Here is a 56,060-nt window from a genome sequence, read left to right on the forward strand (position 1 = left end):
ATCAGCTACCCGCGCTGCACAGATGGACCCGAGCGCATTTGAGATCGACATCGGACGGGTATTCTGACTTTACAAGCGCGTACATCCGCAAAGTAAGGAACTAACAACACCGGCGGTTGCTCTGGATGGCTAGCAACCAGACGTCATCAAGCAGCTTATGACCAGAATATTATGCCAGTGCGATTTCGTTTTCGATGCCAGCCGCACCTTCCGCAAGGACATAACCAAGATCCTCTAGGGACGCGACTGACCAATCTGACAAATAGTTGGTGGCATCATACGAGCCATCATCTGCCACATACCCGATATATCCGGTCATCAGCTCATCCTGATACTCTTCTTCGTCCCAGTGTCCTCCGGCTGTGCCCGACCCACCGTCAGTCTCTACAAACAAGAAATCGTCTTCAGTGAAGTAGCCGACATATGCTGAGTTCGCTGCATCACCGGTATAAACGCTGGTCACTATATCATCAGTCGGCCGTCTGGTGCCATTGTCATCCACCACAGTCGATACCAGACCGTAGTAATCCCAAAGCGTACCAAGACCCATGACATGCATCATTTCATGCAGAACAATATCATCGAATTGCCCAGCATCATGATACGCCAGAGCGTCCGCTTCATCGAACGTCATTTCTCCCAAAGCTGGCAAACCGGTATCAGAGCGTATTGCGGTCGGACCCGCCTGCCCCAGCACGCCGCCTTCTCCGTCTATGGCATCCAAATCCGCCATGATGACGAGGTCGTCGTAGAGGTTCCCTTCTCCATCGACAGCGTCTTCGATATCGCCATCAACAAGCGAAGCCAAATAGTCTGCGGACGCAATGAACACTGACTTCAGATCTTCAGGCCAGTCACCTACAAACCGGACTTCAATATTGTATTGAAGGCTGTCGTCGATTCCGTCGCCTTGACCGGTGATGTACGTGTCCGTGACAACCTCTGTTTCGGTTTCACCCCCGCCGCCTATGCCTGCTGGCGGCCCTTTGCTGCCCCTGGCGGCCGCTGACTCATCGATCATCAGCAGATCACCGCTCAAAGTTCCGATGGATTGTTTGTTATTTTCGGATTCATGCAGACGCGAAGCTCCCGCGCCTGATGACTTCACGTAGTCAAGGAAATTTCCACTGTTTTCAGATGGCATACCCTTCTCCCTCGAGCCTAGTCGAATACCGCCACCCAGTTTATTTTCGAGGATCTAATCCAAACAAAAGAAAATGACTAAAATGTGACTTGACGCGAATTTAGTGCACTCATTTCACAACAATAGACCAATAAATCTAGGCTTTGTTTGCATAAAGCACACTAAATGATAGTTATTGGTGTGACACATAGAGTGATCTAAAAACGCTTAATCGAGTCCTCAATACGCTCGACACTACTCACTACGCCTCCTCCCACAAGCGCGCTGACGCCTGTGGTTCCGGGGCATGAGGTCGGCAAGCCCCGCGCCACACGGACGGCGAGATAGGCGAAGGCTTGGGCCTCCAGCATGTCTCCGTCCAGACCCACGGTCTCGACCGGTTCGACCGCGCAATCGAGGCCCGCGCGCAGCATGTCCATCAGAACCGGGTTGCGGCGGCCTCCGCCCGTAACCAGCACGCGCGCGGGGGGTTTGGGGCAATGCTCCATCCCCTGCATCACGCCTGCGGCGCACATGCCGGTCAGGGTCGCCACGGCGTCGGCGTCCGAGAGTTCCTGCACCAGACGGATCATCTCGGCAAAGTCGTTCCGGTCCAGTGATTTGGGGGGCATCTTGCGAAAGAACGGCTCGGACAGGAACAGCTCCAGCGCGCCCGCCTCAACCGACCCTTGGCGGGCCAACGCGCCGTCCCGGTCCATCGGCAGGCCCAGCCGCGCCTGCATCAGGTCATCCACGGGCGCGTTTGCCGGGCCCGTGTCGAACGCCAGCAGCGCGCCAGGGGCCTCAGGGCCGTCAAAGCTGGGGTCCACATAGGTCAGGTTCCCCACCCCGCCCAAGTTCAGGAAGCACAAGGGTTCGGTCGCGCCGATCCATTTGGCGCAGGCAAAATGGAAGAACGGCGCCAGCGGAGCACCCTCGCCCCCCATCGCTACATCGTCGCTGCGGAAATCCCACACGACCGGAACACCCAGCGCCTGTGTCAGACCGTCTCCATCGCCCACCTGCAACGTCCCCCGCCCGCGCGGCTCATGCGCCAAGGTCTGACCGTGAAAACCGATCAAGTCGATTTCATCGAACTCGGACAGCGCCTCGGCATGGGCAACCGTGACCAACTCAGCGGCGGCATCGACCTCGGGCCCGTGCCACTGGCCCAGCGCGGCCCGCAGAACCGCACGCTCGGCATCTGAATAGGCCCGGTATCCGCTGGGACCAAAGCCCAGAATGCGCACACCATCGGTTTCGACCACAGCCGTATCAACACCATCCAAAGACGTGCCCGACATGGCGCCCAATGCCTTAACCGCGCCCGTTTTGCTGATCGCCCGACCCATGTTTGCCCTCGTGTTCCTCACGCCCGTTGATCCGGCGCGTTGGCCTCAACCTGCACGGTAACGCGAAGACAGTGCAAGCCACATCGGGCGTGGCCTCCGCTTTTCGTGCAAAAGGTGCCTTTTCCTTGCCACCCCCACCGCCTATACACTGCCCCGCAACATAAACCCAAAGGGCACGGATATGACCTACCACCCCAAATCGGATTTCATCGCCACGATGATCGAGCGCGGCTTTCTCGCCGACTGCACCGATTATCAGGGCCTTGACGAGGCGCTGATCAGCGGGGTGCAAACAGCTTATATCGGCTATGACGCAACGGCGCAGTCGCTGCATGTGGGCCACCTGATGAACATCATGGTGCTGCGCTGGCTGCAAAAGACCGGCCACAAGCCGATCACTCTGATGGGCGGCGGTACGACCAAGGTCGGCGACCCCTCGTTCCGGTCGGATGAACGCCCCCTGCTGGGCCCCGAACAGATCGACGCCAATATCGCCGGGATGCAAAAGGTGTTCGCCAAGTACCTGTCCTATGATGACAGCGAGACCGGCGCGCTGATGCTGAACAATGCGGAATGGCTGGACAGTCTGAACTACCTCGATTTCCTGCGCGATATCGGGCGGCACTTCTCGGTCAACCGGATGTTGTCTTTCGAGTCCGTAAAATCGCGGCTGGACCGCGAACAATCGCTGAGCTTCCTCGAATTCAACTACATGATCCTGCAGGCCTATGACTTCCTTGAGCTGAACCGCCGCTATAGCTGCGTTCTGCAGATGGGCGGTTCGGACCAATGGGGCAACATCGTCAACGGTATCGACCTGACCCGCCGCGTATTGGATCACGAGATATACGGCCTGACCACACCGCTGCTGACCACCAGCGACGGCCGCAAGATGGGCAAGTCGCAGGGCGGTGCGGTTTGGCTGAACGGTGACATGCTGTCAGCCTATGAGTTCTGGCAGTTCTGGCGCAACACCACCGATGCGGATGTTGGCCGGTTCCTGAAGATCTTCACCGAACTTCCGGTGGATGAATGCGACCGTCTGGCCGCGTTGCAAGGATCTGAGATCAACGAGGCCAAAATCCGCCTCGCCAACGAAGTCACTACTCTGCTGCACGGGGCCGATGCCGCCGCAACCGCCGCGGCGACCGCCCGCGAAGTGTTTGAAAAAGGCGGCGTGGGCGATGATCTTCCAACGCTGACGCTGCGCGCAGATGATCTACCTACTTCGATCGTGCAGTTGATCGTGAAATCAGGCCTGGCCAAAACCGGCAAAGAGGCCAAGCGCCTGATCGCCGAAAACGGAGCCAAACTGGATGACGCGCCGCTGACTGACGCAGGGTTGATGATCGACGCCGGTGCGCTGTCGTCTCCGATCAAACTGAGCGCGGGTAAAAAGCGCCACGCGCTGGTGCAACTGGGCTAAGCTCAGTTCTACGCTAAGAAAAACGGCCACCCAAATGGGTGGCCGTCGTCGTTTCAGGTTTGGCCTGTCTCAGCGGTTCCCACGGTTGCCATTGTTTCCGCCGTTACCGTTTCCGCCGCCACCGTTGCCCGAGCCGCCGCCCTGACCATTGTTGCCGCCGCCATTACCGGTGCCTGGGCCGGACCCGCCAGTGTTGCCGCCACCGTTACCGGGGTTGCCGTTGTTGCCGTTACCGTTTCCGGGGCCGCCATTGTTCCCACCGTTGCCATTGCCGCCGCCGTTGCCACCGCCATTATTGCCGCCGCCGCCGTTGCCTGAGCCACCGCTCTGACCGTTATTGCCGCCGCCATTACCGGTGCCGGGACCGGAGCCGCCATTGTTGCCACCGCCGTTACCGGGGTTGCCACCATTGCCGTTCCCGTTTCCGGGGCCGCCATTGTTCCCACCGTTGCCGTTTCCGCCACCGTTGCCACCGCCATTATTTCCGCCGTTGCCATTGCCGCCGCCGTTGCCACCGCCATTATTTCCGCCGTTACCACCGCCGCCATTGCCGGGTCCACCACCATTGCCGGGGCCACCGCCACCATCACCTGGTTCGTCGCCGCCACCGCCATCACCCGGCCCATCTCCGCCGTCACCAGGCCCGTCACCGGGGCCACCATCACCGGGCCCATCGCCGCCGCCACCGTCACCCGGCCCATCACCAGAGTTTCCGCCACCGCCCGGACCGCCGACACCCGGCCCTGCATCGGCCGACTGCTCGTTGTCACGATCTTCCCCAAGCGGAGCGTTGGATCCGATCGAGGCAGTCGGCACATCTGTTAGCAAACCTGCAAGCCCCGGACATTGTTCGCCCGTTACCTGCAAAGTGGTCAGAAAATCACTCTGTTTTTGCAACCGCTCCAAAAAGCTGGGCGTCACCTGCGCACAGTCGCACAAGGCCGCGTAATCCCCGCTTTTGGTCACATCGCGCGCGGTTTTCCAATTGCACACTTCAGGCGCGGCCGAGGCTTCACCCACAAACATCACACTCGCCAAGGGGACAACTAAAAGCCCTCCGGCCGCACCTTTCAAAACATTTCGCATCACAGCACCTCCATTCACCAAACACGCGAATTGCAAAGTTTCTTCGGTCACGAAGTGGCGATTTGACGTGATCCCCACATGAGCCAAACATGAAGACGCCTTCATACTTGCTCGTGTCACAGCCCCTTCCCTGCAACCGATCACTGGACAGACAGGGGTGCAACAGGTTATTGAACAGGTGTTCATATATTGAAAAGGAGCCCGCAATGCACCTGTCCAACACAGCCGCACTCATCACCGGCGGAGCGTCGGGTCTGGGCGAGGCGACCGCGCGCCACTTCGCTGATCAGGGCGCGCAGGTCACGATTCTGGACCGCGATGCCGACCGGGGCCCAAATGTCGCCAACGAAATCGGTGGTCACTTTGTCCAGACCGATGTGACCAACGAGGCATCGGTGACCGAGGCCGTTGCATTTGCGACAAGTAAGATGGGGCGTGTCACGGCAGCTGTGAATTGCGCAGGCATCGCCTTGGGCATCAAGACCGTTGGACGCGACGGCCCGCATCCTCTGGAAGCGTTTCAGCGCACCATCGACATCAATCTAGTCGGCTCGTTCAACGTCTCGCGCCTTGCGGCGGCTGAGATGGCCAAGAATGACCCAGAACCGGACGGTGCACGCGGCGTGATCATCAACACGGCCTCTATCGCGGCGTTCGACGGGCAAAAGGGGCAGACGGCCTATGCGGCCTCAAAAGGAGGGATCGTGGGAATGACCCTGCCCATGGCGCGCGACCTGGCCTCGACCGGTATCCGCGTGATGGCGATTGCACCGGGCATATTCATGACGCCCATGCTGGCCGGACTACCGGAAGAGGTGCAACAGCAGCTGGCCGCCGATGTGCCTAACCCTGCTCGCCTTGGCGACCCGCACGAATATGGGAGGCTGGCCGGGTTCATCGTGGAAATGGGCTATCTGAACGGAGAGGTCATCCGCATCGACGGTGCGCTCAGAATGCGGTAAACCTGCGCCATGAACGAGCGCGAGAAAATGGAGGCCGGGCAGTGGTATTGTTGTCTGGACCCGGAACTGAACGCCTTGCGCGATCAAGCCAGACGCGCCGTTCATGCGCACAACACCAGTTCACCGGACCGGCGCACCGACATGGGGCCGGAACTACGCGCCCTCTTGGGTCATGTGGGCGCGGACTGTTTGCTAGAAGCACCGTTTCACTGTGCCTATGGGATGAACATTCATCTGGGTGACAGAGTTTATTTCAACGCCGGTTGCATCGTTCTGGATACGGCCCCGGTCCGGATCGGCGACGATACGATGTTCGGGCCACATGTGCAGATTTATTGCGCCCAACATGCCAAAGATCCGGCAGACCGCGCGCAGGGGCTGGAGGTCGGCCTGCCTGTCACAATCGGCAAACATGTCTGGATCGGAGGCGGAGCAATCCTGTTGCCCGGTATCACCATCGGCGACAATGCCACCATCGGCGCGGGCAGCGTAGTCACAAAGGATGTCGTCACCGGGCAGACCGTGGTTGGAAACCCAGCCCGCGTGCTGCCAGCCTAAGCGCCCTCAGCTTTTTCCTCTAGCATCAGCCATTCCTCTTCGGCAGCGGCGAGTTTTTCCTGCCGCTCGACCAAAGCCTCGGTCGCTTTCTGGAACTTAACCGGCTCGCGGGTGAACAGCTCGGGGTCGGACATCAGCTCTTCCAGCTTGCCGATCTCGGCCTCAAGCCGTTCCATCTCGGCAGGCAGTTTTTCAAGGCGATGTTTTTCCGAGAAGGACAGACCCGCCTTCGGCTGCGCCTCTTGCTTGACCTTCGGCTTGGAAGGTTTTGATTTCTCTTCCTTCTTAGGCAGGAGATCGCCGCGCTGAGCTATGTAATCCGACCAACCACCCGCATAGACAGTGGCGCGGCCATTGCCTTCCATCGCGATGGTCGTAGTAGCGACACGGTCCAGAAAATCGCGGTCGTGGCTAACCAGCAGAACGGTGCCGTCATAATCGTCCAACAGCTCTTGCAGCAGGTCCAGCGTTTCCACGTCCAGATCGTTGGTCGGTTCGTCCAGCACCAGCAAGTTGGACGTCTTGGCCATCAACTTGGCCAACAACAGCCGCGCTTTCTCACCGCCCGAGAGGGATTTGACCGCAGCCCGCGCCTGCCGTTCATCGAACAGGAATTCCTTGAGGTAGCCGACCACATGTTTGGGCTGTCCGCCCACCATGACTTGATCGGCCTTGCCCGAAACCCGCATTTCGGGATCGCCGGTCAGGCTGTCCCACAGGGTCATCTCGGGGTCTAACTGGGCACGGGTCTGGTCGAAGACCGCAACCTCAAGATTGGTGCCCAGCGTGACTGCGCCCTCATCCGGGGTTTCCTGACCTAGCAGCATTTTCAGTAGCGTCGTCTTGCCCACACCGTTGGGGCCAACAAAGGCCACACGATCACCGCGCTGCACCAGCAGATCAAAATTCCGCACAATGGGTATTGAATCAAAAGCCTTGGCCAACCCTTTGGCTTCGATCACCTTGCGCCCCGATTTAGGCCCTGCCTCCAACGTCATCGCCGCCGAGCCCTGACGTTTGATCTGCGCTGCCTTCTCAGCCCGCAACGCCTGCAAGGCGCGCACTCGGCCCTGATTGCGTTTGCGGCGGGCGCTGATGCCTTCAACGGCCCATTTCGCCTCGGATTTGATCAGGCGGTTCAGCTTGTGGCGCTGCTGATCCTCTTCTTCCCAGATCTTGTCGCGCCATGCCTCGAACGCATCAAACCCCTGTTCCTGCCGCCGCACCGCACCCCGGTCGATCCAAAGGGTCGCACGGGTCAAAGCGCGCAGAAAAGCGCGGTCGTGCGAGATCAGGACATAAGCCGCGCGGGTCGAGCCCAGCTCACGTTCCAGCCAGGCAATCGCTTCGATGTCCAGATGGTTGGTCGGTTCGTCCAGCAGCATCAGGTCTGGCGCTTCGGCCATCAGTTTTGCCAATGCCGCGCGGCGACGCTCCCCGCCCGAGGCCGTTTCGACCAGGCGCGCCGGATCGAACTTCAGCCCCTCGCCTGCGCGCTCGACTTTATACAGTTCGCCCGGCTCTAGCCCGCTGGAGGCATAGTCGCCCAGTGTGGCAAAGCCCTCCATGCCCGGGTCTTGCTCCATATAACCGACCGACTTGCCCGGAGGCACCACGATGTCGCCCTGATCGGCCTCAACCAGTCCGGCCATCACTTTCATCAGGGTCGATTTGCCGGACCCGTTGCGCCCCACCAGCGCCACGCGGTCGCCGGGTTGAACCACCAGATCAAGTTCGGAAAACACCGGATCGCCCCCGAAGGTCAGGGAAATGCCGGACATCTGCAACAAAGGAATTCTCGCCATGCCCGCCAGCTAAACCGGCAGGGTCGGCGCGTCAACGCCCAGCCCTTGTTCTCGTCAAAAATACGGAATCTACCCAGCCACCACCCGCAACAGACGTTTCCGGGCTGGCGGAATCGCCCCGATCTCGAGCCCGGTAAACACGTGCAGCGTGTTCATATGCCGATCGACCACTGCATGATCACTGACCCAGCCGCCCATCAACAGATAGGTGCGCAGCAAGGGCGGCATCCGCAACATCGCTTTTTTGACGTCGGGCCGACGCCGCAACCGTGCGGCAAAACGAAAGACATCCGGTGCCTTGACCCGTGGCAACCAGCGCTTGGGCGCCAGATGACGGTGTTTTAGCATTGCAAAAGCATCCAGATACTCGGCCGTTTCTGTCCCGGCAAAGGACGAACAGCCAAACAGCATCTCAACGTTGTTCTGATCCACATAAGCCGTCATCGCGCCCCATGCGACGCGCAGTATGTCAGGATCGGTCCAGTCGGGATGAATGCAGAACCGCCCCATCTCGACCATGCGCCCCTGAAATTCCTCCAAAGCGGACAGATCGTAAAATTGCGCTGAATAGCTGAGGCCGATTTCGTCCCCACGCTCCATCGTCAACATGCGGAAACAGCAGACGAGTTCGCCACTGGAACGCATATCTTCGACAAGAACATGCGCACAGAGGCGATCAAAATCATCCCGATCCGTCTGATCCGTTCCAAAGGCCAGAGTGCGCAACTTCTGTGCCGCCACGATGTCCGCCCCAGTCAATGCCAACCGGGCGCGATACCGGCCTTTGCCAAGCAGTAAAGCCATGGTCGTCCTCTATTCGGCGATCACCGACCCGTTTCATCCCGTCTCGGTGCCTATCACATTATGTGTGACCATCCTGTGACGCGGACAAGAGGCGAAGGCTGATTAGTTGGTCGCGCCCGGAATATTGGCCGGGTTGAAGTTGCCGATATTGCCGAACAGCTGGCGCAGGAATCCGCGGTTCTGAATGCTCGATTCGGTTACCCGCCGCTCCAGAGGGACCACGATCCCGTCTTCAAGGCCGAACCGTTCGATGTTCCGCACCACACCACCCTGATCAAAGCTGATGGCGACAAGCTCACGCTCGACCACTTCGGGTCGTTTCGGACCATAGTGACGCACCCGAGACCGCACATAGTAGAACCCAGAATCCCGCACTACGCCGGACGAGGACGGCGCACCGACCGAGTCGAGGACGCTTTCGCGTGTGTCCACGCCCACCTGAATCTCGGCCAGGTCTTCGGGGGGCGGGATGTACCCGTGATTCTCGAACACAGGTGAGCACGCGCTGATACCTGCCACACAGGCTGCAAGCACTAGCGTTCTGGACGCCGGTTTCAACCTGTTCACAACCTTTAACATGCACACCCTCTTGCCTTGGTCCCTTGCGGACCCTATCCGCTTACATCAAACCGCAGCCCCGGTTCAACACAGGAAAGGGTAACGAATGAGCAACCAGACATCTCTGCGGGTGGCCGACCTGCCGCAAAACGCGCCAACCTCGTTCGATCTGCGCCCCGACACCAAAGCGCTTGAGGCGATCCGCGATGACCTGGGCCTGCTGGGTCTGCGAAAGCTCAGCTTTGTCGGAGACGTCCGCGCGCAAGGAAAACGCGACTGGGCACTCGCAGGTAAGCTGGGCGCAACAGTGATCCAGCCCTGCGTCGTCACGCTAGAGCCGGTGACGACCCGGATCGACGTGCCCGTCACGCGGGTATTTCTGGCCGATTGGACCGACCCCGATGAGGAAGAGTTCGAAATCCCAGAAGGCGACGAGTCGGAGCCCTTGGGGTCCGAGATCGACCCAGCCATTGTAATGATCGAGGCGCTGTCGCTGTCCCTGCCCCAATACCCGCGCAAAGATGGTGCGGAACTGGAACAGGCCGACTATACAGAGCCGGGCAAACAGGCGATGACAGATGAAGATGCAAAACCCTTTGCCGGACTTGCCAGCCTGCGCGATGCACTAAAAAAAGACGAGTGACACGGGTCTGATTTCCTGTCATAGCACGCCCTCAGAAAAATCGCTTGAACATGTCGAGAATCGCAGTATTTTCGCGCGCTCATCGGAATTTGGGTTGGACATTGCGGGGCTCGTCCCCTAAACGCGCGTCAAACCACGTAAAAAACGAAGAATGAAACCCGGTCGGCAGCGAATCTGCGGACCCTCAGTAGACAAAGGTTGAGACCATGGCCGTCCAACAGAACAAAGTTTCCAAGTCGCGTCGCAACAACCGCCGCGCACACGACGCTCTGGTTGCTGCAAACCCGAACGAATGCGCAAACTGCGGCGAGCTGAAGCGCCCGCACCACGTATGTGCGTCCTGCGGCCACTATGATGACCGTGAAGTCGTCGCTCAGGCCGACGAAATCGACCTGGACGAAGACGCGGCCTAAGCCTTTCAAAGCGCAGGCCAAGGCATGACGGAACAGCCCACGCAAACCGGACGGATCACCATCTCGGTTGACGCTATGGGCGGAGATTCGGGTCCCGCCGCAGTTGTGGCGGGGATCGCCAAATCGGCGGACAAGAACCCCGACATCGCGTTTATCCTGCACGGGCCTGAGGCTGAGTTGCGCAAACTTGTTGCGAAACGGCGTGTCCTGAATGGGCGCGTCGTTTTTCGTGATTGCACCGACGTGGTCACGATGGAGGACAAGCCCAGCCAGGTTGTACGCCACGGCAAGCAGACCTCAATGTGGTCGACACTGGAATCGGTGCGCCAGGGCGAAGCCCATGGTGCGGTGTCCTGCGGCAATACTGGCGCGTTGATGGCGCTGTCGATGATGCGGCTGCGTAAATTGCCGGGTGTAAACCGCCCGGCCATCGCGATTCTGTGGCCATCGCGCAACCCGCAGGGGTTCAACGTGATGTTGGATGTGGGCGCCGATGTACGCGCCGACGCGAAGGATCTGCTGCAATACGCGCTGATGGGCGCCTCGTACGCGCGCAACGGCATGGCGCTGGAACGCCCCCGGATCGGCTTGCTGAACGTAGGCACCGAAGAACACAAGGGGCGCGCTGAATTGAAAGAAGCGCATGCCATGATCACGGACTTTGCGGATCAGGCGAGCTTTGATTTCGTGGGCTTTGTCGAAGGCAGTGATATCCCCGGTGACAAGGCAGATGTCATTGTAACCGATGGGTTTACCGGCAATGTCGCGATCAAGACCGGCGAAGGCACGGCCAGCCTGATCGGGGACCTTCTGCGTGAGGCGTTCAAATACTCGCCCCTGTCTCGGCTGGCGTCGGTTCTGGCCATCACCTCACTAAACCGGTTGAAGAAACGTATCGACCCACGCCGTGTAAATGGCGGGGTTTTCCTGGGCCTCAATGGGACTGTGGTGAAATCTCATGGCGGCGCAGATGCCACCGGAGTTTCGGCCGCCGTGAAACTGGCCTTTACCTTGGCACAGTCCGGGTTCTCTGAAAAATTGGCGGCACGGGTTGCATCGACAGTCGAGCTTGCACAAGATGCCGCCCAAGCTCCGTCCAAGGCGGGCGAATAACAAAAAAGGCAGTACCCCAACATGGCAGGCCGTTCAGTTGTTGTAGGTGTCGGACATTATTTGCCAGAGCGAATTGTGCCGAATTCCGAGTTCGAAAAGTCGCTTGATACGTCCGATGAGTGGATCAAGACGCGGTCCGGCATCGAACGCCGCCATTTCGCAGCCGAGGGCGAGACCACATCCGACATGGCCACAAAGGCAGCCGAAGCAGCGCTTGCCGATGCTGGACTGACGGCCGACGACATCGACGCCATCGTTCTGGCCACATCGACGGCGGACCTGACCTTCCCTTCAGCGGCTACCATGGTGCAATCGCGGTTGGGTATGACCAAAGGCTTTGCCTTTGACGTTCAGGCCGTCTGTGCGGGATTCGTTTACGCTCTGACTAATGCCAACGCACTGATCCTTTCGGATCAGGCCAAGCGGGTGCTGGTAATCGGGGCCGAAACCTTCTCGCGAATCATGGATTGGACGGACCGGTCCACCTGCGTGCTTTTTGGCGATGGTGCGGGCGCGCTGATTCTTGAACGCCAAGAAGGTGACGGCACGGCCGAAGATCGCGGTATTCTCGCTACTGATCTGAATTCCGACGGACGCTATAAAGACTTGTTGTATGTAGACGGCGGCGTGTCGACGCAAACAACGGGCTATCTGCGGATGAAGGGCAATCAACTGTTCCGCCAGGCGGTTGAACGTTTGACCTCAACTGCTGAGACTTGCTTGGAAAAAGTGGGTTTGGGTCACGAGGATGTGGATTGGATTGTCCCCCATCAAGCCAATATCCGCATCATTCAGGGCACCGCCAAGAAATTGGGCGTTCCCATGGATCACGTCGTAGTCACCCTACAGGATCACGGCAACACTTCTGCGGCATCGATTCCCTTGGCCATGTCCGTGGCCAAGCAACGCGGCCAGTTCAAACCGGGTGATTTGCTTGTTACTGAGGCAATCGGGGGTGGATTGGCCTGGGGATCAGTCCTCCTTCGGTGGTAACAGGCGCAAAACGGCTTACACACAGACCTGCAATTCATTGATATTGACAGTGAATTTGCCCTGACCCTATGCTCTACCATCAACAGGGGGATTGGCATGGGCGACAAAACACTGACCCGAATGGATCTGAGCGAGGCCGTTTTTCGCGAGGTTGGCCTTTCACGCAATGAAAGCGCACAGCTGGTCGAAAGCGTTCTGGACCATATGTCCGACGCGCTGGTGCGGGGTGAGCAGGTTAAGATTTCGTCTTTCGGAACATTCAGCGTTCGGGACAAAACTGCCCGTATCGGCCGCAACCCCAAAACCGGGGAAGAGGTTCCTATTCAGCCGCGCCGCGTGCTGACCTTCCGCCCGTCGCATCTGATGAAGGATCGCGTCGCCGCAGGAAACCGCAAATAGGATCAGGACGGCAGCGCCATGAGCAAGTCCCCAGACGCCTTTCGCACGATCAGTGAAGTAGCGGACTGGCTGGGCGTTCAGGCCCATGTCCTGCGATTCTGGGAAAGCCGCTTCACGCAGGTCAAACCGGTCAAACGCGCCGGTGGGCGGCGCTATTACCGCCCCAATGACATGCGCTTGCTGGGTGGTATCAAAAAGCTGCTGCACGAGGATGGGATCACCATCAAAGGCGTGCAGCGCATTTTGCGCGAACAGGGCGTGGCCTATGTCGCCTCATTGTCTCAGGGTTTGGAGGATGAGGCCAAGCCCGCCGCAACCGACGACAACGTGGTCGTTCCCTTTACAACAAAGCCCGCGCCCCAAGAGCAGATCTCGCTTGATTTGCCCGAGGCACCGGTGCCCGCAGCACCCGCGCCGCCGCAGCCTGTATTGGACAAGCTGGATGAGGCGCCGTTGCTGGGCGGCATCGCCACCCAAGCGTGGAATCGGACCGAATTTGACGACCAGCTTTTGCGTCAGATCGCGCCTGTTGCCCGTGACCTGCGCGCCCTTCTGAACCGAATTGAGAATCGGTCGGCGGGATAAGAAAAAGGCAATGTTTTCCTCTTGCCCCTGCCGGGAAAACCGTTATGAACACTCCAACGTCGGGCTATGGCGCAGCCTGGTAGCGCGTCCGTCTGGGGGACGGAAGGTCGCAGGTTCGAGTCCTGCTAGCCCGACCAAATCACACCGACGTTTATGGCAGACAGGCCAGATCCCGCTCTGGCATCAGGGGGGATCGGAATGACAGGTGTATGCCCAAACCAGCAGATCGAAGGCATGATTGCACGCGGTGAGATCACCGCCGATCCCGCCATAATCGACCCGCAGGTACAACCGGCCAGCCTTGACTTGCGTTTGGGAACAGTGGCTTACCGCGTGCGCGCCTCATTTCTGGCAGGCGAAGGGCGCTCGGTCGCCGACCGTCTGGCCGAGTTCGAGATGCACCGCATCGACATTAGCGACGGTGCGGTTCTGGAAAAGGGTTGCGTCTATCTGGTGCCACTGATGGAATCACTCGCCCTGCCCGACAGCGTGACCGCCGTGGCCAATGCCAAAAGCTCGACCGGGCGGCTGGACTTGCTGACCCGCACCATCACCGATGGCGGCACCGAGTTCGACCGGGTGCCTGCGGGTTATACCGGGCCTCTATATGCCGAAATTTGCCCGCGATCATTCTCGGTCCTGGTGCGGCCAGGAATGCGTCTGAACCAAATCCGGTTCCGTCAGGGCCAAGCGGTGCTAAGCGATGCGGAACTAAACGCGCTGCACGCCGAGTCGCCATTGGTAGATGGACCGGCAGTGATTCAGGATGGGTTGGGCTTTTCGGTCGATCTGCAACTGCCCGATACCGATCTGGTGGGCTATCGCGCCAAGCCACATACGGGTGTGATTGATCTGGACCGGATCGGCGAATACGACCCGCAGGAATACTGGGAAGAGGTACGCACCACGGATGGTCGCATCATCCTCGATCCCGGCGCGTTCTATATTCTGGTCAGCCGCGAGGCGGTGCATATCCCGCCCTTGTATGCCGCTGAAATGGCCCCCTATCTAGCCATGGTTGGTGAATTCCGGGTGCACTACGCCGGCTTCTTCGATCCCGGTTTCGGCCACGCGGCCGCTGGGGGCGCGGGTTCACGCGGAGTGCTGGAAGTGCGCTGCCACGAGGCCCCATTTGTGCTGGAACATGGACAGGTCGTCGGGCGTTTGGTCTATGAGAAAATGGCCGATATGCCCACGCAACTCTATGGCGCGGGCATTGCCTCGAACTATCAGGGACAGGGGTTGAAGCTGTCCAAGCACTTCAAACCGGTTGGCTAGAACTTCATAAAGCGACGCATCTGGCGGGTCATCTTCTGCGCTTGCCTCATGTTTTGAGAAGGGCGTGGACCGCTGCTTTGTTTCTGTTGGCCTGAATCACCGCCCTGATCCGATTTGCCGCCCATACGGCTGGCCATATCAAAGCCCTTGTCCACGCCTTTATTGACCAGACGGCGCATCACCTGACGCACGATCATATCGATCATTCGATTGGCATTCATTGCTCAACTCCGTTTCCTGAACCTCAAAATAGGTGATCTGTCTGGCAACAAAAGGGCCGTTTGATCACTCTTCCTCGAACAGTTCCACCTGATCTTCATCTTCTTCTTCGTCGCTGCCCTCTCCCAAGGGAATCGTACCCGGAGGTGGCCTGTTTTCCAGCAACCCTGCGGCGCGCAATTCCTGAAGCCCTGGAAGGTCGCGGGCGTTTTCCAGCCCGAAGTGATCCAGAAACTGCGGCGTCACCACAAATGTCACCGGCCGGCCCGGTGTCATACGACGGCGACCCAATCGAATCCACTCCATTTCCAGCAACTGGTCAATGGTCCCGCGCGAGACGGACACGCCACGGATTTCCTCGATCTCGGCCCGCGTGCAGGGCTGGTGATAGGCCACGATGGCCAGCGTTTCGATGGCGGCACGGCTGAGTTTTCGTGTCTCAACCGTTTCCTTTTGCATCAAAAAGCCCAGATCAGGGGCTGTGCGGATGGCCCAGGCCTCTCCCACGCGCACAACGCGCACGCCGCGCCCTTCATAGCGCTTGCGCAGCAGATCAACCGCTTGTGCCGCGTCGCTGCCGTGGGGCATTCGGGCTTCAAGATCGCTGATCGAAACGGGTTCAGCACTCGCGAACAGCACGGCTTCGACCATACGTTCCTGTTCGGCCAAGGGGGGCGCTTCGAACAGGGTGCCGGTTTCCTCAGAGGTTTCAGTCACGTGTTTCGGTCCTCTTGCGCAGATGGATCGGTGCAAAGGTTTCGCTTTGCTTGATCTCCATATGTCCTTCTTTCACCAGCTCCAACGAGGCCGCAAACGTCGCCGCTGTGGCCGAGCGCCGCCGCACCGGATCGGCATCCCAACCGTCGGGCAGATAGGTCTCCATATCTGTCCAGGCGCCCGCAAACCCGATCAAGGGGCGCATCCGTTCCAACGCCTGTTCCATGGTAAAGACAGCATCGCGGTCCATGACAAAGGGTCGGAATTCATCGCGGGTGCGGATGCGCGCATAACCCTGCATCAGATCCAACAACGTGGCTGAATAGGTCACGGTGCGGATGCGAGTGACATCCTCACCCTGCCCCCGTTTGAAGAAATCACGCCCCAACTGATCCCGCGCCATCAGACGTGCAGCCGCGTCGCGCATGGCCTGAAGGCGTTCAAGTTGGAACGCCAGATGCGCGGCCAATTCCTCACCAGACGGTCCTTCGTCATCGGGATCGGGCGGCAGCAGCAGGCGGGATTTCAGAAAGGCCAGCCAAGCGGCCATGACCAGATAATCCGCCGCCAGTTCGATCCGCAGCGCACGGGCTTTTTCAACGAAGGTCAGATATTGCTGCGCCAGCGCCAAAACCGAGATTCTGCGCAGGTCAACTTTCTGCGTCCGCGACAGGGTCAGCAGCACGTCCAATGGGCCTTCGAACCCGTCGACGTCAACAATCAGCGCCTCGGCGACAAGCCGATCCGCGACCGAGACCGGATCTTCGCTAAAAAGGTTATCGTTCATATACCTGCCCGCCCATTAGGGCAGATAGTTCCGCCTCGGCGGCTTCGATGTCAAGTTCCACAGGCTTTTGCCGCATCGACAGCGCTTTTTCGGCGCGTTTTTGCGCTAGTGGGGTCATCTCTCCGACGGCGTCCAGCACCTTGGCGCGGACTTCAAAAGTACCGTTGCAATGCAGAACCACGTCGCAGCCCGCAGCCAGCGCTTGCCCGGCGATTTCTTCGGGCGCGCCGGACAGGGCTTTCATCGAGATATCGTCGGTCATAATCAGCCCGTCAAATCCGATCTTGTCACGGATCAGGCCGATCATCGTAGGTGAAATCGTCGCCGGTTGCGGGTTGATCCGGTCATAGACTAGATGTGCGGTCATCCCCATCGGCAGGTCGTTCAGCGCGCGAAACGGTGCGAAATCGGCCCCTTCCAGTGCTTCTTGAGTCAGATCCACATGCGGCAGGTCATGGTGGCTGTCCAGCGTGGACAAGCCATGCCCGGGCATGTGTTTAATGACCGGAAGAACACCGCCGTCCAGATGCCCTTTGGCAACCGCGCGGCCAAGTTTCGCAACCTGTTTAGGATCAGAGCCATAGCAGCGGTTCTTGAGGAACGCATGGGTGTCGTCACGCGCCAGATCAACCATCGGGGCACAGTTGCTGTCGATCCCAAGCTCGAACAATTCCAGCGCGATCAAGCGATAGCGCAGATACATCGCCCGTTCGGCCTGTTCCCCAGCACGAGCCGCATGATCCAGCGGCGGGGCCCATTCGCGTGCCAAAGGCGCGCGCAGGCGCTGAACGCGTCCACCTTCCTGATCAATCGTTATCGGGCAGTTTCGGCCCACCGCCTCGCGAAAGTCGTCACACAGGGCGCGCACTTGATCGGCGGTGTCGATATTTCGGGCAAAGAGGATGAACCCGAACGGGTTCATCTCGCGGAACAGTTTTTTCTCGTCGGATGTAAGTCGCAGCCCTTCCGCGTCCGAGATCGCAGCGCCGAATGTCACCGGGCTGCGACCGGGATACAGTCAGCCCCCTGTGCCTGAAGCGCAGCACAGAACTGACGCGAGTCGCTCAGATCATCAAAACCCAAAACCCGCAGCCGATAGAATGTGCGTCCACCGCTTGAGGTTTTTTGAATAACCCGTTGTTTTCCATCCATATACTCACCGAATCGACCGTTCAGGCGATCCCATTCTGATTGCGCAATCTGGGTGCTTTCATAGGCCCCGAGCTGGGCCATACGGGTGCCCTTTGAAAGGGTATCAGCGTCGACATCCAAGCCAACAGCGGCTTTGACAGCCGCATTGATGGCATCTTCGGTGCTGCTGCTAGGTGTGATCGGGTTGCTGATCCTGCGTGCCGGGCGTGTGATGGGCCGCAGCGACCGGCGCACACCGGGCAGCGCTGCAATTGCGGGGTCCGGCAGTTGCGCTGCGTAGTCCGCAGGGTCAATCGCCGGTTCGTCGTCAAGCGCAAGCGACGCCAGTTGCACACCGTCCTGTGGCTGTTCAATTGGCTTGTCCGCCAGTTCAGCAACCACCGCATCCACGGCATCTTGGCGCAGTTGCGCCGCCTCTTGATCAGAGATTTCTTCTTCCACCAAGTGCACGGCCGGTGTGGGCTTCAGCGGTTCAACCGGCGTGTCTTCATCCGTTAGCGAAACGGGGCGCGGCGCCAAAATCAATCGATCTGCAGGCGGCGCAGCGGTGCCGACGGCTGCCACTGCGTTCACCGCCAAGCCCTGATGATCTGCAGGTGTCCCACCTGGATTTTCCGGCTGAATACGCATCGGCCCTTCGATCGCGCGGACAACCGGAACACCACTGACATCGCGCATGACCAACTTATAGCCCCAAACGGCGATACCGGCGACCAAAGCCAAGGACGCGGCCGCCCCCAGAAAATTCACGATCCGACCCAAGCCCGCTGCCTGCGGTGTCTCTTCATACCCGTGCATGTCGTTGGAATAATCGTACCCGCCCTGAACCGAGGGTTGATTCGTGTAATGCATCTGCTCGGGACGCATCTGTCCCGAGTAAACGTTATTTGCCATGTCCGCCTCACCGCCCGTTTCGCGCCAGAAAATAAGGCGCGCGGGTCATTTCTTGCCTACCTCGTACCGGCGGTTCGGGCGGTGTTTGTTACCGCATCTCCTGCGCCGGGGTAACGCCAAGAATACCCAAGCCCGCTGAAATCACAACAGAAACGGCACGGGCCAAAGCGATTTTTGACTGGCTTGTGGCAACATCGCCATCCTGAATGAACCGCAGTTGGGTTTCGTCGTTGCCCTTGTTCCATAGCGCGTGGAAGTCTCCGGCCAGTTCATAAAGGTAGAACGCAACGCGGTGCGGCTCGTTCGTGCGGGCAGCGATTTCCACCAGACGCGGCCATTCAGCCAGCTTTTTGGCAACGGTCAGCTCGGATGCGTGATCGTTCTTACTCAGATCGGCCCCTTTGAGGGTCGCATCATCTGCGGCGATCCCGGCCTCAGCCGCGCGGCGCAAAACGCTCATGACGCGGGCATGGGCGTATTGCACGTAGAACACAGGGTTCTCGCGGCTTTGTTCCAGCACCTTGTCGAAATCAAAATCCAGCGGCGCGTCGTTCTTGCGGGTCAGCATGACGAAACGCGTAACATCCGGCCCCACCTGATCCACCACATCGCGCAGAGTGACAAAGTTCCCTGCCCGTTTCGACATCTTGAACGGCTCGCCATTCTTCCAAAGCTTTACCAACTGGGTCAGTTTGATATCCAGCGGCACCTTGCCATCGGACAGCGCCGACACAGCCGCCTTCATCCGTTTGACATAGCCGCCGTGGTCGGCACCAAACACGTCGATCAGAGCGTCAAAGCCACGGCTTACCTTGTCATAGTGATAGGCGATATCGGGCGCGAAATAGGTCCACGCGCCGTCTGATTTCTTGACCGGACGGTCCACGTCATCGCCATGTTCGGTCGATTTGAACAGGGTCTGCTCGCGCGGCTCCCAATCTTCGGGCTTTTTGCCTTTGGGCGGCTCCAGCACGCCTTCATAGATCAGGCCCTTGTCGGTCAGCGATTGCAGTGCAGCCTCGATCCGGCCCGTGCCATAGAGAGATTTCTCAGAAAAGAACACATCCATCTCGACGCCCAGCGCCTTCAGATCGGCGCGGATCAGGTCCATCATCGCATCGGTGGCAAAGTTGCGCAGGTCTTCCAGCCATTCGCTTTCAGGCTTGTCGATCAGGCTGTCGCCGTATTTCTCTTTCAGCGCCTCACCGATCGGGATCAGATAGTCACCGGGATAGAGGCCCTCGGCAATCTCGGGGCTGAGGCCATTGGCCTCGCGATACCGCTCATAGGCCGAACGCGCTAGTACATCCACCTGCGCGCCGCCATCGTTGATGTAATACTCACGCGTAACTTCATGGCCAGAATAAGCCAGCAGGCTTGCCAAGGCGTCACCGAAGACCGCGCCCCGCGTATGGCCTACATGCAGCGGACCGGTGGGATTGGCCGAGACATATTCGACGTTCACCTTCTGCCCGTGTCCCATGGTCGAGCGACCATAATCGGTGCCCTGTTCCAGCACGGCGGTCAGCACACCCTGCCAGACCGACGGCGCCAGCCGCAGGTTCAAAAACCCCGGCCCTGCCACCTCGGCGCTGGTGATCCGTTCGTCAGCGGCCAGCTTACCAGCCAGCACATCGGCAATGTCGCGCGGCTTCATCTCAGCAGGTTTCGCCAGCACCATCGCCGCGTTGGTCGCCATATCGCCATGTGCCGCGTCGCGCGGGGGTTCAACGGCCACGTTGTCAAAGCTCAGCCCTTCGGGCAGCGCGCCTTCGGACTGCATCTGCGCCAGCGCGTCCAGTACAAGGGCGCGTATCTCGGAAAACAGGTTCATTTCGGATGTCCTTTTGCTTGCCCGGCGGTTTATCACGCAGCGCGGTAAGGTCAATGGATGCCTAAAGTTTGACCTTGGTTTGGGCGCGATCCCCGCTACAGTCAGACCGAAACGCGAAATTCGGAGACCATTGATGCGCCTCGCCCTATCCCTCAGTCTGCTTCTGTCCACCGCCCTGCCCGTTCTGGCCGAGATGCCCGCACCGCAAGGACATGTGCTGGTGACATTGGGTGGCGCTGTCAGCGAAACCAACCTGCCGGCGCGGGGCGAGAATGATGGCGGGCTGCTTGGGTTTCTCGAAGTGACCCATAAGGGTGCAGCAGGGTTTGACGCGGCCCTTCTGAACAGCCTACCCCAGATTCAAATCACTATTCCCTATGGCCCGCCCGATCATCAGCGCAACTACACTTTCAGTGGCCCGCTGCTGTCGGACGTTATGATCCTTGCGGGGGCCGAAGGAAAAACCGCACGTCCCATGGCAATGGACGGATATCAGGCGGAAATCCCATGGGACAGCATTTCGACGTACAAACCCATTTTAGCCACCCATGCCGACGGTGAACCGATGGGCGTCGGAGGATATGGCCCCACCATGATCGTGTTCCCGCCAACCGACGATGCCGACGCAGCCGACTCGCAAGCCAGCCAACAGGTCTGGGCGCTGGCCTATATCGGGATCGAGTGACCCGTCGGCGCGGGTCGTCCTGTCAACCGTACATGATCCTGTATCGCAAACCGGTCCGTCATCCCGGCGATATAGTCTGACACGATCCGGGCAAGTGCGGTTTCATTGTCAGCCGCCTCAATCTCAGCGTGCCAGCGGGCCGGCATTTGACGGGGGTCCCCGAGATAAATCGGGAACAACTCTTCGACGATCTTGCTAACTTCGGCCCGCACTTCCATCACCGAGGGCGCGCGATACATCCGGGTGAACAGAAAGGCGCGGATGTCCTGCAACTGCGCCCACAATTGCCCCGAGAACTGGATCACCGGGCGACCCAAATGGCGGATATCTTCCACCGATTGCGCACCAGATTCGGCAATTAACCCAGCGGACGTGTCGATCACATCCGAGACCATGACCCCAAAGACGCGCCTCAAAGCCTCATGCCTGCGCCGATACGGGTCCAGTGCTGGGTACGCACGATCGACCTCGGCATAGCACGCACCCACAATCGGCAGGGTTTGAATTTCGTCATCACTGAACAAATCCGCCCGCAGCCCGTCCAGCAAATCATGGTTGTTATAAGCGATATCATCTGACAATGCGGCCACTTGCGCCTCGGCGCTGGCATGGGTGTGCAGTTCCAGATCAAAAACGCCGTTGCACTCTGCCAACGCCCAAGGCAACACGCCCTCAACTGGGCCGTTGTGCTTGGCAATTCCTTCCAACGTCTCCCATGTCAGGTTGCAGCCATCGAACTCGGCATAGTGCCGCTCCAGCTTGGTCACGATACGAATGGCTTGTGCATTGTGATCGAAGCCACCATAGGGCTGCATGATGGCATGCAACGCATCCTCACCCGTATGACCAAATGGTGTATGACCCAAATCATGAGCCAAAGCGACGGCCTCGGTCAGTTCCGGGTTGAGGCCCAAAGCACCGGAAATAGTCCGCGCCACCTGCGCCACCTCAATGGAATGCGTCAGGCGGGTGCGATAGCTATCCCCTTCATGCTCCACAAAAACCTGCGTCTTGTGCTTGAGCCGCCGAAACGCGCTGGCATGAATGATCCTGTCACGATCGCGCTGAAAGCATGACCGAAAACTGCTCTCTTCCTCTGGCACCAACCGCCCTCGCGCGCGACTGGGGTCCGAGGCAAAACCCGCTCTTTCCAAAGGTCTTGTCCTTGTCGCCTGTCCTTGGGTTTTCTATATGGTAGTGTGGTACAGAAATAAACCTTTGGAGCGTGGCATGAATCTGCCCCCAACAGTCACCGAACGCGCCTTCGACCGTCTGGCTGAAATCGGCGCTGCGGATCAGGGACAAGCCCTGCGCGTCGCGGTAGAAGGCGGCGGCTGTTCCGGGTTCCAATACGAGATCGCCCTGGACGAACCGAAAGAGGATGATCTGATCCTTGAGGGTAAAGGACAGAAAGTCATCGTGGACTCGGTCTCGTTGCCGTTTTTGGAAAACGCGGTCATAGACTTTACACAGGAACTGATCGGTGCACGGTTTGTGATCGAAAACCCGAACGCGACCTCATCGTGCGGCTGCGGCACATCATTTTCCATGTAAGCAAAGGTGGGGGCGTTGCCCCCACACCCCCAGGATATTTATAGCCAGATGAAGAAGGGATCCGCTCTTCGACCTCAATGCCGGAGAGCTTCACCTGGCGCGGTCATCGGCGTCCCCGCCTGTACCGCATATTTGAGATCGCACGGATTGGTTAACGATCCGTTTCTTCATCTGGCTAAAAATATCCCGGAGCGCGAGGCAGAGCCTCGCTCCCCAGCCCTCCGCCATCTTGCCGCTGCGTTCATTCTGCGCGATAGGTTGCCAATGGCTCTGGAGGATTGCGCATGAAAATCGCCACATTCAACATCAACGGTATCAAAGCACGGATTGAGGCTCTGCCCCGTTGGCTGGATGACGCGCAGCCCGACATCGTGTTGCTGCAAGAGATCAAGTCGGTGGATGAGAACTTTCCCAGGGAACTTTTCGAAGACCGGGGCTACAATGTCGAAACCCACGGGCAGAAAAGCTTTAACGGCGTAGCGATCCTTTCAAAATTCCCGCTTGAGGATGTATCACGAGGGCTACCGGGCGACGATGACGACGAACAAGCGCGGTGGATTGAGGCGACGGTCGTCGGAAAGCACTCGTTGCGGATTTGCGGTTTGTATCTGCCTAACGGCAATCCGGCTCCGGGACCGAAATATGACTATAAGCTTGCCTGGATGGAGCGCCTTTATCAGCGCGCGCAGGAGCTGATTGCTGGTGAAGAGCCGGCACTGATGGCCGGGGATTACAACATCATTCCTCAGGCCGAAGACGCCGCACGTCCCGAGGCATGGCGGGAGGATGCTCTGTTTCGGCCTGAAAGCCGGGCGGCATTTCATAAAATCCTGAACCTCGGCTTTACCGAGGCGTTCCGGGCGCGCACACAGGGGCCTGGGCACTATTCCTTTTGGGATTATCAGGCCGGGGCATGGAACAGGAATGACGGCATCCGCATCGACCATTTCCTGTTGACCCCGCAGGCGGCAGATCTGATGCGCGATTGCCGGATTGATTCCGAGATACGCGGGCACGAAAAGCCTTCAGATCACGTTCCGGTTTGGGTGGAACTCGATCTTTAATTCCTTATTCGGTCGGGTCGTAGTTGTAGATCCAGTCGTATTTGCGTGCCAATTTCCCACCGATAACGGACAAGGCCAGTTGCGCGCCCAGACGCATCAGTCCGCGCAAGTGGAAATTGCGGGCATTGGCACCAGCGGTGGCCACGACGTTGCGGGCTCTGGGGCGGCGGGTAGTCTCGTAGACCGAAAGCGCCTGGGTCACTCCTGATTGCTCAGAAAATGCACGCGCCAAGATCCAGGCGTCCTCCAACGCAAGACATGCCCCCTGCGCCATGAAAGGTAGTGTGGGGTGGGCAGCGTCCCCCAGCAAAGCAAGCCGACCGTTCTGCCAACTTTGCGCCACCGGCCGCAGGTAAAGGGCCCAAAGGTGGGTTTGCGCAACCTCGGTCAGCACCTCCCGCACTGGGCCGCCGAAATCCTGAAAGCGCGCCCTAAGATCGTCAGGATCACCTTCCCTGCGCCAACTTTCATCTGTCCAGTCCGAGCGTTCCTCGATTGCTACCACATTCATCATTTGCTGGTCACGTAGAGGGTACAAGACCACATGGCGACCCGGGCCCAATGTCAGTGACGCACATGGCGCTCGGTCGCGTTGAGCCCATGGTATCGTTGCACGCCAGGCGATTTGGCGGGTGAATTCCGGCTGTTCTTCTCCGTTCAGGATCGGACGCAGAATGCTGCGTCCTCCGTCTGCGGCAATGGCGCATTCGGTGCGCAATCGCTCACCGCTTTGTAAAACCACTTCGGCTTCGCCAGGATGTTTGATCACCTGCGACACTTGAGCACCCAACCGAATATCGACCCCCGCGTTTCGCGCGGCCTTCGCCAACAGATCCAATAGATCGGCGCGATGGTAGTAGTAGGTCGGGCCGGCCGTCGGGGGCGGAATACGGCTGATGACGCGGCCTCGGCGGTAGTCGCGAAGAACCGTTCCGTTTGAGCGTTGTCCTACACGCGGCTCTGTGTGCTCAACACCCAGCGCACGCAGAACAGCCATGCCATTGGCGCTGATCTGAAGGCCCGCGCCCACTTCGGTCAGGGCTGGCGCCTGTTCCAGCACCGTCACCTGCGCGCCCTTCAGGCGCAGGGCCAGAGCAGCCGCCAAACCACCAATACCGCCGCCGATTACGGCAAAACTCAAACCGTCGATATTCATGCGCAAGGCTTAACGCAAAAACGCCGAGGCGACAGGCCCCGGCGTCAAAGATTTCCGAATTTCGCAGCGATCAATCGTCGCGGTGGACCTTCTCGCGGCGTTCGTGACGCTCTTGCGCCTCAAGCGTCATGGTCGCGATCGGGCGCGCATCCAGACGCCGCAGCGAGATCGGATCACCCGTCATTTCGCAATAGCCGTACTCGCCCTCATCAATCCGGCGCAGAGCCGAGTCGATCTTGGCCACCAGCTTGCGCTGACGGTCGCGGGTGCGCAGTTCCAGCGCGCGATCGGTTTCCTCGCTCGCGCGGTCTGCAACGTCCGGAATGTTACGAGTGTTGTCTTGCAGACCTTCGATCGTGTCGCGGCTGCCTGCCAAAAGTTCAGTCTTCCAGTCCAGCAGCTTACGACGAAAATACTCAAGCTGCTTGTCGTTCATAAATGGTTCGTCTTCGGCTGGACGATAATCTTCGGGCAGAAATACTTCCTGCTTCATTTTTGCTCCCTCGGTGTGGCCTGCAACGCCGAGTGCTCTCTCTTCACCAGACATGAGGCATTCCCTTCTGCGGAGCGTTTATCTGACGGCGCGGGGATTGTCACTATGCAAACGACGCGCCTGTGTTGTGTAATCCTAAAGCGTCTAAATATGAGACAACTAATAACAAAACCTTGTTTTTCTGTGAAAAAGTGCGGGCGATTTCTGGGCAAACTTTATATTGCCTCAGGGTGTGTTAGCGCACGAATCAAGCAAAGCCCTTGGAGTTGCTGGTCAATTCCGCATCGGGCGACGCAGCGACGTGGGTTGTAAAAATCTTCGCCCCTCTGTAACCCCAAAGGCACAACCTGCGCGACCTATCATGAGGCCCCAATGACCGCACGCTTTCAAGGCACAGCCGAATATGTTGCCACCGATGATCTGACCATCGCCGTCAACGCCGCGGTCACTTTGGAACGGCCTTTGCTGGTCAAGGGCGAGCCGGGCACCGGTAAGACCGAACTGGCCAAGCAGGTAGCTGGTGCGCTGGGTCTGAAGATGATCGAGTGGAACGTAAAGTCCACCACCCGCGCCCAACAGGGCCTGTATGAATATGACGCCGTCAGCCGTCTGCGCGACAGCCAGCTGGGCGATGAACGCGTGCATGACGTGTCGAACTATATCCGCAAGGGCAAGCTGTGGCAGGCGTTCGACGCCGACGAAAAGGTCGTGCTGCTGATTGATGAGATCGACAAGGCCGATATCGAATTTCCCAACGACCTGCTGCAGGAACTCGATAAGATGGAGTTCCATGTCTACGAGACTGGTGAGACAATCAAAGCCAAGAACCGGCCTATTGTGATCATCACCTCGAATAACGAAAAGGAACTGCCCGACGCCTTCCTGCGCCGGTGTTTCTTTCACTATATCCGCTTCCCAGATGAGACCACGATGCGCCGCATCGTCGAGGTCCATCACCCTGGGATCAAGGATGCCCTGCTGACAACCGCGCTGACACAGTTCTATGAAATCCGTGAGACGCAGGGGCTGAAGAAAAAGCCCTCGACCTCGGAAGTGCTGGACTGGCTCAAGCTGCTGCTGGCCGAGGATCTGACCGCCGAGGATCTGAAACGCGACGGGGCGAATGCGCTGCCCAAGTTACATGGCGCGCTGCTGAAAAATGAGCAGGATGTTCATCTGTTCGAACGTCTGGCCTTTATGGCGCGTAGCAAACGCTGAACATCCAGTGATCAGCCTTGCCTTACGGCAAGCGGGCTGTCAGCATTGGCACATGATCGCCCGACTGTCGGGCATCCGAGCAGATGGGGCAATCTGAGTGTCTGACACCCTTACGATCCGTGCCTTGCGGCCCGATGACCGGGCCGAATGGGCTGAGATGTGGCGCGATTATCTGGCGTTCTACGATACATCCGTACCCGACAGCACCTATGACAGCACATTCGCGCGGCTTTTAGGGGATGATCCGCATGATTTCTCGTGCTTTGTTGCCGAAAGCTCCGATGGTTTGGTCGGCCTGACGCACTACCTGTTTCACCGCCATGCGTGGAAAGAGGAAAGTGTCTGCTACCTTCAGGATCTGTTCGCCCGCCCCGAGGCGCGCGGAACCGGCGTTGGACGCGCGCTAATTCAAGCCGTGTATGACGAGGCTGACCAACAAGGCGCGCCATCGGTCTATTGGCTGACGCAAGAATTCAACCATACCGCTCGCAAATTGTATGATCGGATCGGCAAACAGACACCTTTCATTCGGTATCAACGCGCATGATCCGCTGGGCTGCTCTTGTGTTCGGTTTGGCATTGGCTGGATGTACGGCTGTTTCCGTCCCAGAACCACCCAGCCGGGTGAAGCCCACAGTTGAAGGGCTACCGCCCCCAAAGGCCTTTGTAACCCCGCGCCCTACCCCGCCCGGTCGGGCAAATGCCGATATGGCGCGCGATTTCGTATCACTTCACTTTGCGCTGGAAAGCGGCACGCCCCTACCGGTCTTTACTCGCTTCGAGGGGCCCGTAACGGTGCGCCTGACCGGCCAGGTTACTCCGTCGATGCAGCAGGACTTGACCCGGTTGCTCAACCGTCTGCGCCGCGAAGCCCGGATCGACATCAAGCAAATCCCCGAAGGTCAGGCAAATATCACCATCGAGGCCGTCACTCAGGACCAAATTCAGGATATCCTGCCGCAAGCCGCCTGTTTCGTCGTCCCGAACGCCTCCAGTTTCGAGGAATACAGCCGGGATCGGCGCAAGAAGAAAAGCAGTTGGGTCCGGCTGCAAGACCGGCAGCGACTGGGGATTTTCATCCCCTACGATGCCAGCCCGCAGGAAAAGCGCGATTGCCTGCACGAAGAGATTGCACAGGCTCTGGGGCCGCTGAACGACCTGTATCACCTGCCGGATTCAGTCTTTAACGATGACAACATACATACCGTTCTGACCGGGTTCGATATGCTGATGCTGCGCGCCGCCTATTCGCCTGACTTGCGCAGCGGCATGAGCCGTGAACAAGTCGAAGCCGTTATCCCCGGCATTCTACGCCGTCTGAACCCAAACGGCGAAGTCCAGCCCGTAGGTCCCCCTTCAGAAACCCCGCGTGAATGGATCAGGGCGGTGCAAAAATCGCTGAACCCCAACCGCAACGTGCAGGCCCGGCTACGCTCTGCCCAGCGCGCCGCGCAGATCGGACAGGAACAGGGCTGGACCGACCACCGCCGCGCCTATCCGCACTACCTGATGGGGCGCATGGGGCAATTTGACAACCCGCAAGCCGCTTTGCGCGAATATGATATCGCGCTGCAATTTCTGCGCACGTCACCGAGTACTGAGGTGCATCAGGCCTACATTACCACGCAGCTTGGCGCCTATGCGCTGGCGCAAGGCAGCGGTCCCGACTTCCTGCCCGAATTGGACAAAGCCATCGACGTGATGACCCGCGCCGAGAATGCCTCGCAACTTGCGACGCTGCTGCTGCTGAAATCCGAGGCGCTGAATCAGGCCGGACGCCCGGTCGAGGCACGTTCCGTCAGGCTGGACAGTCTGGGATGGGCACGCTACGGCTTTGGCTCGGAAACGGTGGTCCGGTCGTTGATGCAAGAGGTTGCAGAAGCGCCGTCCAATAACAGAGGCGGTTAACGCATGGTCGTAGTTCTGGGAATGGCGATACTGGGGGCAATCCTCGGGGCACTGACGGCACGCAGACGTAATGGCAGCGGCGCGGATATGGCGCAATACGCTGCGGGCTACGGCATCGCCTTTTCGTTGGTGGGTCTCGTCCTGTCCCTCATTCTCGTCCGACTGATCGCGTAGCCATGTTCCTGCCCTTCTTCGAAAACCTCCGCAAAGCCCGTATTCCCGTCTCACTACGCGAATATCTGACCTTTCTGGAAGGCATGAAAAAGGGCCTAGCCACCTATGATGTCGAGGCATTCTACTACCTCGCCCGCGTTTCGATGGTGAAGGACGAGCGCAATATCGACAAGTTCGATCAGGCCTTTGCTGCAAGTTTCAAGGGCTTGGAAGAGATCAGCTTTGATCAGGTGATCGAGGCCGTGGACATCCCCGCCGAGTGGCTGGCCAAGATGGCCGAAAAGCACCTGTCCGAGGACGAAAAGGCCGAGATCGAGGCCATGGGCGGGTTCGAAAAACTGATGGAGACGCTGCAAGAGCGTCTCAAGGATCAGGAAAGCCGCCATCAGGGCGGCAACAAATGGATCGGCACTGCCGGGACCTCTCCGTTCGGGGCGTATGGCTATAACCCCGAGGGCGTGCGCATCGGCCAGAAGGAAAGCCGCCATCAGCGCGCGGTCAAGGTCTGGGACAAGCGCGAATTCAAGAATCTGGACGACACGGTCGAACTGGGTACCCGCAACATCAAAGTCGCCCTGAAACGCCTGCGCCGTTGGGCACGCGAGGGCGCGGCGGATGAGCTGGACCTTGACGGCACCATCCGCGCCACCGCCGAACACGGTTATCTGGACGTCAAAACCCGGCCCGAACGTCACAACGCGGTCAAAGTGCTGCTGTTTCTGGACGTGGGCGGCTCAATGGACCCGCATATCAAGGTGGTCGAAGAGCTGTTCTCGGCCGCGCGGACCGAGTTCAAGCATCTGGAATATTACTACTTCCACAACTGCTTGTACGAAGGCGTCTGGCGCGACAACGCCCGCCGCTGGGATCAGCAGACCCCCACCCATGAGGTGCTGCGCACCTACGGCCCCGATTACAAATGTATTTTCGTAGGCGATGCCTCCATGAGCCCCTATGAAATCGCCTACCCCGGCGGGGCGAATGAGCACTGGAACCAAGAGGCAGGTCAGGTCTGGCTGCAACGCGCACGAGACCAGTGGAATTCAAACCTGTGGATCAACCCAGTGCCCGAGAAATACTGGGAATACACTCATTCCGTTAACATGATCCGCGAGATTTTCGAGGACCGCATGGTGCCGATGACCTTGGCTGGGCTGGAACAGGGCATGCGCGAGCTAACGCGATAAAGGTTCGCTCGGTAACGCCGGGGCCCATGCCGTATGCGCGGAAACGGCGGCAAAAAACAGAACGCTGCCTGTCAGAACAAAAACATGCCAGATCGTGTTGTGAAAAGGCAGCCAGTCCAACAGGTAAAAGGCAATCCCGGTCGTGTAGACAATGCCGCCTGCGACCATCAGCCAGATAACGGGATGGGACAGGTCCGCTAGCAGAGATTGCCCCGCCCAGACGACGGCCCACCCCATTAAAACGTAGAGCCCCAACCCAAACCATCGAAAGCGATGCGGGTCAATCATCTTCAGGGCCGACCCAAGCGTTGCCGAAGACCACAAACCAATCAACAAACCCGGCGACTGTACGCCCGAAATCAATATGAATGGGGTATAGGTTCCAGCAATTTTCACATAGATTCCGGAATGGTCCAACCGCTGCAATACATGCCCCCACCTGTCCGATTGCACCATGTTGTAAGCTGCCGAAAGCGACAGCATCAGAATAAGCGTGACGCCATAAACTGAAACGCCCAGTATCGCGGCGGGCTCGGTGCGGTACTGAACCGTCAAGAAAATGAGCTTAGGAACCGCGATGCTGGCAGCGCTGACGCCCAGAATATGCACAAACCCGTCGCTGATACGCTCGGCGCGGCTGTAAGATGGGCGGATTTCTGCAAAAGACCACATTATAACAAGGGTATGGCGCAACCCCTCGCGCGGCAAGCAAAGGCTCAATCGTTTCAGGCGACCTCACCCTAGATTGATGTCACGCGAGCTAGGGCATCGTGATCGTTTCAGCCCCAATTTTTTGTTGCCCTCGCCCCGATCGCCCCCCATATCTGAGGTATGCTGCGATTAACTCCGATCTTGCTGGCGATTGCCTATGCCGTTGTCATGTACCGGATTTCCGTCTGGCGCACCCATCGCGAGTTGGATGCGAAATCTACAGAGTTGGCGGATCCCGCTCTAAAACGAATGACTGACCGATTGGCCGCCGCGCTCGAGATCGAACGTGTGCCGGTTTATATCTATGAGATCGACCCTGTGAATGGGCTGGCCGCACCGGATGGACGGATTTTCATCACACGCGGGTTCTATCGCAAGTTCCGCAATGGAGACGTCTCGGCCGAGGAGATGGCCAGCGTGATCGCGCATGAGCTGGGCCATGTGGCCTTGGGTCATGCGCGGCGGCGGATGATTGATTTTTCCGGTCAGAATGCACTGCGGACGGCGTTGATGATGGTGTTGAACCGGTTCATTCCGTTTGTTGGCGCATGGCTCGCTAATATGCTCGCGCATCTGCTGGCCTCGCGCTTGTCACGTGGCGATGAATATGAGGCGGATGAATACGCCGCCGCGTTGTTGACCAAGGCAGGAATTGGGATCGGGCCGCAGAAATCTCTGTTTCACAAGCTTGAGGAACTGACCGAGCAACGCGCAGGTGTCACGCCCGCCTGGTTGATGAGCCATCCCAAGACAGATGAACGAATTGCGGCGCTGGAGGCGTTGGAGCAGCGTTGGGGTGCGGGTGGATAGGTTTCGGCTGTGAGGGCCAGCCCCTCACACACCCCGGGATATTTTTAGCCAGATGAAGGGCAGATCGGGATTAGGTCGTGAGAGCTTTGCCCAAACGCGGGAGGCGGGCTTTTTTCATCAGCGCGCGCAGGGTCCATTGGTCACCTGAGAGGTGGTTGGCCTGCGTGAGGACTCGGTGGGCGGTATCCGAGAGGCCTTGCGGGTCGGCTTTCCAGAAGCCATGCAGCAGCGTGTCTGGGTCATGGCGGATCAGGCCCTCATCCGACAGGATGTTTCGGGGGAAGTCCTTGGCATTCATGGTGATGATCGCATCTGACGACGAGGTTATGGCGGTGGCCAGAACGTGGATATCGGCGGCATCGGGTAGCCAGAGGCGCTGTTCCACGCCCAGTTGCGCGGCGCGTTCCGCCTTGGGCCAGTGCGATTGTGTCAGGGCAATTTCGGCGCGGGCCTGTACCTCGCCCGTGGGGCCCAGTTTGCGGGCGGCACGGGCCCATTCTTCGAGGATGCGCGCCGACCAGATGGGTTCGAAATGGCCCAGTTTTGCCGCGCCCAGTAGCATCTCTCGCATCACCGTGGGGTAGATGACGCATGTATCCAGAACCGCCCTCACAGCCGGTAGAACACGGCTTTGAGGTAGCCGCTTTCCGCCAGTTGCGGCAGTTGCGGGTGGTCGGGGCCAGCAAAGCCGGTGTGGATCAGTTGCGCCTGCCGCCCGGCCCGGCCGATCCCGCGGGATGAGGCGTCGCGGAAACGACCCAGATCGGCGGCGTGAGAACAGGAACACAGGCCAAGATAACCGCCCGGTTTGACCAGCGGCGCGGCCAGACGCGCGATGCGCTCATAGGCGCGCAGCCCCGCGTCCAGCGCCTGTTTCGAGGGCGCAAAGGCAGGCGGGTCGCAGATCACAACATCGAATTGCTCGGCCTCTTCACCCAATTGGGTCAGAACGTCGAAGGCATCGCCTTGGCGGGTTTGGAACCGGTCGGCACAGCCAGACGCCTGCGCGCCCTGAGTGGCCAGATCCAGTGCGGCGGCTGAACCATCGACGGACAGCGCTTGCCCCGCTCCGCCTGCCAGCATCGCCAGACCGAACCCGCCCACATGGCTGAACACATCCAGCACCTGCGCGCCGGGTTGAACCAGACGCGCCGCGAAGGCGTGGTTGGGGCGCTGATCATAGAACAGCCCGGTTTTCTGGCCGCCGGTCAGGTCGGCCATATAGGTCGCGCCGTTCATCGGCACCGACAGCGGCGCGTCGGGGGCCGTGCCGTGCAGGGTGAGGTTGGCATCGTCCAGCCCCTCAAGCCCGCGTGTCCGGCCCGTGGCGTTTTTCAATACCGTGGTCACGCCCGTTACGGCGACCAGCGCGTCGGTCAGGGTGTCCAGATGCGCTTCGGCCCAGGCTGCGTTGGGTTGGATCACGCAGGCATCGCCAAAGCGGTCAATGATGACGCCGGGAAAACCATCCGCCTCGGCATGGATCAGACGGTAATAAGGCGCGTCGAACAGACGCTCGCGCATGTCCAGCGCGCGGCGCAGGCGGGTTTCGAACCACGTGGCGTTTAAATCAGCATCCAGATCGCGGTCCAACACGCGGCACATGATCTTGGACTCGGGGTTTATTGCAACCAACGCGATGGGCGCGCGTTTTTCATCCTCCAACACGGCCAAAGCCCCCGCCGGGATTTTGCGGGTGCGGCGGTCGGTGACGATATCATTGGCATAGACCCAGGGGAACCCGTGGCGCAGGCCGCGCGCATTGGCTTTGGGTTTCAGGCGGATACGGGGGCGGTCAGCGGTTTGGGTCATGCCGCCTCTCTTAGTGGCTCCGGCGCGCGGGGAAAAGCCCTAGCGGTTGCGGGATTTCCAGCCGCCCCGGCGTTTGGGTTTTTGTGCTGCCTGCAGCCCCTCGGCCAGCACCTGCGTCATCGGGTGATCCGCCTGCACCGCGTAGATCGAGTGCAGATCGGTCAGCGCCTGCGTCTGGTCCCGATCCGCAGGCAGGCTAAGCGCCCAATCCAAGAAGATACTGCGGCATTCGGGCAAAGTGATGCCCTCGATATTATATGCCTCGCGGATCAGGCCCTTGTGGTCGTTGGGGTCGTCACTGCGCGCCATGGGTATCCTCCGAAATCACGCGGCCGATGATCCCGGCGGCGGTGTCGTAACTGTCCTGCAGCGCGGCCTGAAGCTGGTCGACCTGTTCAAACCCGGTGGCCCGGCAAAGAAAAGCCGTACCGCCCTCGCCGATCTTGTCTGCCTCGATCACCTTGCCCGACAGCAGCCGGGCCGCGCATTGTACCGACCAGCATAGATCATAGCAGTCCTTCAGCGTTTGCGCCTGCGCGACCTCTAGCAGCCCGGCAGCGACCGCACCGTCCAGCCCCGTTTGCACATCGCGCTGCGGCAGACCGGACAGCAACGCGCCCGTCTCGGCCATAAGTTCGATATCCATCATCCGGCCCGGACCGTTCTTGGCATCCCAGATACCAGCCGGAGATTTGGCGGCGGCCAGACGGCTGCGCATCTCGGCCACCTCGCGCAGCACTTGCGCAGTATCGCGCGGGCGGGTCAGGAATTCAGCGCGGAAGGTTTCGATATCCTGCGCCAGATCAGCATTTCCAGCCACAACGCGGGCGCGGGTCAGGGCCAAGTGTTCCCAGACCCATGCCTCATTCTGCTGGTAGTTGGTGAAACTGGCCCAACTGGTTGCCACCGGCCCCTGATTGCCCGAAGGGCGCAGACGCATGTCGACCTCATAGAGCCGCCCCTGCGACATGGGCGCAGACAAGGCCGTAATCAAAGCCTGCGTGAACCGCGCGTAATAGGTACGCGTGGCCAGCGGGCGCGGGCCGTCGGACATGTCCTGATCCAGCGGGTCATAGATCACGATCATATCCAGATCGGATTGCGAATTGATCCGCCCCGCCCCGATCGAGCCCATGCCCAGCACCGCCGCCCCGCGTCCCGGCGCCGGCCCGTGTTTGCGGGCGAATTGCCCGGCCACATGCGGCAAAAGCGCGGCAATCACGGCACTAGCCAGATCGGCATAGTGCTGCCCGGCCTGCGCCCCGTCGATCAGCCCGCGCAGGTGGTGAACACCAATGCGGAAATGCCATTCCTTGCACCAGCGTCGGGCGAAATCTAGCTGCGTCTCGTAATCCGACTCTTGCGCCAGCGCCTGCTCCAGATCGGCCTGTAAGGCCGCCTGCCCCGGCCAGTCGTCAAAGAAGCTGCCGCCAATCACCGCGTCAAAAACCGAGGCATTGCTCGAAAGGTGCGTGGCCAGCGCGTGAGATGTCCCCACGATATCGACCAATAAATCGATCAGATGTGGGTTGGCCTCGAACAGCGAAAACAGTTGCACGCCTGCAGGCAAGCCCGACAGGAACCCGTCGAGTGCCAGAAGCGCCTCATCCGGTTTCGCGGTCTTGGCGAGGCGCGACAGCAGTTCTGGTTTCAGTCGCTCGAATATACGCGCGCCCCGTTGCGAGCGCAGCGCCGGATAGGTCGGCCAGCGCGCCATGACGCCTTCGTCAAAGGCGACCTCGGGGGTCGGCGCGGGGGCCGCAGCTCCGGGGGCGAAGAACCCTTCGGTCAGTTCATGCACCTCGGTCAGGCGGCGGGTCAGGTCGGAGGTCAGATCTTCGCTGCTGATCCCCATTAGGCAGGCGACGCGTTCGATTCCTTCGTCGGATTGCGGCACCTTATGGGTCTGGGCGTCGTGGATCATCTGGATGCGATGCTCGACCTCGCGATGAGCGCGGTAATGGTTGGTCAGTTTGTCGGCGACCTCCTGCGGGACCCAGCTTTTTTCGGACAACGCGGCCAGCCCCGGCACCGTGCCGCGGACGCGCAGGTCTGGGTCACGCCCTCCTGCGATCAACTGGCGGGTCTGGGTAAAGAATTCGATCTCGCGGATGCCACCCTGCCCCAGTTTCATATCATGGCCCGGAATGGTCAGAGCGCCCGCGGTGCCCTTGTTCTCGCGGATGCGCAAGCGCATGTCGTGGGCGTCCTGAATCGCGGCAAAATCCAGATGCCGCCGCCAGACAAAGGGGCGCAACGTATCCAGAAATCGCTGCCCTGCTGCGATGTCCCCTGCACAGGCGCGCGCTTTGATATAGGCGGCACGCTCCCAAGTGCGGCCCAGACTTTCGTAATACCGCTCGGCGGCCTCGGCGGCCATACATACGGGCGTCACCCCCGGATCAGGGCGCAGGCGCAGATCAGTGCGGAACACATAGCCATCGGCGGTTTTGTCGCTGAGCGTGGCGCAGAAGTTCCGCGTGGCACGCACCATGCCATGCCGGGCCTCATAAAAATCATCCGGGTCAAACCGGGTCTCATCGAACAGCACGATCAGGTCGATATCCGAGCTGTAGTTCAGCTCATGCGCGCCCATCTTGCCCATGGCCAGAATGATCATCCCGGCGGCGGTCTCAACGTCGTCCTCGACCATACCGGGCAGTTTACCGCGCCGGATCAGCGCCGCGATCTCGGCCTTGGCGGCCACATCAGCCGCCAGCGCGCCGAAATCCGTCAGCGCAGCGGTGACTTTTTCTAGCGGCCATGCCCCTGCTACATCGGCCAGCGCGGTCAGCAGCGCCATCCGCCGCTTGCCTTGCCGTAAACCGGGCTTCAGTTGATCCGGTGGCAGTGCGCGCGCGGCGGACATTACCTCGGCCAAGGCTTGATCGGGATTGTGCAACGCCTGCGCCAGCCAGTCTTTTTCCCGATCAATCAACCCTTTGAGGTACGGGCTTGAGCCTGCAACGCCAGCAATCAATTCGCCCTGCTGCGGCGTAGCATCGGGGACCGTTGCGCGCGCCTCATCGCCCAAAGCCGGATCAAACGGGCGCGGCATTCGGTGAATTGTCAGAGCGTCGGTCATGCGGCCTCCTGCATCACAATGATCAGAGATGGCCTGATTTCAAGGGCTTGTACAAGTGGAAACTGGCACTCTGCATCACTGACACCAACACAATGTAAAACATTTTTACATTACCCCCTTGCAACCCGTTATGCAGCTCCCATCTATTCAATGTGAAAGCGATTTACATAAACCCGGAGACACCACATGACCGCACTATCCGACCCCGCCGTCCCTTCGAATCCGGGATGGTTGCACCGTATCGAGGCCTGGCTGGACGACAAAGGCAAAGGCGCCTGGATCGCCGCAATGGTGCTTGGTTTCATCTTCTTCTGGCCCGTGGGCCTTGCCCTTTTGGCCTATTTGATCTGGAGCAAACGCATGTTCAGCAAATCCTGCAGCCGTCGCAAATCCTGGAACAGCCACATGAGCGCCATGAAACCTTCGGGCAACAGCGCGTTCGACGCATACAAGTCCGACACTCTGGCGCGACTGGAACGTGAACAGAAAGAATTTGAAGCCTTCCTGCGCCGTTTGCGCGAAGCCAAGGACAAGGCCGAGTTCGACCAGTTCATGGATGAACGCGCCCGCGAAAACCGCGACGACGCCAAAACCGGTGCGACGGCCTGATCCGACCTTGCCCTGCCCCGGATTTCGGGACAGGGTGATCCTATTCAACGACGCGGATATCCCTATATGACCCATCTACCCGATCCCGATCGCCAGCCGGAATTCTATCAATCGGTGGCGATTAAACGCTTTGTTGCCTGGCTGTTCGATATCGCGCTGATTTCGCTGCTGTGTATCGTGCCGGTCTTCCTGACCCTTGGCGCGGGGCTGTTTTTCCTGCCGCTGATCTACGGCGTCATCAGCTTTGTTTACCGCGTGGTCACTATCACCAACGGGTCGGCCACGCTGGGCATGCGCTTTATGGGGATCGAGCTGCGCGACGCATTCGGCGCGCGGATGGATCTGGGCAAAGCGGTGGCCCACACGGCGGGGTATTTCGTTAGCATGGCATTCTTTGTCGTGCAGATCGTTTCGGTCATCATGATGCTGACCAGCGCACGCTGTCAGGGCCTGACGGATTCGTTCCTTGGAACAGTAATGATCAACCAGCGCGCATAAGACAAACAGGGCCGCGTGAATCACTTGGCGGTTCCGGGATCGGTTGTTATCATCCGACCCAGGAAACACGGAACGTTCATGCGACACACGCTGCCCATTGCGCCACAATTCTATGTGACGGCCCCACAGCCTTGCCCTTATCTTGAGGGCAAGATGGAGCGGAAACTGTTCACCGCCCTGCAAGGTGAAGGCGCGGACCAGTTGAACAATTCCCTTTCACAACAAGGGTTTCGGCGGTCTCAGAACGTGCTCTACCGTCCCTCTTGCGCCGATTGCGCGGCCTGTTTGTCGGCACGGATCGACGTGTCGGCCTTCAAACCCCGCAAAAGCCAGAAACGCGCAGCCAAGCGCAACGCCTATTTGCAGCGCAAGGCGAACTCGCCCTGGGCCACAGATGAGCAGTATGAGCTGTTCCGCCGTTATCTGGACACCCGCCATTCAGATGGTGGCATGGCCGATATGGACGTGTTCGAATTCGCCGCGATGATCGAGGAAACGCCGATCCGGTCGCGCGTCGTAGAATACGCTGACCCAAACTCGCATGAGCTGATCGCTGTCAGCCTGACCGATGTACTCGATGACGGGCTGAGCATGGTCTATTCCTTTTACGACCCACATCAGCCGCAGAATTCCCTTGGGACATATATGATCCTCGATCATATCGACATCGCGCGCGAAGCCGGTTTGCCCTATGTCTATCTGGGCTATTGGGTGCCAGGCAGCCCCAAGATGGGCTACAAGGCCCGTTTCTCGGGGTTGGAGGTCTATATTCGGGGCGAATGGACACGTGTGAGTGATCCCTCCGACCTTGCAGCCGCAGGACATCATCCGCTGTCCACCGCTCCGATTGCCGAGCAGGTCGCCAATATCCAACTGCCCGACCGTCACCCCACCAAAGGCTGATCCCCCATGCGGCAAAGCTTGCACGCGGTCACACTGGTCGTGCCCGGCTATGATGAGGCGATTGCATTCTATACCCAAACCCTGTCCTTTTCGCTGTTGCAGGATATCGACCTGGGCGGAGGCAAGCGATGGGTGCGTGTCGCCCCTGCGGGATCCGAGCTGGGCTCGCTTTTACTGGCGCAGGCCGACGGGCCGGAACAAGCGGCGGCGATTGGCAACCAGACCGGCGGCCGGGTTGGTTTTTTCCTGCAAACCGATGATTTTCAACGCGACTACACCGCCATGAAAGCGGCCGGCGTGACGTTCGAGGAAACTCCGCGTCATGAACCTTATGGAACCGTCGCGGTCTGGCGTGACCCGTTTGGAAATCGCTGGGATTTGATTGAGTTCATCTAGGGCGTGGTGCGGTATTTCGACTGCCTCAGGGCAGATCAGACAGAAAAGATGAAGAATTATTAATCATCTAAATGGCGACTTCCCTACGCCCAGCGATTGAATCCTTACCCTACGTCACCAAGTAATCCTGACCCTCAGCCGTTCGACCCCGTTTAGATCCGCACGGCTGGGCTTCAATGACATAGCCCGTGATGCAACAGGTTCCCGACCTGCGGGTTTGGCTTTGGTAAAGGGAGACGGACAATGACTCATGCTATTCGACGGCTGCTTGCGGCCAACCTGACAACGCAAATCCTGATGGCCCTTGTACTTGGCTCAGCCCTTGGACTGGCCCTGAACTATTGGCAAATCCCGTTCCTTCAGGAGCATATGGTCAATGGCCTGTCCACCATGGTCGGTCAGATGTTCCTGAACGGGCTGCAAATGCTGGTCGTGCCGCTAGTGGTGTTTTCCCTACTGTGCGGCGTGGTTGGGATTGGTGATCTCAAGGTGTTGGGCCGCGTAGGCGGGCTGACCTTTGTCACCTATCTGGCGACTACGGCGCTGGCGGTGATGACGGCGCTGGTGTTCGCCAACATCATCAATCCCGGCATGGGATTTGACAGCCTGCATATGGCCAGCGCGGATGTGTCCGTCGCAACGCAGGATACTGCGTGGCAGATACTGGCAAACATCATCCCCAAGAACCCGGTTCAGGCGCTGGCCAATGGCGAAATGCTGCAAATCATCTTCTACGTGATCGTTGTCGGTATCGCCGTGCTGATGATCGGCAGCCGCGCCAAAACTTTTGTCGAGGGTTGCACCTTCATGAACGAACTGGCGATGAAAATCGTCGAGATCGTGATGGCCTTTGCCCCGATCGGTGTCTTTTGCCTGATCGCCAAGACCTTCGCGGTCGAAGGGTTCAGCCTGTTCGCTCCGGTCATCGGGTACCTGACGACCATCAGCCTCACGCTGGTCTTTCACCTCTGCGTGACGCTGATGGTGCTGCTTTATGTGTGCACCGGTCTCAGCCCGCGCGCGTTTCTGCGCAAGATGCGCTCGGCGCAGGTATTTGCCTTCTCGACCTCAAGCTCAAACGCGACGATCCCGGCCTCGATGCAATGCGTGACGCAGCGCATCGGTGTCGACCGCTCGGTTGCTTCGTTCGGCATCCCGTTGGGCGCGACGATCAACATGGACGGCACCGCGATCATGCATGGGGTGGCAACCGTGTTCCTGGCCAATGCCTATGGGATTGATCTGGGGCTGGGTGGCTATATGACCATCATCTCGATCTCGGTTCTGGCATCCATCGGAACGGCAGGCGTTCCCGGCGTGGGGATTGTGATGCTGGCAATGGTTCTGAACCAGCTGGGTATGCCACTGGACGGGATCGCCATCATCCTCGCCGTTGACCGGATCATCGACATGATGCGGACGGTGGTGAACATCACCGGCGACGCGGTTGTCACCACCATCGTTGCGCAGCGTGTCGGCAAGCTGGACCGGGCGGTCTTCAATGACCCCGACGCCGGGACCCTGACCCCCGCCACGCTGGATATTGACCACGAGGCCGAAGCTGCTTTTGCAAAACTGACGCATCCCAAAGCCGAAGCCTGAACAAAAAAGACCGGAGGCCACAGGGCCTCCGGTCTGTCATTCTTCAGTCTGCCCGATCAGTTCGGGATCAGATCCGGCACGATGGTCACGATGGTCGGGAAGAACCAAAGGATACCAATCCCGACTACCTGAATCAGCACGAATGGAATGATCCCGCGATAGATATGACCTGTTGTGACCTCTTTAGGCGCAACGCCCCTTAGGTAGAACAGCGCGAACCCGAAAGGTGGCGTCAGGAACGAGGTCTGCAGGTTCACCGCCACCATGATCGTCACCCATTTCGGATCGAACGACCCGCCATAGATCACCGGACCCACAATGGGGATCACGATGTAGATGATCTCGAGGAAGTCCAGCACGAAGCCCAGAATGAACAGCACCAGCATCACGATCAGGAAGACCGTAAACTCGTTGTCAAAACTGCGCAGGAACTGCTGGATATAGTGTTCCCCCCCGAACGAGATCACCACAAGGTTCAGCAACTGCGAGCCGATCAGGATGGTAAAGACCATCGAGGTCACCTTGGCCGTCTCGCGCACCACGGGCGTCAGAACCCCGCTGGTGAACAAGACCCAGCAACCAAACAGCAGGCCGAACAGGGCAAACAGGTAGGCGCCATAGGCCACGATGAAGGCAATCCAGGTCTCGACGCTGACATCGCTCTGGTTGATGCGCAGATCGAAGTTCACGCCCATCAGCAAGGCCACGATCACGGCCAAAGTCGCCCAGATGATCACCTTGGCCGAGCGGCCCTGATCCTGCAGCTTGCGGTAAGCGGCCAGCATGATCGCCCCGCCTGCCCCCAGCGCCGCAGCGGGCGTCGGGTTAGTCACACCACCCAGGATCGAGCCCAGAACCGCGATGATCAGAACCAGCGGCGGGAAGACCACACGGATCAGATCATTGGTCGCACAGCGCGCGGCGGCCTCTTTGCAGCCATAGATGGCCAGCGCAAACGGCACCGCCAGCAGCACAAAGGTCACACCCGAGGACGTGGTCGGAGCGATGAACAGCACATCGAACAACAGCATCAGCAACAGGCCGATGGCCCCTACGATCAGCGGCTGCGCCGGCTTCGATGGCGCGATGCCGCGACCCATGACCAGCGTCAGACCCAGCAGCACGACCATGACGGCCACACCGGTGCCGATCGGCGCAGCCGAAGCGATCTTGGCTTGCTGCGCAGCGGCCAGTTCCTCTTCGCTTAGGCGGGTCGACTCGGCGGCCCCACCTGCGGCGTCGATGGCCTCTTGCTCGGCTACGGCCTGATCCCAGGCCAGTTGCCCATGCAGGTCGATCATCGAGGCTTTGCATTCCTCAGACACGTTCGTGCGCAGCGATGCGCCCTCACCGATATCCGAGAAAGCCGAGACGCCGATATTCTGGCTTCCGACAACACCAGCACTGCTCAGAACCATCATGCCCACGATCAGCGCAACCGGTGCACCCAGCAACCAGGTCAGACCTTCGGCACGGGTGATCGGCTCACCACTACCGCCTGACATTTCAACGGCCGGGGCCTTTTCCGGATTCAGCAGCGCATAGCCAAAGGCATAAAGCGCATACAGCAGCGCCAGCATGATCCCCGGCAGCAAGGCAGCCTGAAACAATGTCCCAACCGAGACCACAGCGGGCTCACCCAGATAGGTCAGCGCGTCTGTACAACCCGCATCCTGCGCGCGGGTTTCCTGCGCGGTCGAATACAGGTCTCCTGCCAGTGTCCCCAACAGAACGATCACGATCGAGGGCGGAATGATCTGCCCCAGCGTTCCCGAGGCCGCGATCACACCGGTCGCCAGTTCCGGCGAGTAGTTGTTGCGCAGCATGGTTGGCAGCGCCAGCAGGCCCATCGTCACCACGGTCGCACCCACGATCCCGGTCGAGGCCGCAAGAAACGCCCCCACAACCACAATAGACACAGCCAGACCACCGGGCAGCGGGCCAAAGACACGCGCCATCGTGGTCAGCAGATCGTTTGCGATCTTCGAGCGTTCCAGCGTGATACCCATCAGGACGAACATCAGAACGGCCAGCAGGGTTTCAATCGACTGACCGGCCAGCACGCGTTCGTTCATACGGTTCACGATGAATGACACATTGCGGTCCAGCGCGGTTTCCCAGCCCTGCACAAAGACCGGTTCGGCGATCCTTGGTAAGTCCGGGAAGCGGAACACTGATACCGTTTCCGGTTTGACCCCCGAATTGACGAGGTCCCGGTACGCTTGGGAGCCGGTATCAATTGCCTGGTGGATCAGCAGCCCCGCACTGTCCAGCGCAGCGATGATCCCGAAGGAAATGATCCCTGCCCCGCCGATAGCAAATGCCACCGGAAAACCGGATAGGATGCCTCCGAAAAGGCAGAAGAATACGATAATGAGGCCTATCTCGACGCCATCAAGTCCGAATAGCATAGTCTTGGTCTCCGTCCTTAATGCGTGCCTTCGAAGGCTTCTTCACCCTCACCAAGGCTGTCCTTGTCGAGGTATTTTCCGGTGCTCTCGGACCCTTCCGAGTATTCCAGGAACGAGCGGTAGAGGAATGCGATGGCGTGCAGGAACACCATGGCCGCAAATGCCACCAGCAGGATCTTAAACAGGAAGTAGGCGTTGAACCCGTTGGGGCTGAAACCGATGGTTTCCACGTTCCAGCGCAGCGCGCGGGATTTGGCGACCAGGCGGTCCAACGTATCACTGGCCGAGGGTTTCGGCACGATCAGGTGCCGCCACATGAAGTACCAGCCATACATCCAGGTCAGCACGGCCATGGGCATCATGAACAGAACCGCCCCGCACATATCGACCACACGCTTGGCCCGGTGGCTGATCCCGGCGTAGATCAGGTCAACGCGTACATGCCCGCCCTGAACGAAAGTGTAGGTGCAGCACAGGCAGACAACCACGGCGTTATAAAGTTTAAGTTCTTCCGCGAACCAACTGATATCTTGCGTAAACGGGATACCCAGGCCAAAGGACATATCGGGCCGGGTAAAGACCCGCTGCATGAACACGATGACGATCTGCTGGATCACCATCAGCAAGCCGGCCCAGGCGAAAAAGCGGCCGGTTGTGTTGGCGAAACCCTCAAGGACCCGCACCATTCCCCACATGAAGTTGCGGTAATACAGTCCAACTGCGGTCAGAACCAAAAAGAAGGTAAAGACCACAAAGAAGAACTCGACCGAACCGCCGTAATAGACAAAACGCATGATCGACGCCTTGTCCGACCAATCCAGCCAGAGTTGCGGATGCGTGATGGCATATCCGAAATTATAGAAAGCTTCGGCAATGTTCTGAATGAGCCATAGCAGCCCATTCCACAGGGCGCCGAAGAACGAGATACCGTTATCGTCCTGCATGTTGTCCCCAGGTCGCGTCAGTTGCACGAGGTGTTATCGCGGGCTTGTCCAAGCCCGGCACGTGCAACGGGAAAGGTTTCCCCGCACAGGGCGGGGAAACCATTTGGTCGTGAGTAGGTTGCTTAGCCGCGAACGCGGTCGCGCTGCGTGGTGTAGGCACCCGAGGACAGGTTCTGCCACGCCGAAGATGCTGCCATCGACGACATTGCGCTGTCGTGGATTTTCTTGAACAGCTCGTCGCCCATGTTTTCGTCCAGAACTTCCTGGCTGGCCTGACCGAAGGCATCCCAGACGCTGTCGGGGAATTCCAGAACCTTCACGCCACCCGACTGCAGGCGCTGCAGCGCCGCGCCGTTGTTGGCCAGGAATTGCGCCAGGTTCCACTGGTGTGCTTCACCAGCTGCGATCTCGATGATCTTCTGCTGTGCAGGTGTCAGTTCGTCGAACACGTCGCGGTTCGTTGCCAGCGACAGACCTGCGCCCGGCTCGTGGAAGCCCGCGGTGTAGTATGTCTTGGTGATTTCCTGGAAACCGGCCTTTTCGTCCGCCCAGGGGCCAATCCACTCGGTGCCGTCAATCGCACCCGAGGACAGCGCCTGATACACTTCCGAGCCCGGAATGTTCTGAACCGATGCGCCCAGCTTGCCCAGCGCCTGACCACCCAGACCCGGCATACGGAACTTCAGACCTTGGAAATCCTCGGGGCCGTTGATCTCTTTCGAGTACCAGCCACCTGCCTGCGCACCGGTGTTACCCGCCAGGAAGGATTTCAGGCCGAAGATCGAACCCAGCTCGTCATGCAGCTCCATGCCGCCATCATGGTAGTACCAGTTCACAAGTTCCTGCGCGGTCATGCCGAAGGGCACGGCAGTGAAAAACGCATAGCCCGGATGCTGACCTACGAAGTAATAGTCGGCAGCGTGATACATGTCGGCCTGACCGGACGACACCGCGTCAAACACTTCGAAGGCACCAACCAGTTCGCCAGCGGCCTTGATTTCGACATTCAGGCTGCCGTCGGACATAGTGTTGATGCTGTCGGCACAACGTTGCGCGCTGTCGAACACGCCCGCCAGACCGCGACCCCACGAGGTCACCATGGTCAGGGTGCGTTTGCCCTGTGCATAAGCCGGAGCTGCCAGCGTGGTGGCCGCAGCAGCCGAGCCGCCCAGAGCAGATGTTTTTAGAAATGAACGACGATCCATATGAGTGTTCCTCCCCTACATAGTCCAATCCCCCGAACTTTGCGGGGGCAGTCGTTTTCAGTGCGGCCAGCCTAATGACGGGAATTTGAATGTGAATACCTACTACTACGTAGGATTGCCGGTTTTTGAGGTGGGTGCGGGACAAAACCGGTAAATCTGGGGCCCATTTTCCGGCGAAGCGGGCGACGTCACGATCGGAGACCCAAAGATTTTGCATTTTGACGCCTGCTTGCGTAACGATTCGACCATGAGGGGAATCCGCAATCTGATCTCGCTGACCTATGGCCAGAAACTGTCGCTTGTGGCGGCCATTCCTCTGTTGGTGGCCGTGGCAGCGATTGCATTCTTCGTCACCTACGAGGCCCGCGCCACCGCCGAGCGTGAAATTCAGGCGCTGGAACGTCGCCTGATCGAAGCCAAGAAAGAAGAGCTGCGCAACTACGTCACGCAGGCCCGTAACGGGTTCGCCTATATCTACGGCCGCGCCTCGACCGACGACAATGTGGCTCAGAATCTGGTCACGCAGATTCTGTCGGCCATGATCTACGGCAAGGATGGGTTCTTCTTTGTCTATGATTACGACGGCAACAATCTGGTCAGCCCGCGTCAGACCCAGTTCATCAACCGCAACTGGGAAGGTCTGACCGATAGCGACGGCACCCCGATTGTGGACGAGTTCATCCGCCTCGCCCGGCAGGGGGCTGGTTGGCACAGTTTCATGTGGCAAAAACCGTCGACCGGGGAAGAGGCGCAGATGATCGCCTATGTGGTTGGTCTTCAGGATTGGCGATGGGCCGTGGGCACAGGGGTCTTCATCGACGATATCGTCGCCACCGTCGCCAATGCCCGCGCCGAGGTCGAAGCCCGCGTGCAGCGCACCTTTGCCTATATCGGCGGTATCGTTCTGGCCGCCGTTCTGATCGTGTTTGCCTCGGGCATGTTACTGAATTTCCGCGAACGCAGGCTGGCGGATGCCAAGCTGAAAGAGCTGACTCAACGCGTGTTTGACGCGCAAGAGGAAGAGCGCGGACGGGTGGCCCGTGAGCTCCATGACGGGATCAGCCAGATCCTGGTCGGTGTGCGCTATGCGCTGGACAATGCCCGCCGCCGGCTGACGCGCGGCGATGACGCAGGCGCGCGCGACCCGCTGGACAAAGGGATCGACCATCTGGGCACCGCGATTACCGAGGTCCGCCGCATCAGCCGTGACCTGCGCCCCGGCGTGCTGGACGATCTGGGTTTGGGCCCTGCCCTTAAGGCACTAACCGATGATTTCCGCGAGCGTACGGGGATCGAGACCGAGTTCTCGACCGTCGTGTTTCGCAACCGTCTGGATCAGGACAGCAAGATCGCACTCTACCGTATCGCGCAGGAGGCGCTGACCAATATCGAGCGACATTCCGGCGCAACCAGCGTCACCATCGACCTGCGCGGCCACAAAAAGGGCGCGACCATGCGGATCACCGACAATGGCCGCGGTTTGCGCAGCGCACCCAGCGATGGCAGTGCCGGGATCGGGCTGCGCAACATGCAGGAACGGATCGAACAACTTGACGGATCGCTGCGCATTCTGTCATCACGCGGCCCACGCAGCGGAACAGTGATCGAGGTCAGCCTACCTCTCAGCCACTTGCTGCCGCCGCAGGAAGACGCAACCCCAAACCGAAAGGCCGGAACATGAGCGACACCACGATCCGGGTTCTGATCGTCGATGACCATCCAATGGTTGCCGAGGGGATCCAGTCGATATTGGAAAGCTATGACGAGATCGAGGTGGTCGGCACTCTGGGTAGCGGGCAGGATGCGGTCGATCAGGTGGCTGGGTTGCAGCCGGATGTCATTCTGATGGACCTCAATATGCCCGGCCTCGGTGGCCTCAGCGCGACCGAGATCATTCTCGAACGCCTGCCAGAAACGCGCATCCTGATCCTGTCGATGCATGATAGCCCGGAATATATCTCGACGGCGCTCAGCCACGGGGCCAAAGGCTATGTCCTCAAAGATGTCCCCACAGATAAAATCAAGCAGGCCATCGACGCTGTCATGCGTGGCGAGCAATATCTGTGCACCGGTGCCAGCGGCTCTCTTGAGCCCAAGGGCGACAACACGCGTGAGGCTCTGACCGGGCGCGAACAAACGATCCTGCTGGAACTCGCACAGGGCAAGTCCAACAAAGAGGTCGCTCACACACTGGACATCTCGGTCCGTACGGTCGAGACACATCGCAAGAACATCAAACGCAAGCTGGGGATATCCTCGACCGCCGGTCTGACCCGCTACGCGCTGGAACACGGCGTCTTGCAGGGCACCAGCCCAGGGTTCTGACCGCAGCGCGGCACGCGCTGCCCGGCCCAACCGGCGAAGATACGCCGCAGGCGCATCGACAACGGGCGGGAGCCCCGCCCGCTTCAGTCGAGCAAACGGTCCTGCCGCAGCCCTTCCCGATCTAGATGATGTTGCTGCACCCGCCCATAAAGCTGCCGGGTTCGTTCGACGCTGCCGCACATCCCCTCGGCCTCAACGAATGAAAAAATACCCACGTAGCGACGTTGCGTCCCGGTCACCGCTGCGACCCGATGCAACGCGTACCGGCCCTTGAAGATCTGAAGATCGCCGGGTTGCAACTCCAATTGCCGGACCCGCGCCCTTTCCCCGCCAAGCACGGCTGAGACGGCTGGAAAATTCTCGTCCGTTGGGCTGCGCAGGTTCGGTACATATTCGAATGCGCCACCCCCTTCGCCGTTTTGGATGGCCAAAGTCACGGTGAAATTGTTAGTATCGAAGTGCCAGGGAAAGCCCTGCCCTTCCTCCACCACATTGATGATCACATCCGCCAAAGGATCGTCATAGCGAAAGAAACAGTCGTCGGGCTCATCCAACGCTGCGCGAATAAACGGCAGGAAGTCTGCGCATTCGTAAATTCGTCGCAACGGCCCCGTTTTTGCGAAATTGTCCGCTGGCACAAAGGCGTTTGAGCGGTCAAAAAACTGCCGAACCGGGTGATTTCGATCCAGCGAGGGTTCATCACGGGTAAAATAGGCATTGGTTCGGCTGAATGAACGATGGGCGTGCTCGGCCACCATATCGGCCTCTTGTCGCAAATGCGCGACTCCGTCGGAATGCACAAACCCTGGCAACACCGCGCAGCCATCCTGATCCAACTCACGCCTCAGATCGCTGATCAACCGCTCATATGCTCGAGAGCCCGGGCAATCTATCGGATACCGTCCAAGGTCAATAAGATCGTGCATGATATCCCGCCTCCATCGCCTATATGCTCGGGTCCACGTTGCCCCAGCATGTTGCCGCTATCATGCTCGTTTCGGACATCACTTTGACACTTTCCGACACGGTCAAATCGCAGAGTCGCGTGGATTTCCCTCCAGGTTTTCCCGAAAATTCCCATCATGCGGCAATCTGCGCAATAAAATGTCGCAAAATTCACTGCCTGAGATAGAAAATTGGTGCGATTGCCTGTTGACGCCCCGTCGCGCCGCTCATAATGTCCCTGCACGCAAAAAAGGAGCCTCTGGCGATGAAAGCGCTAGTCGTAATCGTAGGAAACACGCGCATGGGCCGGTGACGGTAAACCATAATTCAACCCATGCGCCTCCGAAAATCTCGGGGGCTTTTTTTTGGCAACACGCAAGACACATGTCGCGAACGGAGCAAAGCAGATGACACGTGAGATGACCGGCGCAAAGATGGTGGTTCAGGCCCTCAAGGATCAGGGCGTGGACACGGTATTCGGATACCCCGGCGGCGCCGTGCTACCGATCTATGATGAGATTTTTCTGCAAAACGACATTCGCCACATTCTGGTGCGTCACGAACAAGGGGCTGTGCACGCCGCCGAAGGGTACGCGCGCTCGACCGGCAAGCCCGGCGTTGCGCTTGTAACCTCAGGCCCCGGTGCCACCAATGCAGTAACCGGCCTGACCGATGCGTTGCTGGATTCGATCCCGATCGTGGTTCTAACCGGTCAGGTCCCGACCTTCATGATCGGCTCGGACGCGTTTCAAGAGGCTGACACCGTTGGCATCACCCGCCCCTGCACCAAGCACAACTGGCTGGTGAAGGATACGGATTCGCTTTCTGAGACCATGCACGAGGCTTTCCACGTCGCCACCTCTGGCCGCCCTGGTCCTGTGCTGATCGACATTCCTAAGGACGTGCAGTTCGCCTCGGGCGACTATACCGGCCCGAAACCTTCGACCTCACATTACCAGCCAGTTTTGAAAGGCGATCTCGAAGAGATCACCGAACTGGTTGCCGCGATTGAGACGGCGAAAAAACCTGTCTTCTACACGGGTGGTGGCGTGATCAACTCGGGCCCCGCGGCCAGCCAGTTGCTGCGCGAGCTGGTGGATGCAACCGGCTTTCCGATTACCTCGACCCTGATGGGACTGGGGGCCTATCCGGCGTCGGGCGAGAACTGGTTGGGTATGCTGGGAATGCATGGTCTCTATGAGGCCAATCTGGCGATGCATGACTGCGACCTGATGATCAACATCGGCGCACGTTTCGATGACCGGATCACCGGGCGCATTGATGCGTTCTCGCCGAACTCGAAAAAGGCGCATATCGACATTGATCCGTCGTCCATCAACAAGGTGATCCGCGTCGATATCCCGATTGTCGGGGACGTGGCACATGTGCTGGAAGATATCCTCAAGGTCTGGAAAGCACGTGGGCGTAAAACCGACGCAGCGGCGGTTAAACAATGGCAGTCGCAGATCGCGGATTGGCGCAAGGTCAACTGCCTGGCCTATACCAAAAGCGAAAAGACGATCAAACCGCAATACGCGCTGCAACGTCTTGAAGAGCTAACCAAAAACCACGACCGCTATATCACCACCGAGGTCGGCCAGCACCAGATGTGGGCAGCACAATATCTTGGGTTCGAAGACCCCAACCGCTGGATGACATCCGGTGGTCTGGGCACCATGGGCTATGGCACTCCGGCCTCGATCGGTGTGCAGATGGCGCATCCCGACGCGCTGGTAATCAATGTCGCGGGTGAAGCCTCTTGGCTGATGAACATGCAGGAAATGGGCACCGCCGTTCAGTACCGCCTGCCCGTGAAACAGTTCATCCTGAACAACGAACGTCTGGGCATGGTACGCCAGTGGCAGGAATTGCTGCATGGCGAGCGGTACTCGCATTCGTGGTCCGAAGCCCTGCCCGACTTCGTCAAACTCGCCGAGGCCTTCGGGGCCAAGGGCATACTGTGTTCCAACCCCGCCGATTTGGATGACGCGATCATGGAGATGATCAACTATGACGGCCCTGTCATCTTTGATTGTCTGGTCGAAAAGCACGAAAACTGCTTCCCTATGATCCCGTCGGGCAAGGCCCATAACGAAATGCTGCTGGGCGAGGCCGAAACGCAGGGCGTGATCGACTCCAAAGGTTCGGTTCTGGTTTAAAATGATGACAGACCACGAAAAACAATTGGTTTTCCAGAGGCTTCGGAATCGACAGATCGAAGCATTGGAACTTGCTTCTTCCTGGTCTGCCCAACTTTCGTATCAAAACGCAGCTCCTGCTATATCGGTCGCTAATGAAGTGATCAATCAATGGGACGACACTTGGTTCAGCGATGAAACAAGCTGCCCCGAACCGATCTATACGAAACCTGAAGAAACCGCGCTAAGAGAATACTCACGTGTATTGGCAGACCTTTGTCAACGCACACCATCGCCTCTTCCTGAACTAAGCACAGTCTTCGCGCTTAGCGAATGGAATGAACTAAGGGAAGCCGCGCAATCCTCGTTGAAGGTTATGATGATCCGCGGCAAATTCTAAGATGACGCTCTACTAGAGGAAGCCGACTAATGTCTGCCCTACATATCAAACAAGGCTCCACCCGCCATTCGGCCTATAACCTGCGGCCCACCTTCTCGGACGTGCAGGAACGGCACACGATTGCGGTTTTGGTCGAAAACGAACCGGGTGTTCTGGCTCGCGTGATCGGGTTGTTCTCGGGCCGTGGATATAACATCGAAAGCCTCACCGTGGCCGAGGTCGATCACACCGGCCACCTGAGCCGCATTACCATCGTCACCACCGGCACGCCGCAGGTGATCGAGCAGATCAAGGCCCAGCTTGGTCGCATCGTATCGGTCCGGGATGTGCACGATCTGACGGTCGAGGGCTCATCGGTCGAGCGTGAGCTGGCCATCATCAAGGTCGTGGGCGAAGGCGACAAACGGGTCGAAGCTCTGCGTCTGGCCGATATCTTCCGCGCCAATGTAGTAGACAGCACCCTGAATTCGTTCATTTTCGAAATCACTGGGGCCCCGGACAAGATCGACGCCTTTGCCGACCTGATGCGCCCGCTGGGCCTGGTTGAAATCGCCCGTACCGGTGTCGCGGCCTTGCTGCGTGGTGACTGAATGAATTGCCCCGCCCATTGCATGTAAGCATAGGACGGGGCTAAACATTCACAAAACTGCAGACAATATGCAGTTATGTCTGTTTATTTTTACGTAACAGAAAATAATCGAATAAAAGATTATACAAATAAAAATAAAGCCTATTGCCTTTGTGGTTTAGCGCGTTAGCTTCGTCACGTAACGTGGCGTTTCTATGCGCCTGTTGGGGTCCTAAGTACGATTTCAGAACATGCGCGACCGTTTGGTCAGACATGGTACGGTTTCACAAAAACACTTGAATACCGGGACAGAAATGACCAACGACACCCGCAACCCTGCTGACTTGCGCAGGATGTTCGGCGCAAACCTCAGGCAGCTCGCGCAGCAATACCCCTCTGTTTCCGAACTCTGCCGTCAGCTTGGCATCAACCGGACTCAATTCAACCGGTATTTGGGCGGAGAGAGCTTTCCCCGCCCCGATGTTCTGGACCGCATTTGCCGGTTCTTCGATGTCGACGCCCGTATTCTGCTGCACCCTCTTGAGGCATTGGACAAGGCCCCTCTACACCCTGCCGCTTCGGCCCTGACCGAGTTTCTGGGCTCGGGGCCCACGACGTTGACCGAGACGCTGCTGCCCGCCGGATTCTATTCTGTGTCAGAGACGGATCTTGAAAACCCCTTCCCGTCCCGGCGCCGGCTGCTGCACGCCCGCCGCCTGCCCCAATGCACCCTGATTCGCAGCTTCGAGCCCCCCTCGGATGGCAAAGACAGTTCAGCCAAAGCGCGCGAAGTTCAGGGGATCGCCGCTTGTGCCGGTCATCAAATCTATATCCTGATGTCCTGCCGCGCCGCCCAGAACAGCCGCATCTACCTGGTGACTCGCAATTCGGACTCGCAAGAAGAGTATTGGCGCGGCGTGGCAATCTGCCTGTCCAAGACGAATGCAAATGCGACCACCATGCGCAAACTCCAGCTGCGCCATCTGGGCACCAAACCGACCGAGGCATTGCCCGCCGCCCGCACCGCGCGCAGGTTGGAAAAGCCGCTTTAGGTAAGTCCTTCGGCCTCTGTAATCTGACGGTAAAGATGCCAGCTTGCATGCCCCAATAGCGGCAATACTATCAGCAAGCCAAGAAACCAGGGGATCATGGCGACAAAGGTCAGAACGGCGATCAGCACCCCCCAACCCAACATGACCGGCAGGTTTGCACTGACATAGCTATAGCTTGCAATCATCGCCGTAACGAAATCCAGTTCGCGGTCCAGCAGCATCGGGATGGACAAGACGGTGATCATGTAAAGCACGGTCGCGAAAACTGCGCCCACCGCCGTGCCCACCGCCAACATGGTCAGCCCATTGGCCGTCAGATACACCTCGACTGAAGTGGATACGTTGGTCATGGTCGACAACCCCATGAATAAAGCAAAGATCATGTGACCCAGAAAGAACCAGAACAGGAACATGACCACGATGATTGCGCAGATCGACGGCAACTGACGCCGCCCCTGCTGCGCCACGACACCAAAGATCGCGCCATAATCCAAAGGCTCCCCCAGTTCCAACCGGTGAGAGACCTCATACAGCCCCACCGCCGCGAAGGGGCCCAACAGCGGAAACCCGATCGCCGCCAGCACCAGCCAGTACGAAGTCTGAGTCTGTATTGTTACCCAGGCAATCGCCCAGCCGGCCAGCACATAGAACCCTGCAAACAGCAGCCCAAAAACCGGCGCGCGGCGAAAATCAGCCCAGGCACGGCGCAGGGATTCGCGCAGCATCTCACGGCTGACCGGTCCCATTTTCGGAACGCCAAAGGGTTTCTCCATCACATTCTCCTCCCCTCATCCGTCCTTCTATCAGGCCGGTCTTTTCTGCGGCCAACGCGTGACCTCATGATACGCCGCCCCAATGGACAGAACCTGCCCATCGGCCCCTTTGGGTCCAAAAATCTGCATCCCCATCGGCAGCCCCTCGGCCCCGAACCCGACGGGCACGGACAAGGCAGGCAGACCAATCAGACTGACAGGCACCATGACCTGCATCCAGCGATGATAGGTGTCCATCTTCACCCCTGCGATTTCTGTTGGGAACGGCGTGTCGAGCTCAAACGGCCAGACTTGCGCAGATGGCAGCACCAACATGTCATAATCAACGAACACCTCTGCGGCCTTGCGATACCAGTCCGAGCGAATGACGCTGGCGCGATGCACCTGCATCGCCGTCAAGGCCAAGCCCCGATCCAGCTCCCACTGCGCGGTGTCTTTCAGCTTAGAACGGTGTTCAGTCAAAGGCCTCAACCCGGCGGCCACGCTCCAGGCGCGTAGCGTCACCCAACTATCCCACATCAATTCCGCTTCGAATGGCGGCGCAAGTGGTTCCACTTGCGCGCCCAGATCCGAAAACACCGCAAGGGCCTGCGCGCATTGATCCAAAATTCCGTCTTCAAACGGAAAGGCACCGCCCCAATCCGCCAACCAACCAATCCGCAGGCCGCGCATATCGGCGGGTCTGACCCGTGAAACCGGCGTGCAAGCCGCAGATAACGGCTGTCCCGCGTCCGGCCCTGAGATCACGTCCAGCAACACGCCCAAGTCCTCAGGGCTGCGTGCCATAGGCCCCAGAGTCGACAACTGATGCAAATACCCGTCCCCTTCGGGTTGAGACGGAACGCGGCCCCAGCTTGGTCGAAACCCATAAACATTGTTCCAGGCCGCTGGGTTGCGCAAGCTGCCCATCATGTCTGACCCATCCGCCAGCGCCAGCATCCCCGAAGCCAATGCCACTGCGGCTCCGCCAGAGGAACCTCCGCAGCTACGCTCAGCATCATATGGGTTGCTCGTCGCCCCATAGACCGGGTTGAACGTGTGCGACCCCAAACCGAATTCCGGCGTATTGGTCTTGCCGATCAGAATGGCCCCCGCCGCCCGCAACCGTGCCGCGATCAGATCGTCAGCCTCCGGTACATGCCCTGCAAACAGCGGCGAGCCTTGGGTCGAGGCCATCCCGGCCACATTGACCAGATCCTTGACCGCCATCGGCAACCCATGCAGCGGGCCCCGTCGCGGACCTTCATCCATCGCCCGCGCCTCGGCCATCAATTCGGCCTCATCCCGCAGCGCCACGATGGCGTTCAATCGGCCATTGACCGCCCCGATCCGCTCCAGCGTCAACCGCATGACATCCGCAGCCGAGACCTGCCCCGATGCCATTGCGCCCAAAAGTTCAGTTGCGGTGATTTGGCTCAGTTCCATCCCGGTCCCATCGGCAGTCATATCGCGTCAATACGATCAGCCTAACGACCCCGCCGCACCATTTAAACCCACTGTTTAAATGTATCTTTTCCGGTCCACCGCCGCGCGAGGATCCCCTTCATCTGGCCCAAAATATCCCGGGGGAGTCGCGCGCACGCCCGGCGGGGGCAGAGCCCCCTGCCAGACTTATTCACCTTGCGCTTCGGACCGGGACTTGCCAGCCACATCCAGCGCCAAAGTCGCCGCCATGAACCCGTCCAGATCCCCATCCAACACGCCCTTTGTGTCCGAGGTCTCATGGTTGGTCCGCAAATCCTTCACCATTTGATACGGTTGCAACACGTAAGACCGGATCTGGTTGCCCCAACCCGCATCACCCTTGGCCTCATGCGCGGCGTTGATATCCGCGTTCCGGCGGTCCAACTCTTGCTGGTAGAGGCGCGATTTCAGCGCCTTCATGGCGATGTCCCGGTTCTGGTGCTGCGACTTCTCGGAACTGGTCACAACGATTCCGGTCGGGATGTGCGTGATCCGCACCGCCGAGTCCGTGGTGTTCACGTGCTGACCACCCGCGCCGGATGACCGATAGGTATCAATCCGAATATCCGCCGGGTTCACCTCGATCTCGATATTGTCATCGACCACCGGATAGACCCAGACCGAGCTAAAGGACGTGTGTCGCTTGGCCGCCGAGTCATAAGGCGAAATCCGAACCAGCCGGTGTACGCCGCTTTCCGACTTCAACCAGCCATACGCGTTGTGACCCGAAATCTTATAGGCCGCCGATTTGATTCCTGCCTCTTCGCCCGCGGTCTCGGATTGCAGCTCGACGGTGTAACCCTTCTTCTCAGCCCAACGCACATACATTCGCGCCAGCATTGAGGCCCAGTCACAGCTTTCCGTCCCACCCGCGCCCGAGTTGATCTCAAGGAAGGTATCGTTGCTGTCGGCTTCGCCGTCCAGCAGGGCTTCTAGTTCTTTCTTGGCGGCCTTGGCCTGCAGCGCCTTGATCGCGCCCTCGGCGTCGGTAACGACCTCTTCGTCCTCTTCCATCTCGCCCAGTTCGATCAACTCGATATTGTCACTCAGATCGGTCTTGATGGTTTCATAGGTCTCAATCGCATCGACCAGCATCTGCCGCTCGCGCATCAGCTTCTGTGCATTCTCGGGATTGTCCCACAAGTTCGGATCTTCAACACGCGCGTTGAATTCCTCAAGACGATGAGGTGCGGTCTCATAGTCCATGCGCTGCGCCAGCAGCTCCAGCGATTTTTCGATTTCCGCCACGATATTCTGGGTTTCGGCGCG

The 56,060-nt window shown here is 59.1% G+C and carries 58 protein-coding genes and 1 tRNA gene (2 of these 59 cut by a window edge); 32 read left to right on the forward strand and 27 right to left on the reverse strand.

Annotation, left to right across the window (positions count from 1 at the left end):
* Positions 1–104, forward strand: the 3' portion of a protein-coding gene (locus GOV79_RS04355; RefSeq protein WP_170788731.1) for a fatty acid desaturase. It extends 787 nt beyond the left edge of the window; only the last 104 of its 891 coding nucleotides appear in the window; its start codon lies off the left edge, out of view; its stop codon occupies positions 102–104.
* Positions 105–169: 65 nt separating this feature from the next.
* Here GOV79_RS04355 and GOV79_RS04360 read toward each other — a convergent pair whose 3' ends face one another.
* Complete coding sequence (locus tag GOV79_RS04360) at positions 170–1,144, reverse strand: leishmanolysin-related zinc metalloendopeptidase (RefSeq protein ID WP_170752718.1); 975 nt, start codon at positions 1,142–1,144, stop codon at positions 170–172.
* Between the two features lie 197 nt (positions 1,145–1,341).
* On the reverse strand, positions 1,342–2,475 hold the full coding sequence (locus tag GOV79_RS04365) for an anhydro-N-acetylmuramic acid kinase (protein WP_170774475.1): 1,134 nt from the start codon (positions 2,473–2,475) through the stop codon (positions 1,342–1,344).
* 181 nt (positions 2,476–2,656) lie between these two features.
* On the opposite strand from GOV79_RS04365, the gene tyrS reads away from it, so the two are divergent.
* Entirely contained in the window at positions 2,657–3,901 is a 1,245-nt protein-coding gene (gene tyrS / locus GOV79_RS04370; protein ID WP_170774478.1) for a tyrosine--tRNA ligase, read from the forward strand.
* Positions 3,902–3,970: 69 nt separating this feature from the next.
* On the opposite strand, the gene GOV79_RS22260 is transcribed toward tyrS, so the two are convergent.
* The gene (locus tag GOV79_RS22260; protein WP_214648110.1) at positions 3,971–4,987 is read right to left on the reverse strand and encodes a hypothetical protein; all 1,017 of its coding nucleotides are present in this window, start codon (positions 4,985–4,987) and stop codon (positions 3,971–3,973) included.
* 206 nt (positions 4,988–5,193) lie between these two features.
* Here GOV79_RS22260 and GOV79_RS04380 point away from each other — a divergent pair, with 206 nt between their 5' ends.
* Positions 5,194–5,949 carry a 3-hydroxyacyl-CoA dehydrogenase gene (locus GOV79_RS04380; RefSeq protein WP_170788732.1) on the forward strand — a complete coding sequence of 252 codons (756 nt, stop codon included), beginning with the start codon at positions 5,194–5,196 and terminating at the stop codon, positions 5,947–5,949.
* 9 nt (positions 5,950–5,958) lie between these two features.
* Entirely contained in the window at positions 5,959–6,507 is a 549-nt protein-coding gene (locus GOV79_RS04385; protein ID WP_170788733.1) for a sugar O-acetyltransferase, read from the forward strand.
* Here the strand turns inward: GOV79_RS04385 and GOV79_RS04390 are convergent.
* The 3 genes from GOV79_RS04390 to GOV79_RS04400 all read right to left on the reverse strand — a co-directional run bounded on the left by GOV79_RS04390 (position 6,504) and on the right by GOV79_RS04400 (position 9,695).
* Positions 6,504–8,312, reverse strand: a complete 1,809-nt coding sequence (locus GOV79_RS04390; protein WP_237217941.1) for an ABC-F family ATP-binding cassette domain-containing protein — start codon at positions 8,310–8,312, stop codon at positions 6,504–6,506. The two genes, GOV79_RS04385 and GOV79_RS04390, sit on opposite strands and share 4 nt — an antisense overlap.
* 69 nt (positions 8,313–8,381) lie before the next feature.
* Positions 8,382–9,116, reverse strand: a complete 735-nt coding sequence (locus GOV79_RS04395) for a GNAT family N-acetyltransferase (protein WP_170788734.1) — start codon at positions 9,114–9,116, stop codon at positions 8,382–8,384.
* A 102-nt stretch (positions 9,117–9,218) separates the two neighbouring features.
* Positions 9,219–9,695: an outer membrane protein assembly factor BamE gene (locus GOV79_RS04400; protein WP_170774488.1), complete on the reverse strand. Its 477-nt coding sequence runs from the start codon at positions 9,693–9,695 to the stop codon at positions 9,219–9,221.
* A gap of 85 nt (positions 9,696–9,780) precedes the next feature.
* Between GOV79_RS04400 and GOV79_RS04405 the strand changes: the two genes are divergently transcribed.
* From GOV79_RS04405 to GOV79_RS04440, 8 genes are all read left to right on the forward strand, one after another.
* A complete protein-coding gene (locus tag GOV79_RS04405) occupies positions 9,781–10,317 on the forward strand; it encodes a YceD family protein (RefSeq protein ID WP_170788735.1) in 537 nt (178 codons plus the stop codon).
* Positions 10,318–10,523: 206 nt separating this feature from the next.
* On the forward strand, positions 10,524–10,730 hold the full coding sequence (gene rpmF, locus GOV79_RS04410; RefSeq protein ID WP_037316137.1) for a 50S ribosomal protein L32: 207 nt from the start codon (positions 10,524–10,526) through the stop codon (positions 10,728–10,730).
* A 24-nt stretch (positions 10,731–10,754) separates the two neighbouring features.
* A complete protein-coding gene (gene plsX, locus GOV79_RS04415) occupies positions 10,755–11,843 on the forward strand; it encodes a phosphate acyltransferase PlsX (RefSeq protein WP_170774492.1) in 1,089 nt (362 codons plus the stop codon).
* A gap of 21 nt (positions 11,844–11,864) precedes the next feature.
* Positions 11,865–12,836, forward strand: a complete 972-nt coding sequence (locus GOV79_RS04420) for a beta-ketoacyl-ACP synthase III (RefSeq protein ID WP_170774494.1) — start codon at positions 11,865–11,867, stop codon at positions 12,834–12,836.
* Positions 12,837–12,932: 96 nt separating this feature from the next.
* A complete protein-coding gene (gene ihfA / locus GOV79_RS04425; RefSeq protein WP_120633007.1) occupies positions 12,933–13,235 on the forward strand; it encodes an integration host factor subunit alpha in 303 nt (100 codons plus the stop codon).
* 18 nt (positions 13,236–13,253) lie between these two features.
* The gene (locus GOV79_RS04430; RefSeq protein WP_170788736.1) at positions 13,254–13,820 is read left to right on the forward strand and encodes a MerR family transcriptional regulator; all 567 of its coding nucleotides are present in this window, start codon (positions 13,254–13,256) and stop codon (positions 13,818–13,820) included.
* Positions 13,821–13,880: 60 nt separating this feature from the next.
* A tRNA-Pro gene (locus GOV79_RS04435) sits at positions 13,881–13,957 on the forward strand.
* Between the two features lie 61 nt (positions 13,958–14,018).
* Positions 14,019–15,098: a 2'-deoxycytidine 5'-triphosphate deaminase gene (locus GOV79_RS04440; protein ID WP_170788737.1), complete on the forward strand. Its 1,080-nt coding sequence runs from the start codon at positions 14,019–14,021 to the stop codon at positions 15,096–15,098.
* Here GOV79_RS04440 and GOV79_RS04445 read toward each other — a convergent pair.
* From GOV79_RS04445 to argS, 6 genes are all read right to left on the reverse strand, one after another.
* Complete coding sequence (locus tag GOV79_RS04445) at positions 15,095–15,319, reverse strand: hypothetical protein (protein ID WP_170788738.1); 225 nt, start codon at positions 15,317–15,319, stop codon at positions 15,095–15,097. The genes GOV79_RS04440 and GOV79_RS04445 overlap by 4 nt on opposite strands.
* 64 nt (positions 15,320–15,383) lie before the next feature.
* Positions 15,384–16,034 (reverse strand): SMC-Scp complex subunit ScpB, encoded by a 651-nt coding sequence (scpB, locus tag GOV79_RS04450; protein ID WP_170782557.1) that lies wholly within the window; start codon positions 16,032–16,034, stop codon positions 15,384–15,386.
* Entirely contained in the window at positions 16,027–16,821 is a 795-nt protein-coding gene (locus tag GOV79_RS04455; RefSeq protein ID WP_170788739.1) for a segregation and condensation protein A, read from the reverse strand. The genes scpB and GOV79_RS04455 overlap by 8 nt, the downstream gene beginning before the upstream one ends.
* Complete coding sequence (gene nagZ, locus GOV79_RS04460) at positions 16,811–17,818, reverse strand: beta-N-acetylhexosaminidase (RefSeq protein ID WP_170788740.1); 1,008 nt, start codon at positions 17,816–17,818, stop codon at positions 16,811–16,813. Before nagZ ends, GOV79_RS04455 begins: the two co-directional genes overlap by 11 nt.
* The gene (locus GOV79_RS04465) at positions 17,815–18,867 is read right to left on the reverse strand and encodes an SPOR domain-containing protein (protein WP_170788741.1); all 1,053 of its coding nucleotides are present in this window, start codon (positions 18,865–18,867) and stop codon (positions 17,815–17,817) included. Before GOV79_RS04465 ends, nagZ begins: the two co-directional genes overlap by 4 nt.
* An 88-nt stretch (positions 18,868–18,955) precedes the next feature.
* Positions 18,956–20,701 carry an arginine--tRNA ligase gene (gene argS / locus GOV79_RS04470; protein ID WP_170788742.1) on the reverse strand — a complete coding sequence of 582 codons (1,746 nt, stop codon included), beginning with the start codon at positions 20,699–20,701 and terminating at the stop codon, positions 18,956–18,958.
* A 133-nt stretch (positions 20,702–20,834) separates the two neighbouring features.
* On the opposite strand from argS, the gene GOV79_RS04475 reads away from it, so the two are divergent.
* Positions 20,835–21,386 carry a putative pterin-binding protein gene (locus GOV79_RS04475; protein ID WP_170788743.1) on the forward strand — a complete coding sequence of 184 codons (552 nt, stop codon included), beginning with the start codon at positions 20,835–20,837 and terminating at the stop codon, positions 21,384–21,386.
* Here the strand turns inward: GOV79_RS04475 and GOV79_RS04480 are convergent.
* Entirely contained in the window at positions 21,368–22,540 is a 1,173-nt protein-coding gene (locus tag GOV79_RS04480) for a deoxyguanosinetriphosphate triphosphohydrolase (RefSeq protein ID WP_170788744.1), read from the reverse strand. The two genes, GOV79_RS04475 and GOV79_RS04480, sit on opposite strands and share 19 nt — an antisense overlap.
* Positions 22,541–22,616: 76 nt before the next feature.
* Here GOV79_RS04480 and GOV79_RS04485 point away from each other — a divergent pair, with 76 nt between their 5' ends.
* Both GOV79_RS04485 and xth read left to right on the forward strand, forming a co-directional pair.
* Positions 22,617–22,940: a HesB/IscA family protein gene (locus GOV79_RS04485; RefSeq protein ID WP_170774515.1), complete on the forward strand. Its 324-nt coding sequence runs from the start codon at positions 22,617–22,619 to the stop codon at positions 22,938–22,940.
* A 284-nt stretch (positions 22,941–23,224) separates the two neighbouring features.
* Positions 23,225–24,004, forward strand: a complete 780-nt coding sequence (gene xth, locus GOV79_RS04490) for an exodeoxyribonuclease III (RefSeq protein ID WP_170788745.1) — start codon at positions 23,225–23,227, stop codon at positions 24,002–24,004.
* A gap of 4 nt (positions 24,005–24,008) precedes the next feature.
* Here xth and GOV79_RS04495 read toward each other — a convergent pair whose 3' ends face one another.
* Positions 24,009–25,160, reverse strand: a complete 1,152-nt coding sequence (locus GOV79_RS04495; RefSeq protein WP_170788746.1) for an FAD-dependent monooxygenase — start codon at positions 25,158–25,160, stop codon at positions 24,009–24,011.
* Between the two features lie 70 nt (positions 25,161–25,230).
* Positions 25,231–25,653 (reverse strand): RNA polymerase-binding protein DksA, encoded by a 423-nt coding sequence (gene dksA, locus GOV79_RS04500; protein WP_170774521.1) that lies wholly within the window; start codon positions 25,651–25,653, stop codon positions 25,231–25,233.
* A 372-nt stretch (positions 25,654–26,025) separates the two neighbouring features.
* On the opposite strand from dksA, the gene GOV79_RS04505 reads away from it, so the two are divergent.
* The 5 genes from GOV79_RS04505 to GOV79_RS04525 all read left to right on the forward strand — a co-directional run bounded on the left by GOV79_RS04505 (position 26,026) and on the right by GOV79_RS04525 (position 30,140).
* Positions 26,026–26,871: an AAA family ATPase gene (locus tag GOV79_RS04505; protein ID WP_170788747.1), complete on the forward strand. Its 846-nt coding sequence runs from the start codon at positions 26,026–26,028 to the stop codon at positions 26,869–26,871.
* A 97-nt stretch (positions 26,872–26,968) separates the two neighbouring features.
* Positions 26,969–27,418: a GNAT family N-acetyltransferase gene (locus GOV79_RS04510; protein ID WP_170788748.1), complete on the forward strand. Its 450-nt coding sequence runs from the start codon at positions 26,969–26,971 to the stop codon at positions 27,416–27,418.
* Positions 27,415–28,779: a DUF2927 domain-containing protein gene (locus GOV79_RS04515; protein WP_170788749.1), complete on the forward strand. Its 1,365-nt coding sequence runs from the start codon at positions 27,415–27,417 to the stop codon at positions 28,777–28,779. The genes GOV79_RS04510 and GOV79_RS04515 overlap by 4 nt, the downstream gene beginning before the upstream one ends.
* A 3-nt stretch (positions 28,780–28,782) precedes the next feature.
* A complete protein-coding gene (locus tag GOV79_RS04520; RefSeq protein WP_170788750.1) occupies positions 28,783–28,953 on the forward strand; it encodes a hypothetical protein in 171 nt (56 codons plus the stop codon).
* Between the two features lie 2 nt (positions 28,954–28,955).
* Positions 28,956–30,140 (forward strand): vWA domain-containing protein, encoded by a 1,185-nt coding sequence (locus GOV79_RS04525; protein WP_170788751.1) that lies wholly within the window; start codon positions 28,956–28,958, stop codon positions 30,138–30,140.
* Here GOV79_RS04525 and trhA read toward each other — a convergent pair.
* Positions 30,129–30,812, reverse strand: a complete 684-nt coding sequence (gene trhA, locus GOV79_RS04530) for a PAQR family membrane homeostasis protein TrhA (protein WP_170788752.1) — start codon at positions 30,810–30,812, stop codon at positions 30,129–30,131. The genes GOV79_RS04525 and trhA overlap by 12 nt on opposite strands.
* A 159-nt stretch (positions 30,813–30,971) precedes the next feature.
* Here trhA and GOV79_RS04535 point away from each other — a divergent pair, with 159 nt between their 5' ends.
* Positions 30,972–31,661, forward strand: coding sequence for a M48 family metallopeptidase (locus tag GOV79_RS04535; RefSeq protein WP_170782571.1), 690 nt, complete (start codon positions 30,972–30,974; stop codon positions 31,659–31,661).
* 70 nt (positions 31,662–31,731) lie between these two features.
* Here the strand turns inward: GOV79_RS04535 and GOV79_RS04540 are convergent, their stop codons facing one another.
* The 4 genes from GOV79_RS04540 to GOV79_RS04555 are packed head-to-tail and all read right to left on the reverse strand — an operon-like array spanning position 31,732 to position 36,558.
* Positions 31,732–32,274 carry an RSP_2648 family PIN domain-containing protein gene (locus GOV79_RS04540; protein ID WP_170788753.1) on the reverse strand — a complete coding sequence of 181 codons (543 nt, stop codon included), beginning with the start codon at positions 32,272–32,274 and terminating at the stop codon, positions 31,732–31,734.
* Positions 32,271–33,473, reverse strand: a complete 1,203-nt coding sequence (locus GOV79_RS04545; protein WP_170788754.1) for an RSP_2647 family RNA methyltransferase — start codon at positions 33,471–33,473, stop codon at positions 32,271–32,273. The genes GOV79_RS04540 and GOV79_RS04545 overlap by 4 nt, the downstream gene beginning before the upstream one ends.
* Before the next feature lie 39 nt (positions 33,474–33,512).
* Positions 33,513–33,782, reverse strand: coding sequence for a hypothetical protein (locus GOV79_RS04550; protein WP_170354467.1), 270 nt, complete (start codon positions 33,780–33,782; stop codon positions 33,513–33,515).
* The gene (locus GOV79_RS04555; protein WP_170788755.1) at positions 33,769–36,558 is read right to left on the reverse strand and encodes a bifunctional [glutamate--ammonia ligase]-adenylyl-L-tyrosine phosphorylase/[glutamate--ammonia-ligase] adenylyltransferase; all 2,790 of its coding nucleotides are present in this window, start codon (positions 36,556–36,558) and stop codon (positions 33,769–33,771) included. Before GOV79_RS04555 ends, GOV79_RS04550 begins: the two co-directional genes overlap by 14 nt.
* 186 nt (positions 36,559–36,744) lie before the next feature.
* Here GOV79_RS04555 and GOV79_RS04560 point away from each other — a divergent pair, with 186 nt between their 5' ends.
* The 5 genes from GOV79_RS04560 to GOV79_RS04580 all read left to right on the forward strand — a co-directional run bounded on the left by GOV79_RS04560 (position 36,745) and on the right by GOV79_RS04580 (position 40,566).
* Complete coding sequence (locus tag GOV79_RS04560) at positions 36,745–37,167, forward strand: DUF2852 domain-containing protein (protein ID WP_170788756.1); 423 nt, start codon at positions 36,745–36,747, stop codon at positions 37,165–37,167.
* A gap of 66 nt (positions 37,168–37,233) precedes the next feature.
* Positions 37,234–37,665: an RDD family protein gene (locus GOV79_RS04565; protein WP_170788757.1), complete on the forward strand. Its 432-nt coding sequence runs from the start codon at positions 37,234–37,236 to the stop codon at positions 37,663–37,665.
* A gap of 78 nt (positions 37,666–37,743) precedes the next feature.
* Positions 37,744–38,568: an arginyltransferase gene (locus GOV79_RS04570; RefSeq protein WP_170788758.1), complete on the forward strand. Its 825-nt coding sequence runs from the start codon at positions 37,744–37,746 to the stop codon at positions 38,566–38,568.
* A 6-nt stretch (positions 38,569–38,574) separates the two neighbouring features.
* Complete coding sequence (locus GOV79_RS04575) at positions 38,575–38,964, forward strand: VOC family protein (RefSeq protein WP_170788759.1); 390 nt, start codon at positions 38,575–38,577, stop codon at positions 38,962–38,964.
* A 243-nt stretch (positions 38,965–39,207) separates the two neighbouring features.
* Positions 39,208–40,566 (forward strand): dicarboxylate/amino acid:cation symporter, encoded by a 1,359-nt coding sequence (locus GOV79_RS04580; protein WP_170788760.1) that lies wholly within the window; start codon positions 39,208–39,210, stop codon positions 40,564–40,566.
* Positions 40,567–40,622: 56 nt separating this feature from the next.
* On the opposite strand, the gene GOV79_RS04585 is transcribed toward GOV79_RS04580, so the two are convergent.
* The 3 genes from GOV79_RS04585 to GOV79_RS04595 all read right to left on the reverse strand — a co-directional run bounded on the left by GOV79_RS04585 (position 40,623) and on the right by GOV79_RS04595 (position 45,126).
* Positions 40,623–42,977, reverse strand: a complete 2,355-nt coding sequence (locus GOV79_RS04585; RefSeq protein WP_170788761.1) for a TRAP transporter large permease — start codon at positions 42,975–42,977, stop codon at positions 40,623–40,625.
* A gap of 17 nt (positions 42,978–42,994) precedes the next feature.
* Positions 42,995–43,921, reverse strand: coding sequence for a TRAP transporter small permease subunit (locus GOV79_RS04590; RefSeq protein WP_170788762.1), 927 nt, complete (start codon positions 43,919–43,921; stop codon positions 42,995–42,997).
* Between the two features lie 122 nt (positions 43,922–44,043).
* A complete protein-coding gene (locus GOV79_RS04595; protein WP_170774558.1) occupies positions 44,044–45,126 on the reverse strand; it encodes a TRAP transporter substrate-binding protein in 1,083 nt (360 codons plus the stop codon).
* A 247-nt stretch (positions 45,127–45,373) separates the two neighbouring features.
* Here GOV79_RS04595 and GOV79_RS04600 point away from each other — a divergent pair, with 247 nt between their 5' ends.
* Both GOV79_RS04600 and GOV79_RS04605 read left to right on the forward strand, forming a co-directional pair.
* Complete coding sequence (locus GOV79_RS04600) at positions 45,374–46,807, forward strand: cache domain-containing protein (protein ID WP_170774560.1); 1,434 nt, start codon at positions 45,374–45,376, stop codon at positions 46,805–46,807.
* Positions 46,804–47,451 (forward strand): response regulator transcription factor, encoded by a 648-nt coding sequence (locus GOV79_RS04605; RefSeq protein ID WP_170788763.1) that lies wholly within the window; start codon positions 46,804–46,806, stop codon positions 47,449–47,451. Before GOV79_RS04600 ends, GOV79_RS04605 begins: the two co-directional genes overlap by 4 nt.
* Before the next feature lie 83 nt (positions 47,452–47,534).
* Here GOV79_RS04605 and GOV79_RS04610 read toward each other — a convergent pair whose 3' ends face one another.
* Positions 47,535–48,377: a HalD/BesD family halogenase gene (locus GOV79_RS04610; RefSeq protein ID WP_170788764.1), complete on the reverse strand. Its 843-nt coding sequence runs from the start codon at positions 48,375–48,377 to the stop codon at positions 47,535–47,537.
* Between the two features lie 426 nt (positions 48,378–48,803).
* Here GOV79_RS04610 and GOV79_RS04615 point away from each other — a divergent pair, with 426 nt between their 5' ends.
* From GOV79_RS04615 to GOV79_RS04630, 4 genes are all read left to right on the forward strand, one after another.
* Positions 48,804–50,555 (forward strand): acetolactate synthase 3 large subunit, encoded by a 1,752-nt coding sequence (locus GOV79_RS04615; protein WP_170788765.1) that lies wholly within the window; start codon positions 48,804–48,806, stop codon positions 50,553–50,555.
* Positions 50,556–50,559: 4 nt separating this feature from the next.
* Positions 50,560–50,934, forward strand: coding sequence for a hypothetical protein (locus GOV79_RS04620; RefSeq protein ID WP_170788766.1), 375 nt, complete (start codon positions 50,560–50,562; stop codon positions 50,932–50,934).
* Positions 50,935–50,963: 29 nt separating this feature from the next.
* Positions 50,964–51,524 carry an acetolactate synthase small subunit gene (gene ilvN, locus GOV79_RS04625; protein WP_170774568.1) on the forward strand — a complete coding sequence of 187 codons (561 nt, stop codon included), beginning with the start codon at positions 50,964–50,966 and terminating at the stop codon, positions 51,522–51,524.
* A 292-nt stretch (positions 51,525–51,816) separates the two neighbouring features.
* Positions 51,817–52,554 (forward strand): helix-turn-helix domain-containing protein, encoded by a 738-nt coding sequence (locus GOV79_RS04630; RefSeq protein WP_170788767.1) that lies wholly within the window; start codon positions 51,817–51,819, stop codon positions 52,552–52,554.
* On the opposite strand, the gene GOV79_RS04635 is transcribed toward GOV79_RS04630, so the two are convergent.
* The 3 genes from GOV79_RS04635 to prfB form a co-directional block, all read right to left on the reverse strand.
* On the reverse strand, positions 52,551–53,327 hold the full coding sequence (locus tag GOV79_RS04635) for a DUF2189 domain-containing protein (RefSeq protein WP_170774571.1): 777 nt from the start codon (positions 53,325–53,327) through the stop codon (positions 52,551–52,553). The genes GOV79_RS04630 and GOV79_RS04635 overlap by 4 nt on opposite strands.
* Positions 53,328–53,357: 30 nt before the next feature.
* Positions 53,358–54,752: an amidase gene (locus GOV79_RS04640; protein ID WP_170788992.1), complete on the reverse strand. Its 1,395-nt coding sequence runs from the start codon at positions 54,750–54,752 to the stop codon at positions 53,358–53,360.
* Between the two features lie 186 nt (positions 54,753–54,938).
* On the reverse strand, positions 54,939–56,060 hold the 3' portion of the coding sequence (prfB, locus tag GOV79_RS04645) for a peptide chain release factor 2 (protein ID WP_170774573.1). 3 nt of this gene lie beyond the right edge of the window; only the last 1,122 of its 1,125 coding nucleotides appear in the window; its start codon lies beyond the right edge, outside the window — the gene reads right to left on this strand; its stop codon occupies positions 54,939–54,941.

The sequence above is a fragment of the Ruegeria lacuscaerulensis genome, assembly GCF_013034745.1.
Taxonomy (GTDB): Bacteria; Pseudomonadota; Alphaproteobacteria; order Rhodobacterales; family Rhodobacteraceae; genus Ruegeria; species Ruegeria lacuscaerulensis_B.

Coding starts and splice junctions, on each gene's coding strand:
- GOV79_RS04360 (WP_170752718.1), bottom strand. CDS start 1,144: ATGCCATCTGAAAACAGTGGAAATTTCCTTGACTACGTGAAGTCATCA.
- GOV79_RS04365 (WP_170774475.1), bottom strand. CDS start 2,475: ATGGGTCGGGCGATCAGCAAAACGGGCGCGGTTAAGGCATTGGGCGCC.
- tyrS (WP_170774478.1), top strand. CDS start 2,657: ATGACCTACCACCCCAAATCGGATTTCATCGCCACGATGATCGAGCGC.
- GOV79_RS22260 (WP_214648110.1), bottom strand. CDS start 4,987: ATGCGAAATGTTTTGAAAGGTGCGGCCGGAGGGCTTTTAGTTGTCCCC.
- GOV79_RS04380 (WP_170788732.1), top strand. CDS start 5,194: ATGCACCTGTCCAACACAGCCGCACTCATCACCGGCGGAGCGTCGGGT.
- GOV79_RS04385 (WP_170788733.1), top strand. CDS start 5,959: ATGAACGAGCGCGAGAAAATGGAGGCCGGGCAGTGGTATTGTTGTCTG.
- GOV79_RS04390 (WP_237217941.1), bottom strand. CDS start 8,312: ATGGCGAGAATTCCTTTGTTGCAGATGTCCGGCATTTCCCTGACCTTC.
- GOV79_RS04395 (WP_170788734.1), bottom strand. CDS start 9,116: ATGGCTTTACTGCTTGGCAAAGGCCGGTATCGCGCCCGGTTGGCATTG.
- GOV79_RS04400 (WP_170774488.1), bottom strand. CDS start 9,695: ATGTTAAAGGTTGTGAACAGGTTGAAACCGGCGTCCAGAACGCTAGTG.
- GOV79_RS04405 (WP_170788735.1), top strand. CDS start 9,781: ATGAGCAACCAGACATCTCTGCGGGTGGCCGACCTGCCGCAAAACGCG.
- rpmF (WP_037316137.1), top strand. CDS start 10,524: ATGGCCGTCCAACAGAACAAAGTTTCCAAGTCGCGTCGCAACAACCGC.
- plsX (WP_170774492.1), top strand. CDS start 10,755: ATGACGGAACAGCCCACGCAAACCGGACGGATCACCATCTCGGTTGAC.
- GOV79_RS04420 (WP_170774494.1), top strand. CDS start 11,865: ATGGCAGGCCGTTCAGTTGTTGTAGGTGTCGGACATTATTTGCCAGAG.
- ihfA (WP_120633007.1), top strand. CDS start 12,933: ATGGGCGACAAAACACTGACCCGAATGGATCTGAGCGAGGCCGTTTTT.
- GOV79_RS04430 (WP_170788736.1), top strand. CDS start 13,254: ATGAGCAAGTCCCCAGACGCCTTTCGCACGATCAGTGAAGTAGCGGAC.
- GOV79_RS04440 (WP_170788737.1), top strand. CDS start 14,019: ATGACAGGTGTATGCCCAAACCAGCAGATCGAAGGCATGATTGCACGC.
- GOV79_RS04445 (WP_170788738.1), bottom strand. CDS start 15,319: ATGAATGCCAATCGAATGATCGATATGATCGTGCGTCAGGTGATGCGC.
- GOV79_RS04455 (WP_170788739.1), bottom strand. CDS start 16,821: ATGAACGATAACCTTTTTAGCGAAGATCCGGTCTCGGTCGCGGATCGG.
- GOV79_RS04465 (WP_170788741.1), bottom strand. CDS start 18,867: ATGGCAAATAACGTTTACTCGGGACAGATGCGTCCCGAGCAGATGCAT.
- argS (WP_170788742.1), bottom strand. CDS start 20,701: ATGAACCTGTTTTCCGAGATACGCGCCCTTGTACTGGACGCGCTGGCG.
- GOV79_RS04475 (WP_170788743.1), top strand. CDS start 20,835: ATGCGCCTCGCCCTATCCCTCAGTCTGCTTCTGTCCACCGCCCTGCCC.
- GOV79_RS04485 (WP_170774515.1), top strand. CDS start 22,617: ATGAATCTGCCCCCAACAGTCACCGAACGCGCCTTCGACCGTCTGGCT.
- xth (WP_170788745.1), top strand. CDS start 23,225: ATGAAAATCGCCACATTCAACATCAACGGTATCAAAGCACGGATTGAG.
- GOV79_RS04495 (WP_170788746.1), bottom strand. CDS start 25,160: ATGAATATCGACGGTTTGAGTTTTGCCGTAATCGGCGGCGGTATTGGT.
- dksA (WP_170774521.1), bottom strand. CDS start 25,653: ATGAAGCAGGAAGTATTTCTGCCCGAAGATTATCGTCCAGCCGAAGAC.
- GOV79_RS04505 (WP_170788747.1), top strand. CDS start 26,026: ATGACCGCACGCTTTCAAGGCACAGCCGAATATGTTGCCACCGATGAT.
- GOV79_RS04515 (WP_170788749.1), top strand. CDS start 27,415: ATGATCCGCTGGGCTGCTCTTGTGTTCGGTTTGGCATTGGCTGGATGT.
- GOV79_RS04520 (WP_170788750.1), top strand. CDS start 28,783: ATGGTCGTAGTTCTGGGAATGGCGATACTGGGGGCAATCCTCGGGGCA.
- GOV79_RS04525 (WP_170788751.1), top strand. CDS start 28,956: ATGTTCCTGCCCTTCTTCGAAAACCTCCGCAAAGCCCGTATTCCCGTC.
- trhA (WP_170788752.1), bottom strand. CDS start 30,812: ATGTGGTCTTTTGCAGAAATCCGCCCATCTTACAGCCGCGCCGAGCGT.
- GOV79_RS04535 (WP_170782571.1), top strand. CDS start 30,972: ATGCTGCGATTAACTCCGATCTTGCTGGCGATTGCCTATGCCGTTGTC.
- GOV79_RS04545 (WP_170788754.1), bottom strand. CDS start 33,473: ATGACCCAAACCGCTGACCGCCCCCGTATCCGCCTGAAACCCAAAGCC.
- GOV79_RS04550 (WP_170354467.1), bottom strand. CDS start 33,782: ATGGCGCGCAGTGACGACCCCAACGACCACAAGGGCCTGATCCGCGAG.
- GOV79_RS04555 (WP_170788755.1), bottom strand. CDS start 36,558: ATGACCGACGCTCTGACAATTCACCGAATGCCGCGCCCGTTTGATCCG.
- GOV79_RS04560 (WP_170788756.1), top strand. CDS start 36,745: ATGACCGCACTATCCGACCCCGCCGTCCCTTCGAATCCGGGATGGTTG.
- GOV79_RS04565 (WP_170788757.1), top strand. CDS start 37,234: ATGACCCATCTACCCGATCCCGATCGCCAGCCGGAATTCTATCAATCG.
- GOV79_RS04570 (WP_170788758.1), top strand. CDS start 37,744: ATGCGACACACGCTGCCCATTGCGCCACAATTCTATGTGACGGCCCCA.
- GOV79_RS04575 (WP_170788759.1), top strand. CDS start 38,575: ATGCGGCAAAGCTTGCACGCGGTCACACTGGTCGTGCCCGGCTATGAT.
- GOV79_RS04580 (WP_170788760.1), top strand. CDS start 39,208: ATGACTCATGCTATTCGACGGCTGCTTGCGGCCAACCTGACAACGCAA.
- GOV79_RS04585 (WP_170788761.1), bottom strand. CDS start 42,977: ATGCTATTCGGACTTGATGGCGTCGAGATAGGCCTCATTATCGTATTC.
- GOV79_RS04590 (WP_170788762.1), bottom strand. CDS start 43,921: ATGCAGGACGATAACGGTATCTCGTTCTTCGGCGCCCTGTGGAATGGG.
- GOV79_RS04595 (WP_170774558.1), bottom strand. CDS start 45,126: ATGGATCGTCGTTCATTTCTAAAAACATCTGCTCTGGGCGGCTCGGCT.
- GOV79_RS04600 (WP_170774560.1), top strand. CDS start 45,374: ATGAGGGGAATCCGCAATCTGATCTCGCTGACCTATGGCCAGAAACTG.
- GOV79_RS04605 (WP_170788763.1), top strand. CDS start 46,804: ATGAGCGACACCACGATCCGGGTTCTGATCGTCGATGACCATCCAATG.
- GOV79_RS04610 (WP_170788764.1), bottom strand. CDS start 48,377: ATGCACGATCTTATTGACCTTGGACGGTATCCGATAGATTGCCCGGGC.
- GOV79_RS04615 (WP_170788765.1), top strand. CDS start 48,804: ATGACACGTGAGATGACCGGCGCAAAGATGGTGGTTCAGGCCCTCAAG.
- GOV79_RS04620 (WP_170788766.1), top strand. CDS start 50,560: ATGACAGACCACGAAAAACAATTGGTTTTCCAGAGGCTTCGGAATCGA.
- ilvN (WP_170774568.1), top strand. CDS start 50,964: ATGTCTGCCCTACATATCAAACAAGGCTCCACCCGCCATTCGGCCTAT.
- GOV79_RS04630 (WP_170788767.1), top strand. CDS start 51,817: ATGACCAACGACACCCGCAACCCTGCTGACTTGCGCAGGATGTTCGGC.
- GOV79_RS04635 (WP_170774571.1), bottom strand. CDS start 53,327: ATGGAGAAACCCTTTGGCGTTCCGAAAATGGGACCGGTCAGCCGTGAG.
- GOV79_RS04640 (WP_170788992.1), bottom strand. CDS start 54,752: ATGGAACTGAGCCAAATCACCGCAACTGAACTTTTGGGCGCAATGGCA.